Genomic DNA, 54,693 nt, shown 5'->3' on the forward strand with positions numbered 1-54,693 from the left:
AGACGGTGCTCGGCCATCGGGTCGGCCACGATGGCCGCGACGACACGCGAGACACGTTCCCGGTAGTTCTGTTCGACTGGGCGCAGGGGCATGCCCGGAGTGTGCCGCTCTTGGGCGCGCGCCGCTTAGCCGACTTTGCTTTCTTCGGGTGGCCGGCGCGCTATGCTTATCCGTCGTTAACAATGTCGCCCGCCCTCGCATGTCCTTGCCCGAAGCTACTTTTTCTTCCGCGCCCGGAACCCCCGACGAATCCTGCGACGTGATGGTCGTCGGCGGCGGTCCCGCCGGTTCGACCGTCGCGGCGCTGCTGGCCCAACAGGGCCGCAAGGTGGTGCTGCTCGAGAAGGCGCACCATCCGCGCTTTCACATCGGCGAATCACTGCTGCCCGCGAACGTCGAACTGTTCGACAAGCTCGGCGTGCGCGATCAGGTCGAGAAGATCGGCATGCCCAAGTTCGGGATCGAATTCGTCTCGCCCGAGCACGAGCATCGCAGCTACGTGGACTTTGCCGAGGGCCTGGACAAGGCGCTCGACTCCGCCTGGCAGGTGCGCCGTTCCGAACTCGACGAACTGCTGTTCCGCAACGCAGCCACGCGCGGCGCGCAGACAATCGAAGGCTGCAAGGTGCGCGACGTGGCCTTCGACGCCGATGGCGCCACGGTGCAAGCCGAGATGGACGACGGCGCGCGCCGCAACTGGCGCGCCCGCTTCGTGGTCGATGCCACCGGCCGCGACACGCTGCTGGCCAACAAATTCCGCTGCAAGCAAAAGAACCCCGACCACAACAGCACCGCGCTGTTCGGCCACTTCACGAACGCCGAGCGGCTCGAGGGCAAGAAGGAAGGCAACATCAGCATCTGCTGGTTTCCGCACGGCTGGTTCTGGTTCATTCCGCTGGCCGACGGTACCACCAGCGTGGGCGCGGTCTGCTGGCCGTACTACCTGAAGACGCGCGACAAGCCGCTGAAGGAGTTCTTCTACGACACCATCGCGACCTGCCCGGTGCTGGTGGAGCGGCTGAAAAATGCCACGCTGGTCGACGATGCGGTGCACGCCACCGGCAACTTCTCGTACGCGAGCACGCACGCCACGGGCGACCGCTACCTGATGCTGGGCGACGCCTTCACCTTCATCGACCCGATGTTCTCCTCGGGCGTGTATCTCGCGATGCACAGCGCCTTCGACGGCGCCGAACTGGTGGCGACCGCGCTCGACCAGCCGGGCGAACTGGCGGTGGCGCGCAAGGGTTTCGAGACCATGATGCGCAAGGGTCCGCGCGAGTACTCGTGGTTCATCTACCGCGTGACCAACCCGACCATCCGCGACATGTTCATGCATCCGGGCAACCCCTTCCGCGTGAAGGAGGGGCTGATGTCGCTGCTGGCCGGAGACATCTATCGCGGCACGCCCATGCGGGGTCCGCTGGGCATGTTCAAGGTTCTGTACTACTTCATCTCGGTCACGCACATGCGGCGGACCTGGGAGGGCTGGAAGCGGCATCGCTTCAACATCCGGGACATGGGGGTGTTGAAGGGGGAGACGATTCTCAAGTCGGATTGACCTTGCGCCGATTCAGCCGGCCGTCGCTTCATCGGTGAACCGGGCGTTCTTTCGGGCGAGGGCGCGGAACGGCGGCGTGATGCGCGCGTCTGCCGCGACGGTTTGCCAGAACACGATGGCCAGTTGTCGCGCTTGCGGCCATTCCTCCAATGTCTCCACGGTCGGCGCCAGGCCGCTGGTTGCCAGGTCGCGCGGCGGCAACTCGCCGTTGATGGGGGCGTAGAGCGTGGGCAGCACGTCGTACGCAGGAGCCAGGCGCCAGTTGCCGTCTTCGATGAGCAGCGAAATGTTGCCGTAATGCCGGTCGGTGTTGCCGATGAGCCGGCCGAAGGCCTCGAGGAAGCGCAGCCGCTGGGCATCGTTTGCGCGTAGCAGCCCGCGCGATGCCATGCGGTTGGCGGTGGCTGCCCAGTTATCGATCTTGCCGATGTGCTGCGCGTCATAGGCCATCAGCGACACCATGCCGATGCGGCCGTCGGCGGTGCGATCGAAGCGCTCGACCTCCAGAAAGACGCGACCTGCTTCGATGAACAGGCGGGTGATGGCCGCTGCAACGCCAGCCTCCTGCAGTGTGCGCAGCGCCAGATGCTCGCACACGAGCAAATCGCGCAAGCGCCTGTCCGCGGGCGAGGCGCCGGATGGCGAGAACTTGACGATCACTTGTCGCCCTTCGCGCACCGTGCAGAACTTCGGCTGCTCGCCACCGGCCGACGAACCCGGCAAGGTGCCTTGCATGGCGCTTTCCGCCATCGCGGGATAGTTGCCGGTGCTCACCTGCGGAACTGGTTGCGCGGTGATCGACTGGAAGCGACGGAACGACTCTGCGCCGACGATCAGGTTGCCGGGCAGATCTTCGCCGCAGAGTGCCAACGCTTGAAGAACATCGTCGTCGGTCCAGTGTTCCGGGTTGGCTGGCAGGCCGAGTTGGGGGTGGCCGTGGGCAAAGGCGCGGCCGATGAATCCCTGTGGCCGCATGTCGGAAAGAAACCAGGGCAGCCCATCGTGCAGGGCGCTGCGGCCTTCCAGTTCGTCCATCCAGCAGCGACCTCCCTGCAGCGGCACGACGCGGCCGAACGGTGTGGCATTGCCGTTTGCATCGACCTTGACGACGGGCACTTCGGTGCCGACCCGCTCCACGTGGCGTGGTCCCACATACATCTGTGAGCGCGCTGCGCCGACCTTGAGGATGTCCGCGCCGCGCAGCAGCGGTGCCAGCGTGCGGGAGACAGTGGGCTGACTGACGCCGAGCCGTGCCTGGAGCTCGGCGCTCGTGACGGTGCCTTGCGATCGGATGAGCGCGAGGGCAGTTTCGGCCAAGGCGGCGGAAGAGGCAGGCATTGAATATCAATGTGAATAGATAATTATTCTATTTCTCAATGGGAGATTCAGAAAATTGAATGATTGTTTGAATAGATAATGGAACCGATCTGTGATCATTCGCGGATCAGTTGAACGGCAAGCTGCACGCCCGGAGCGGGGCTGCTGAGGATGTCGACATCGAGATCTGCAAGCGCGCTTGTCACGGGGGCCATCGAGGCTTGTGCAAGCACGACGACGTCGGCCTTGCTTGCCGCGGCGCGGATCGAACGGGCCAGGGCCTCGACATAGCGCACGCTGTCGCCGGCTTCGAAGTGAGACCAGGCTTGCTCGACGAACAGCGTGTCCGGCTGCACGACAATGCCAGCGTTCTGCGCAGCGGAAAGAATCAGGGCCGTTGTCGGCGCAAGCGTGCTTTCGAGCGCCGCCACGATCAGCACGCGCGGCCCGGTGCGCACTGCGCGGTCGGCCATGGCGCGATCGATGCGCATGGCCTTGAACGAGCCGCCCGGAGCGGTTCGTTCCGCGATGGCGCCAATGGTCGAACAGGTGCAGACGACGACCGCAGCACCGCCGGATGCGGCCTCGCGCATGGCGTCGTGAACGCGTGTCACGAGCCCCGAGTCATCGATGCCCACCACGCGCGCATCGGCCAGCAGGTCCTCCCGCACCGAATGCCGAACGCGCAGGCCGGGCGCGACCTCGCTCACCAGCCGCTCGAAGGTCGGCACATGCACCTGCGCCGTGTGAAGGAACGCCAGCGCGTCGCGCACGGCCTCAGGCGCTCGCCGTGCGGGCGCGCTGTGCCTCGTAGGCCTTGAGGTGGACGTACGCGATGCGCAACACCGTCGGCACCGGCGAGTTGCTTGGGGCCGCGCGGCCCAGCAGGTCGCCGACGATGTGATCGGCCTCGACCGCCGCGCCGCGGACAATGTCCTTGTACATCGACCCCGTCATCGGCGAGCCGGCGGCCGTCATGATGGCCCGGCCGCGCTGCACGGCGGCGGGGCGGGGCGCAAAGCCGTTGTGCGCGGCGATGGCGCAGCACTCGTCGAAGATCGACAGCGCCACGTCCTGCCCGCCAGCGGCCACGATGTCGCCGATGGACGCGCGCATCAGGCTCGTGAGGCCCGCCGCCGAAGCAATGAAGACCCACTTTTCCCACATGTCCTGCGAGATGCTGTCGCTGGCCGTGGCCTCGAATTTCGCGCCCGCGAACTGCGCCGCGATGGCATCGACGCGGGCCGAGCGGCCGCCCGCGCGTTCGCCATAGCTCAGGCCGTGCATGTCGTTGAGGTGCAGCACGTGGCCTTCGTCGTCGAGCGTGGCCGAGATCATGCAGAGGCCGCCCAGCACGCGCTCGCTGCCGAAGCGTTCGGCCAGGCGGTCGATGTGGCTCATGCCGTTGAGCAGCGGAAGGATCACGGTGTCGGGGCCGACCGCCGGCGCGAACGAGTCCATCGTCGAGTCGAGGTCATAGGCCTTGCTGCCGACCACGACCACGTCGTAGGGGCCGTCGATGCCATCGGCCAGCACATGCCTGGGTGCGGGCAACTGCAGGTCGCCGAAGGGGCTCTGCACCACCAGCCCGGTCTTCGCGAGCTGTGCCGCGCGGCGCGGGCGCAGCAGGAAGGTGATGTCGCGCCCCGCCTCCAACAGACGGCCGCCGAAATAACCACCGAGTGCACCGGCACCCACCACCAGAAATCTCATCGCGTGTTGCTCCTGAATCGTTAGAAGACCGAGCGCGATGATGCCCGGGATCGCGCGATGCCGCTCTTGGCAGTTTTCCTCCGGCAGCCGCTGTCGGGTCAAGAACTTTTGCGGAAAAGGCCTTTGGGGCTTCGCATAATGGGTTTCGTCGACCCCCGTTCCCCTTCACTTCAAGGAGTTCCATCCATGGCCCAGACCCGGATCGCCGTCATTGTCGGCAGCCTTCGCAAGGATTCGTACAACCACAAGCTGGCCCTCGCGCTGGCGCACCTCGCGCCCTCGGACTTCACTTTCGAGCACCTGCGCATCGACGACCTGCCGCTGTACAACCAGGATGACGACGGCAACCAGGCGCCGGCGGTGAAGCGCATCAAGACCGAGATCGCGGCGGCGCAGGGCCTGCTGTTCGTCACGCCCGAATACAACCGCTCGGTGCCCGGCGTGCTGAAGAATGCCATCGACCATGCGTCGCGCCCCTATGGCCAGAGCGCCTGGGCGGGCAAGCCGGCGGGCGTGCTCGGCATTTCGGTGGGCGCCATCGGCACCGCGCTCGCGCAGCAGCATCTGCGCAACATCCTGGCCTACCTCGATGTGCCCACGATGGGCACGCCCGAAGTGTTCCTGCAGGCCAAGGACGACCTGTTCGACGACAAGGGCCACATCGGCAACGAAGGCTCGAAGAAGTTCCTGCAGGGCTGGATGGACAAGTACGTGGCCTGGGTCAAGAACCACGCAGCCTGATCTGCTCTGCGCAAAGCAAAAAAAGCCGCCCGTGCCGGGCGGCTTTTTTATGGTGCGGGAGCGAACTCAGGCTGCGATGGCTGCATCGCGCTGGTTCGCGGCTTCGGCCGTCGCCACCAGGATGTCGGCGCGGGCCGCGGCCAAGGCCTTGCCCTTGGCTTCGTCGCCCATCGCCACGCCTTCGGCGCGCACGAAGCGAACGTCGGTGATGCCGAAGAAACCGAAGACCGCCTGGAGGTAGCTCTCCTGGTGTTCCATGGCCTGGCCGCCTTCGCTGGTCGAGTAGATGCCGCCGCGGCTCGAGGCCACGATGATGGTCTTTCCGCCGGCCAGGCCCACGGGGCCCTTGTCGGTGTACTTGAAGGTGCGGCCGATCTGCGCGAGGCGGTCGATCCAGGCCTTCAACTGCGTCGGGATCGAGAAGTTGTAGAAGGGCGTGCCGATGACGATCACGTCCGAGGCCAGGAACTGGCTCACGAGCTTTTCGGACAGCGCGTTTTCACGCTGCTGGGCTTCGGTCGGCTGTGCTTGCACGCCGGTCTTGATGCCCAGCGCATCGGCGCTGAAGTGCGAGGGGGTGTCGACGGCCAGGTCGAGGTATTCGACGGCGGTGTCGGGGTGGGCGGCGCGCCAGGCGGTCACGACTTCGGCCGAGAGCAGGCGCGAGGTGGAGTTGGTGCCGAGGATGCTGGAGTCGATGTGGAGCAGCTTCATGTCAATCAATCACTTTCTGTGTTGGCTGTCGGCGCTCAGGTGGCCGGCGGATGGGAGAATTCTATTTTTGAATCGAGTGATCGATAAGTAGCCAAAAATTGCCTAGATCGTCCTGTTTGCAGGACAATCGATGCCATGCAAGACCTCAACGACATGGTTTTCTTCGCCGAAGTGGCCGAGCGCGGCGGCTTCGCGGCGGCCAGCCGGGCGCTCGGCATTCCCAAATCGCGCCTGTCTCGCCGCGTGGCGGAACTCGAGGAGCGGCTGGGCGTGCAGCTGATGCAGCGCAGCACCCGGCGGTTGTCGCTCACGCCTGCGGGCGAGACCTTCCTGCGGCATTCGGCCGCCGTGCGGGATGCGGCGCAAGCCGCGACGGACGCGGTGGCACAGGTGCACACCGAGCCCTGCGGCATGGTCCGCCTGAGTTGCCCGGTCACCATCGCCCACAGTGGACTGGGGCAGTTGCTGCCGCGTTTCATGGAACGCTACCCGGCCGTGCGGGTCGACATGCGGGTCATGAACCGGCCCGTGGACCTGATCGAGGAGGGCATCGACATCGCCTTGCGCGTGCGTCCCGCCATCGAGGACAGTGCGACGCTCGTCGCCAAGGTCCTCGGCACCAGCCGCGCCGTGCTGGTGGCCAAGCCGGAACTGCTGCAGCGCCTGGGGCCGGTGAACACGCCGGCCGACCTCGAGCGGCTCCAGACCGTCGCCATGTCGGCCAGCGGCGAGGGGCGCAGCGAATGGCGGCTCGAAGGCCCCAACGGCGAGATCCACGTGCATGTCCACACACCGCGCTATGTGGCGGACGACCTTGCCATGCTGCAGCTGGCCGCGCTCGAGGGGGTGGGTGCAGCCTTGCTGCCCGACTACATGTGCCGGGCCGACCTGGAGGCCGGCCGGCTCGCGAAGCTGCTGCCCGGATGGGGACCGGCACCGGTCATCGCGCACATGGTTTTTCCGGCGCGGCGCGCGATGGTGCCTGCGATTCGCCGGTTGATCGATTTCCTGGCCGAACATCTGCATGGCGACGAATCCGGCATGTATTAGGCTGCTGAAGCCGCTTCTTATGCGGAAAACGCCATATCCAAACAAGCAGATATTCGTTTGGCATTGAAGCAATGGTTCGCACAATCCGAAGCTCCCATCCATCCCAGGAGCGACCATGGCGACTCTGCGACTCGGCGATACAGCCCCCAATTTCACCCAGGATTCCAGCGAAGGCCCCATCGACTTCTACCAATGGGCCGGCGATTCGTGGGTCGTGTTCTTCTCGCACCCGGCCGACTTCACGCCCGTGTGCACCACCGAACTCGGCAAGACCGCGGCGCTGTCGGGCGAGTTCGCCAAGCGCGGCGTGAAGCCCATCGCGCTGAGCGTCGACCCGGCCGACAAGCACAAGGAATGGATCGGCGACATCAACGAGACGCAGAACACCACGGTCAACTTCCCGATCATCGCGGACGCAGACCGCAAGGTGGCCGACCTGTACGACCTGATCCACCCGAACGCCTCGGCCACGGCCACGGTGCGCAGCGTCTACATCATCGACCCGAAGAAGGTCATCCGCACGACCATCACCTATCCGGCCTCGACCGGCCGCAACTTCGACGAGATCCTGCGCGTGATCGACTCGCTGCAACTCACCGACAGCCACAAGGTGGCCACGCCCGTGAACTGGAAGGACGGCGACGACGTGGTCATCATCCCGAGCATCCAGGACCCGGCCGAACTGGCCCAGCGCTTCCCCAAGGGCTTCAAGGCCGTGAAGCCTTACCTGCGCATCACGCCGCAGCCGAACAAGTAAGAGCGGAACAGCAGGCGGTGAAAGCATCGACGCTCCTTCGTGGAACACCGCGGAACCGGCTTTGCCGGGCCGCTGGTGTTGCCCCCGGCGAGGGGGGAGGCGAAGCGACACGAAGTGCGCGAAGCCTGGGGGAGTGCTCATGAACACTCGCGTCATCATCGTGCCCGGCTGGCGCGACTCCGGGCCCGGCCACTGGCAGAGCCTGTGGGAGGAGCGCGTTCCGGGCGCGGCACGGGTGGTGCAGGACGATTGGGCCTCGCCCAAGCGCGATGCGTGGGTGGCTACGCTGGCGAAGCTGGTGCTCGACAGCCCCGGCCCGGTGGTGATCGCAGCGCACAGCCTGGGCTGCATCGCGACGGCGCACCTGCCGGCCGAGGCCGCTGCCCGCATCCAGGGCGCGCTGCTGGTGGCGCCTGCGGACCCCGAACGCCGCGCCGTGCTGTCCGACTTCGCGCCCGTGCCGTACGCCGCGCTGCCGTACCGCAGCATCGTGGTGGCCAGCAGCAACGACCCCTTTTGCCCCGTTCGCCTGGCGGGTGCATATTCGCGCGCCTGGGGCAGCGAGTTCGTGCGCATGCAGAATGCGGGCCACATCAACGTCGACTCGGGGCATGGGGACTGGCCGCTGGGCCTTGCCTTGCTCCAGTCCTTGACCGACGAGCCCGCCGCCTGGCCGGCGGGCCGTGAATTTTCAGAAACCTTGGCAACCACATGACTTCCAGAATCAAGACCTTCGCCGCCGTGCTCGCGCTGGCGTCCTCCGCACTCGCTGGCAGCAGCGCCTTTGCGCAAGGCACATCGCTGCTGAACGCCTCGTACGACGTGGCCCGCGAGTTCTACAAGGACTACAACGCGGCCTTCGTGGCGCACTACAAGAAGGCCACCGGCAAGGACGTGAAGATCGACCAGTCGCACGGCGGCTCCAGCGCGCAGGCCCGTGCGGTGGCCGACGGCCTCGATGCCGACGTGGTGACGATGAACACCACCACCGACATCGACTTCCTCGCCAACACCGGCGTGGTCGCGAAGGACTGGTCCAAGAAATTCCCCGACAACGCATCGCCGACCACCTCGACCATGCTGTTCCTCGTACGCAACGGCAACCCCAAGGGCATCAAGGACTGGGACGACCTGGTCAAGCCCGGCGTACAGGTCGTGATCGTCAACCCCAAGACCGGCGGCAACGGCCGCTACGCCTACCTGGCCGCCTGGGGCTACATCAAGAAGAAGGGCGGCACTGACGCGCAGGCGGCGGAGTTCGTCGGCAAGCTGTTCAAGAACGTGCCCGTGCTGGCACGCGGCGGCCGCGATGCGACCACCGCCTTCCTGCAACGCAACATCGGCGATGCGCTGATCACCTTCGAATCGGAAGTGGTTTCGATCGACCGCGAGTTCGGCACCGGCAAGGTCGACTCGGTGTACCCGTCGATCAGCATCGTGGCCGAAAACCCGGTGGCCGTGGTCGAGCGCACCGTCAACAAGAAGGGCACGGGCGAACTGGCCAAGGCCTACCTCGACTGGCTTTACTCCGAGGAAGCGCAGGAAATCGCGGCCAAGCATGCGCTGCGTCCGCGCTCGCAGGCCGTGCTGAAGAAGTACGCCGCCACCTTCAAGCCGCTGCAGCTCTTCACGGTGCAGGAACTGTTCGGCAGCCTGGGTGAAGCGCAGAAGGTGCACTTCAACGACGGTGGCCAGTTCGACAAGCTGTATACGCCCGGCGGCAAGTAATGAGCGGCGCTGTTTCTTCGGCGCTCCCGTCAGCGGGAGCGCCTTTTTCTCGTGCCAACCGGGCAGGGGGCGCCAAGCGCGTGCTGCCCGGTTTCCACATCACGCTCGGCTTCTCGATTCTTTACCTCAGCCTGATCGTGCTGATCCCGCTGTCGGCACTGGTCTTCAAGACCTTCACGCTGACCTGGGAGCAGTTCTGGGTTGCCGTGACCGCGCCGCGCGTGATGGCCTCGTACCGGCTGACCTTCGGCGCCTCGCTGATCGCGGCCATCGTGAACGCGGTGTTCGGCCTGCTGGTGGCCTGGGTGCTGGTGCGCTACAAGTTTCCGGGCAAGCGCATCGTCGATGCGCTGGTCGACCTGCCGTTCGCGCTACCGACGGCCGTGGCCGGCATCTCGCTGACCGCGCTGCTTGCAGGCAATGGCTGGGTCGGGCAACTGCTCGAGCCGCACGGCATCAAGCTGGCGTTCACGCCGGCGGGCATCGTGATTGCGCTGATCTTCATCGGGCTGCCGTTCGTGGTGCGCACGGTGCAGCCGGTACTCGAAGACACCGAGAAGGAGCTGGAAGAAGCCGCCACCTCGCTGGGCGCGACGCGGCTGCAGACCTTCACCAAGGTGATTTTTCCGTCCATCGCGCCCGCATTGCTGACCGGCTTTGCGATGGCTTTTGCACGCGCCATCGGCGAGTACGGCTCGGTGATCTTCATCGCCGGCAACATGCCGATGATTTCGGAGATCACGCCACTCATCATCATCGGGAAGCTGGAGCAGTACGACTACGCGGGCGCAACGGCTGTCGCGCTGGTGATGCTGGTCATTTCGTTCGTGCTGCTGCTGGTTATCAACGGCTTGCAAGCCTGGCAGCGCCGCCGCGCTGGAGCATGAGATGAGCGCCCCTTCCAAAGTCATTCGCCGCGCACAGGCCGGCACCACCGAATCGGCCTGGGTGCGCTGGACGCTGATCGGCCTCGCGCTGGCGTTCATGTTCCTGTTCCTCGTGCTGCCGCTGGCCGCCGTGGCGACCGAGGCGCTGCGCAAGGGCGTCGGCGCTTATCTCGAAGCACTGAAGGAGCCCGATGCCTGGAGCGCCATCCGCCTCACGCTGATCACGGCCGCCATCGCGGTGCCGATGAACCTCGTATTCGGCGTGGCGGCGGCCTGGGCCATCGCCAAGTTCGAGTTCCGCGGCAAGGCCTTCCTCACCACGCTGGTCGATCTGCCGTTCGCGGTGTCGCCGGTGGTGGCGGGCCTGATCTACGTGCTGGTGTTCGGCGCGCAGGGCTGGTTCGGCCCCTGGCTTGCGGAGCACGACATCAAGATCATCTTTGCCGTGCCAGGCATCGTGCTGGCGACCGTGTTCGTGACCTTCCCGTTCATCGCGCGCGAGCTCGTGCCGCTGATGCAGGCGCAGGGCACCGACGAAGAGCAGGCAGCCATCGTGCTCGGCGCGACCGGCTGGCAGACCTTCTGGCGCGTGACGCTGCCCAACATCAAGTGGGGCCTGCTGTACGGCGTGATCCTGTGCAACGCGCGCGCCATGGGCGAGTTCGGCGCGGTGTCGGTGGTGTCGGGCCACATCCGCGGGCAGACCAACACCATGCCGCTTCATGTGGAAGTGCTCTACAACGAATACCAGTCGGTGGCCGCGTTCGCCGTGGCCTCGCTGCTGGCGATCCTCGCGCTGGTCACCCTGGTGATCAAGTCGGTCATCGAATGGCGCCACGAGCGCGAAATGAGAGCCATTGCCGAGCTGCCCCCGGAACGCCCCCCTGAAGCCACTGCGGCCTGAGAGAGTGAGAGAGAAGAAATCATGAGTATCGAAATCCGCAACATCAGCAAGCAGTTCGGCGACTTCCGCGCGCTGCGCGACGTGAGCCTCGACGTCGAGTCGGGCGAACTCGTCGCGCTGCTCGGCCCCTCGGGCTGCGGCAAGACCACGCTGCTGCGCATCATCGCGGGCCTGGAAACGGCCGACACAGGCAGCATCCTGTTTTCGGGCGAGGACACCACCGACGTGCACGTGCGCGAGCGGCAGGTGGGCTTCGTGTTTCAGCACTACGCGCTGTTCCGCCACATGACGGTGTTCGAGAACGTCGCCTTCGGCCTGCGCGTGAAGCCGCGCAAGGAACGCCCGAGCGACGCGCAGATCAAGGCCAAGGTGACCGAGCTGCTCAAGCTGGTGCAGCTCGACTGGCTGGCCGACCGCTATCCGTCGCAACTCTCCGGCGGCCAGCGCCAGCGCATCGCGCTGGCGCGCGCGCTGGCGGTGGAGCCCAAGGTGCTGCTGCTCGACGAGCCCTTCGGCGCGCTCGACGCCAAGGTCCGCAAGGAACTGCGCCGCTGGCTGCGCCGGCTGCACGACGAGCTGCACGTCACTTCGATCTTCGTCACGCACGACCAGGAAGAAGCCCTCGAGGTAGCCGACCGGGTGGTCGTCATCAACAAGGGACAGATCGAACAGGTCGGCTCACCGCAAGACGTGTGGGACAAGCCGGCGAGCCCGTTCGTCTATGGCTTCCTGGGCGACGTGAACCTGTTCCATGGACGGGCCGACAACGGTGAGGTGCAGCTCGACGGCATGCGCCTGAACTCGCCCGAGCACAGCGGCGCGCGCGACGCCAAGGCGCGCGCCTATGTGCGCCCGCATGACATCGACGTGACACGCTACGTGGCCGGCGCCTCCGGCATCGTCGCCACGCTGGCGCGCGCCATCGTGGTCGGGCCCATCGCGCGGCTGGAACTTGAGCCCACAGAAACGAATCCAGATAATCCGGGCTCCGGAACCATCATCGAGGCGCAACTCCCTGCGCAACAGTTCCGGGAACTGGGCTTGAAGGAAGGCGACACCGTCGTCGCCAATCCGCGCAAGGCCAGGGTGTTCGTAGAAGAAGATTGGGTGTCTCCTTGATCGATTGGTACTTCGGCGCGCCGCGCCGCGCGTTCGCGCTGATCTGCCTGGCCTGCGTTCTCATGCTGGCCTTCGGGCTCTACCTGCAGCACGTGGTCGGGCTCGAGCCTTGTCCCATGTGCATCGTGCAGCGCTATGCGCTGGTGCTGGTGGCGCTGTTCACCGGGTTGGCCGCGGTGTTCCGCAACGTCGGCTTGAGGCTCGTGGGCGGAGTGCTGGCGCTGCTCGCAGCGGTCGGCGGCGCTTACACGGCGGCCTCGCAAAGCTGGCTGCAGTGGTATCCGCCCGAAGTCGTGTCCTGCGGGCGCGACCTCTACGGGATGATCGAGACCTTCCCGCTGAAGCGCGCACTGCCGATGATCTTCCGCGGCGGCGGTGACTGTTCCAAGGTCGATTGGACGCTGTTCGGCCTGACGCTGGCGAACTGGTCGTTCATTGCTTTCGTCGTTCTCTCGCTGCTGCTGGTCACGCTGCTGCTGCGTTCGCGCCGCGCGCGCTGAAGCCCTCACCCCAACCCTCCCCCGGAGGGGGGAGGGGACAAGACATCAGTCCTGAAACGGCGGCTTCTTCGCCAGCCTGCGGAACACCAGCGCGGGCAGCCGCAACACGAACTCGACCATCAGCCGTGCATGCATCCACGTCAGCAGCACGTTGTCGCGCCCATAGCGGAAGTGCGAGACCCCGCCTTCCTCGGCCGTCAGGTATTTCACGGGCGCATCGATGTTCACGGGCTTGACGCCGCGCCATGCCAGCCGCACGACGGCTTCGGTGTCAAAGTCGAAGCGCCGCATCCACGGCTGGCGAGCCATCACGGCGATCAGGTCGGCCACCGGGTACACGCGGAATCCGTAGAGCGAATCGCCCACGCCGGCGAACAGCGTTTCCAGCTGCGTCCATCCGTTCGACACGCGCCGCCCGCGCACGCGCAGCAGCGGCGCGCTGGCGTCGAACACCGGGCGCCCGAGCACCATCGTCTCGGGGCGCGTGAGCGAAGCCTTCATGAATTCAGGGATCAGGTCCGCCGGGTGCTGCCCGTCGGAGTCCATCGTCAGCGCATGCGTGAAGCCCGCGTCCTTCGCGGCGCGCAGTCCGTGCAGCACGGCAGAACCCTTGCCCTGGTTCTGCGGCAGCACCCACACGCGCAGGCCAGGATCGCTGGCGGCCATCTGCTGCAGCCGCTCGTCCGTGCCGTCGTCGCTGCCGTCGACCACCACCCACACGGGGTTCCATTGCGCGCGCGCCGCGGCGACTGTCGAGAACAGGCGTTCGCCGGTGTTGTAGCTGGGAATCAGGACAAGGTGGGTGCGCGAGGCGTCTGGCATTCGGGGGGCGCGTCGATGGCGCTCTGTTCCATGTTTTGGCGGAAGTATTGTTCCAGCTCGGCCTGCAGCACGTCGCTGTTCTGCGTGGGCGCAAAGCGCTGGCCGAGCCGCAGGGTGAAGACGATGGGCAGTGGCGGCACGCGCCACAGCGGCCAGCCTTTGCTGAGGTAGGGCGAATCGGTGTCGATGAACACTGTTTGAATGGGCGCCTGCGCGAGCTTGGCGATCAGCGTGGTGCCGGGGCGGAACGGGTTGAGTGGCGGCGTCACCGTGCGCGTGCCTTCTGGAAAGATCACCAACTGGCCGCCGTTGCGCAGGTCGTTCACGGCCAGTCGCACCATCGTGCGGGCCGACCTGTTGCTGATGTAGCGCGCCAGCCGGGCGCCCGCGCCCAGGAAGATGTTGCCCATCAGGTCGGCCTTCATGATGCAGGCGCTGCGCGGCAGGCGCGCCACCAGCAGCAGCGCATCGAGCATGGTCGGGTGGTTGGCCACGAAGATCACGCCAGGCTCCTTGCGCATCGGGTCGAGGCAGGTGGCGTCGATGCGCATCATGCCGGTCACCGATGCCAGCCACCAGAACATGCGGTACGCAAAGGCGATGGTCATGCGGCCCACGGTGCGCGCGGGCGCGGCCGGCATCACCGGGTGGATCAGCATGGCAACGAAGTTCCAGACCAGCGAGATCAGGCCCAGGAACAGCAGCAGCGCGTAGAGCATCAACGCGAGCGGAATCGACGTGAGAAATCGCAGCACGCGAGTCATTGAATCAGTCAATCGGGGCCGGGCAACGACCGGTCAGGCCCGCAGCTGGCCGGCCGCGACCGTGTGGGCCTCGATCTCGACCAGGAGGTCGCTGCGGCAGATGTCGGCTTCGAGGTACACCGCGTGGCGCGCCATTGGGGCGTCGGCGCCGAGCGTGTCCTCGATGATGCCGCGCACCGTCTCGGTGTCCGACGGATGCCGCACGTAGACCACGCAGTCGAGTTCGGCCAGCGAGAACTTCGCCGTGCCGCGCTCGTTGGCGGCCGCGATCACGGCCTGCAGGTTGCGCAGCGTTTCGCGCGTCTGCTCCGGCAGGTTGCCGTGGTGCACGGTCTCGTGGCCGACGATGCTCGCGGTGCCCGAGATGAAGAGGGCGATGTTGCCGTCGCCGATGTCCGCCAGCGCGGCGCGCGAGAAGGTCGGCGAGCGTGGGCCGTAGGTTTCGGGATAGCGGTAGGCCGAGACCTGCCGCGGGTTTTCGACCGGCAGCGGCGCCTGCTGGCCGGCCAGGAAGCGGATCGACAGGGCGCCCTGGTGGATGCCCAGCGCGCAGGCCGCCGGCGCTCCTTCGAAGGCAGCGCGGCCAGCTTCGAGGAAGGCTTCCTGCCGGCCGAGGTTGAACTGGCGGTAGCGTTCCAGCCCGCCGCCGTCAGCGTTGATCTGCGGCAGGTAGTTCCAGATGCGCTGCAGGTGTGGCGTGCCGGCCTGGTCGAGCGTCTTGAACAGGTCGCGGTAGGCACGGTGCGCGAGTTCGGCGAGACCCTGTTTTTCCTTGGCCTCGTCGAGGTCGATGGCGCCGAGCAGCCAGTGCCCGTCGGTGCGCCAGCGCGCGATGCCGGTGGTGCCCGACTTGATGTTCGGGCCGCTCGCGTGCCATACGTCGGCCATGGCGCCGTTGGCAGACAGCACGCGCGCGTTGACCGTCGGCATCCAGGCCACGCCGTGCGGTGTGCCGTAGCCGAGCGCCGCGAAAGGCGCCTTGCCGTCGGTGGCCAGCGCCAGGCTGGCCGGCAGAGACAAGCGCTCGACGCGCAGATGGGAAGAAGAGGTGTCGTCCTGAACTCGCACTGTCAGCTGGCCTCGACGGGGTGTTCGGGTTTGATGGCGGTATAGGAAGAGAAGACGCCGAGGCTCGCATGCCGGCGCACGTCGCAAAAGCCCGCGGCGGCCAGCGCCTGCATCACCCGCTCGGGGGGAATGCAAGCCTCGATCGTGTCCCAGTAGTAGCGCCACAGTTCGGAGGTGTTGCGCTGGCGACCGACCACGCGGGCGATCAGCGGCACCACGGCGCGCATGTAGCCCTTGAGCAGAGCCGTGGCGATGCGGCCCTCTGGCTTGGTGATCTCGAGCACCGCCACGCGCCCGCCGGGACGCAGAACGCGGTGGAATTCGCCGAAGGCCGCGGCCACGTCGCTGATGTGGCGCATGGCGTAGCCCATGCTTACGAAGTCGCAGCTGGCATCGGGCCGGGGCAGGGCTTCGGCCACGCCGCGCACCAACTCGACGCCGGGCAGCTTGACCTGGCCCATCATGCCGGGGCTGGGGTCGACGCCCACGAGGTGGCCCATGGAGCCGATGAGCTTGAGCGCCTCCCGGGCCACAAGACCGGTGCCGATGCCCACGTCGAGCACCTGCATGCCCGCCGAGAGGCCGGCCTGCTGCAGCGCCGCACGGCGGTACGAGGGGCCGGTGCCGAAGGCCAGCACGCTCTCGATGCGGTCGTAGTCCGCGGCCGTGCTGTCGAAGATGCGCAGCAGGAACGCCTGGTGCTCGGCCTCGGTCTTGTAGTACAGCGGCAAGGGGGCGTGCGGCGGCAGGGTGTCGGGAGTCCCGGGCCCGACGGAAGGCGATGGCGTCATCGAACGATTATCACCAAAAGCCCTGGCCCGAATTCCCGGCCCGCGGCGGGCGTTGTGTGCGCCGGACAGTAAACTCGGAGCTTGCTTTGAAAACACAAGACAGCGAGATAGAAAGCCATGGCCGGACATAGCAAGTGGGCGAATATTCAGCACCGGAAGGGCCGCCAGGACGAGAAGCGGGGCAAGCTCTGGACCCGCGCCATTCGCGAAATCACGGTGGCCGCCCGCGCTGGCGGCGCCGACCTGGGCTCCAACCCTCGGCTGCGGCTGGCGGTCGAAAAGGCCAAGGCAGTGAACCTGCCGATCGACACCATCAAGCGCAACATCGACAAGGCGACGGGCAATCTCGAAGGCGTCAATTACGAAGAAATTCGTTACGAAGGGTACGGCATCGGCGGCGCGGCGATCATCGTCGACACCATGACCGACAACCGCGTACGCACCGTGGCCGAAGTGCGCCACGCCTTCTCCAAGCACGGCGGCAACATGGGCACCGAAGGCTCGGTGGCCTTCCAGTTCAAGCACTGCGGCCAGTTCATCTTTGCGCCGGGCACCAATGAAGACAAGGTGATGGAAGTGGCGCTCGAGGCGGGCGCCGAAGACGTCGTTACCGACGACGACGGCGCCATCGAGGTGATCACCGCCGTGGCCGACTTCGAAGCCGTGAAGAACGCGCTCGAAGCCGCGGGCCTGAAGCCCGACGCCGCCGAAGTCACCATGCGCGCCGAGAACACCGTGGACGTGACCGGCGAGGACGCCGCAAGAATGCAGAAGTTGCTCGACGTGCTCGAGGACCTCGACGACGTGCAGGACGTTTATCACAACGCCTCGCTGTCGGAATGAGTGAATGTTTGTTTGTTGAACCACAGCGAGAAATGAAGGCCCGCGAATGAAGGTACTGGTAATTGGGGGCGGGGGCCGTGAACACGCTCTGGCATGGCGCCTGGCGCAAGCTGCCCGGGTGAGCCGCGTGTACGTGGCGCCGGGCAACGGCGGCACCGCCGGCGACGAGCGCTACGACTGCATCGACATCACCGAGCCGGCCGCGCTGCGCGAGTGGGCCATCAAGGAAAAGATCGCGCTGACCGTGGTCGGCCCCGAAGGCCCGTTGGCGGCAGGCGTAGTGGACGAGTTCCGCGCGCACGGCCTGCGCATCTTCGGCCCGACGCAGGCGGCCGCCCAGCTCGAGAGCTCCAAGGCGTTCTCCAAGGCGTTCATGAAGCGCCACAAGATTCCCACAGCCGAGTACGAGGCCTTCACGGACGCCGCAGCGGCGCATGCGTATATCGACGCCAAGGGCGCGCCCATCGTCGTCAAGGCCGACGGCCTGGCGGCGGGCAAGGGCGTGGTCGTTGCCATGACGGCTCAGGAAGCGCACGAGGCCGTCGACTTCATGCTGGTCGACAACAAGTTCGGCGTGTCGCACAACGAAGGCGGCGCGCGCGTCGTGATCGAAGAATTCCTGCAGGGCGAAGAAGCCAGCTTCATCGTGCTGTGCGACGGCAAGAACGTCACCGCGCTGGCCACCAGCCAGGACCACAAGCGCCTGCTCGACAACGACGAAGGACCCAACACCGGCGGCATGGGTGCGTATTCGCCCGCGCCGGTGGTCACGGCCGAGGTGCATGCGCGTGCCATGCGCGAGATCATCCTGCCGACCATCCGCGGCATGGAAAAAGACGGCATTCCGTTCACCGGCTTTCTCTACGCCGGCCTGATGATCGACGCCACCGGCCATCCGAAGACGCTCGAATTCAACTGCCGCATGGGCGACCCCGAGACGCAGCCGATCATGATGCGCCTGAAGTCCGACCTCTTCGAAGTGTTCTGGCATGCCACCGACGGCACGCTCGACCAGGTCGAACTGCAGTGGGACCGGCGCGTGGCACTGGGCGTGGTGATGGCCGCGCACGGCTACCCGCTGTCGCCGCGCAAGGGCGACCGCATCACCGGCATTCCGGCAGAGCTACCTGATGCCGTGGTGTTCCACGCCGGCACGACGCTGCAGGACGGCGAGCTCAAGACCAGCGGCGGCCGCGTGCTCTGCGTGACCGTGCTGGCCGACAGCGTGAAGCAGGCGCAGCAACGGGCCTACGAGGTTGCGGCGCGCGTCAGCTTCGACGGCGTGCAGTACCGCAAGGACATCGGATTCCGCGCGGTTCACGCGCGCAACCCTCACGGCGCTTGATGCAGCAAACCAACCCGGCAGCGGTCGGCGAATACCTTCGTGGGCTGCAGCAGTCGATCATCGCGGCGGTCGAGAAGGCCGACGGCGGTGCGTGCGTGCGCGACGCCTGGCAGAAGGCCCCGGGCGAGCCGCTGCAGGGCCACGGGCTGACCTGCATCCTCGAGGGCGGCGAACTCTTCGAGCGCGCGGGCTGTGGCTTCTCGCAGGTGCGCGGAGCGAAGCTGCCGCCCTCGGCCACGCAGAATCGGCCCGAATTGGCAGGCGCACCTTTCGAGGCAATGGGTGTGTCGCTGGTGTTCCATCCGCGCAATCCATACGTGCCCATCGTCCACATGAATGTGCGCATGCTGGCTGCCCTGCCCGAGGGTGGCGAGCCGGTCTGCTGGTTCGGCGGCGGCATGGACCTCACGCCTTGCTACGGTTTCGAGGAGGACGCGGTTCACTTCCACACCGCGTGCCGCGATGCGCTCGCGCCCTTCGGCGACGACAAGTACCCGCGCTTCAAGGCGTGGTGCGACGAGTATTTCTTCCTGAGGCACCGCAACGAGCAGCGCGGCATCGGCGGCATCTTCTTCGACGATTTTTCCGAGGGCGGTTTCGAGAACGGCTTCGCGATGATCCGCTCGGTAGGCAAAGGTTTCTTGCCGGCCTATCTGCCGATCGTCGAGCGCCGCCGCGCCACGCCCTACACCGAGCGCGAACGCAGCTTCCAGCTCTACCGGCGCGGCCGGTACGTGGAGTTCAACCTCGTGTGGGACCGCGGCACGCACTTCGGCCTCCAGTCGGGCGGGCGCACCGAATCGATCCTGCTGTCGATGCCGCCGCTGGCAAGCTGGGCCTACCAGCAGCAGCCAGAACCGGGCAGCCCCGAAGCCGCGCTGTACAGCGACTTCATCGTGCGGCGCGACTGGTTGTGAATCCTTCCGGCAAGGCTCCCCGCATCGGCGTTTTCGGCGGCGCGTTCGACCCGCCGCACAACGCCCATGTGGCGCTTGCCGAAGCCGCGCTTACGCAACTCGGCCTTGCCGAGCTGCACGTCATTCCCACCGGGCAGGCCTGGCACAAGAGCAGGGCGCTGACGCCGAAGGAAGACCGCCTCGCGATGACGCGCCTAGCTTTCTCCGGCCTGAAGGGCACCGTCGTCGTCGACAGCCGCGAAGTGCTGCGCGACGGCCCGACCTACACCCTCGATACGCTGCACGAGCTGCAGAAAGAGCAGCCGGGCGCGCAGTTCGTGTTGATCATGGGCGCCGACCAGGCGAGCGCGTTGCCGACCTGGCATGGCTGGCAGGATATACTCGGCATTGCTATTGTTTCTGTAGCGTATCGCGCATTATCGACGGGCGACACTGCTCGTTTTGATCCGAAAATGCTGCCCGGCCTTCCGGCTGGCGCTCGTTTCGAGGCGCTCGAACTGCCACCCATGGATACCAGTGCCACCGAGATCCGGCGGCGCGCAGCGCTTGGCGTGGACATTTCCTCGCTGGTTCCGCCCACGGTTGCACGCTATATTGACCAACACCACCTCTACCGCTCTGCCTGATGACCACTGAAGCCGCCGCCAAGAAAGACACCCAGAAACTCCAGCGAGCCATCATCGATGGTCTCGAAGACGTCAAGGCGCAGGACATCCAGGTATTCGACACAGAACATCTTTCGCCGCTGTTCGAGCGTGTGATCGTCGCGTCGGGCACCTCCAACCGCCAGACCAAGGCGCTGGCCGCCAGCGTGCGCGATGCGGTGCGCGAAGCCGGTTTCGGCAAGCCTCGCATCGAGGGCGAGGAAAACGGCGAGTGGATCATCGTGGACTGCGGCGCGGCCGTGGCGCACATCATGCAGCCCGCCATCCGCCAGTACTACCACCTCGAAGAGATCTGGGGCGACAAGCCGGTGCGCGCCAAGCTCGGCGGTGCCAAGCCTGCCATGGCGACCAGCTCGTCGGTCAAGGACGAACCCGAAGGCAAGAAGAAGGCCGCCGGCAAGGAGCCCACGCTGCGCCGCTCGAGCGCCTCCAAGACCGCGATCCGCGCAGCCGAGCAGGAAGCCAAGGCGGCGAAGGCGCCGGCTCGCAAGCCGGTATCCAAGACGGCTGCAAAGACCGCCGCAAAGAAGGCACCGGCCCGCAAGACGGGAACCACCGCGCGCGTGCCGGTCAAGGTGGTGGGCAAGCCCGCTGCCAAGAAAACCGCCACGAAGACCGTGGCCGCCAAGAAGGCGCCTGCCAAGAAGGCACCCGCCCGTCGCGCATGAAGCTGCTGGTGGTCGCCGTCGGGCAACGCATGCCCGACTGGGCTCAGACCGCCTGGGACGACTACGCCAAGCGCTTCCCGCCCGAGCTCAAGCTCGAACTGCGCGCCGTCAAGACCGAGCCGCGTGGCTCCAAGTCGCTGGAAACGCTCTATGCCGCTGAGCGCGAGCGCATCGAAGGTGCGATTGCGCGCGGCATGCGCATCGTCGCGCTCGACGAGCGTGGCACCGCGCTGACCACCAAGGCGCTGGCCGCACGGCTGCAAACCTGGCAAGGCGAGGGCGATGACGTCGCCCTGGTCATCGGCGGGCCCGACGGGCTCGACCCGGCCTTCAAGGCCGCGGCCAATGAACGCATCCGCCTGTCCGACCTGACGCTGCCGCACGCCATGGCGCGCGTGCTGCTGGTCGAGCAGCTGTACCGGGCGTGGTCGGTGAATGCAGGTCACCCTTACCACCGCGAATGACGAGCGTCGACGGGCAGCCGGCGCCCAGGAGAACTGAACCTTGCCGGATTTCATCTACCTTGCTTCACAAAGCCCCCGCCGCGCGCAGCTGCTCGGCCAGCTCGGCGTTCGCCATGCACTGCTGCTGGCCGATGCCGGCGAAGACGCCGAATCGCTCGAAGCCGTGCTGCCCAACGAGGCCCCGTCAACCTATGTGCAACGCGTTACTGCACTGAAGCTCGATGCAGCAGTGGCCCGGCTTCAACGCCGCGGACTGGCCGATGCGCCGGTGCTCTGCGCCGACACCACGGTTGCGCTCGGCCGCGCCATCCTCGGCAAGCCCGAAGACGAGAAGGATGCCGCGCGCATGTTGCGGATGCTGTCAGGCAGCACGCATCGCGTGCTGACGGCCGTGGCGCTGCAGCACGGCACGCAGCGCCACGCGGCGCTCAGCGTGTCGCGCGTGCGCTTCGCCGACATCACCGATGCGCAGATCGCCCGCTACGCCGACAGCGGCGAGCCGCTCGGCAAGGCCGGCGCCTACGCGATACAAGGTGCGGCGGCCGCGTTCATCGAGCACATCAGCGGGTCCTATTCGGGCATCATGGGCCTCCCCATGTTCGAGACAGCCGAGCTGCTTCGAAGCGCCGGTTTCAATACCTGAGAATTCCATGCAAGACATCCTGATCAACTGGTCCCCGCAGGAGACCCGTGTGGCGCTGGTCGAGCACGGCGCGGTGCAAGAGCTGCACGTCGAGCGCACGCTCGAGCGCGGGCTGGTCGGCAACATCTACCTCGGCAAGGTGTCGCGCGTGCTGCCGGGCATGCAGTCGGCCTTCATCGACATCGGCCTGGAGCGCACCGCCTTCCTGCACGTGGCCGACATCGTCGCGCCGTTCACGCCGGGCTCGCGGCCCAGCGCACCTGCGCCCGAGCGCGACCATCGCAACGGCGGCCCGATGGTGCCGATCGAGAAGCAGGTGTTCGAAGGCCAGTCGCTGCTGGTGCAGGTCATCAAGGACCCCATCGGCACCAAGGGCGCTCGCCTGTCGACGCAGATCAGCATCGCCGGGCGGCTGCTGGTGTTCCTGCCGCAGGACAACCACATCGGCGTTTCGCAGAAGATTCCTTCGGACCAGCGCGAGTCGCTGCGCAACCGCATGCTCGCGCTGATCGAGGCAGCCGCGGCTGCCGACAGCGGCGGCGTGGTGCCGGCCAACACGGGCGGCTTCATTCTGCGCACCAACGGCGAAGATTCCAGCGATCCCGAACTGGCCGAAGACATCGCCTACCTGCGCAAGACCTGGTCGCGCATCCGCGAAGCTTCGATGCGCATGCCATCGATGTCGCTGCTGCACCAGGACCTGAGCCTGCTGCAGCGCGTGCTGCGCGACATGACCAGCGAGGACACGCAGACCATCCGCATCGACTCGCGCGAGCAGTTCGAGGTGCTGCTGAAGTTCGGCCTCGAGTTCATGCCCAAGGCAGCCGGCAAGCTGCAGCATTACAGGGGCGAGCGGCCGATCTTCGACCTGAACTCGGTCGACGAGGAAATCGCCAAGGCGCTGGGCCGGCGCGTCGAGCTCAAGTCGGGTGGCTATCTGGTCGTCGACCAGACCGAGGCGCTGACCACGGTGGACGTGAACACCGGCGGCTTCGTCGGTGCGCGCAATTTCGACGACACCATCTTCAAGACGAACCTCGAAGCGGCGCAGGCCATTGCGCGGCAACTGCGGCTGCGCAACCTGGGCGGGATCATCATCGTCGACTTCATCGACATGGGCCGCGACGACCACCGCGAGCAGGTGCTGGCGGAATTCCGCAAGCAGCTTGCGCGCGATCGCGTCAAGACCACGGCCGGCGGTTTCTCGCAGCTCGGACTGGTCGAGATGACACGCAAGCGCACCCGCGAATCGCTGGCGCACATGCTGTGCGAGCCCTGCGTGGCCTGTGGCGGTCAGGGCATCGTGAAGACCGCACGCAGCGTGGCCTACGACGTGATGCGCGAAATCCTGCGCGAGGCGCGGCAGTTCACGCCGCGCGAGTTCCGCATCGTGTCGTCGCCGCAGGTGATCGAGCTGTTCCTCGATGAGGAAAGCCAGCACCTGGCGGGGCTGAGCGACTTCATCGGCAAGCCGATTTCGCTGCAGTCCGAGCCCGCGATCGGGCAGGGACAGTACGACATCGTGCTGCTCTGAGAGAGGCTCAGAGCGTCGGGTCCTGCCCCGGCGTGGCACTGCGAACGGCCAGCGTCTGCAGCCGCGCATAGAGCCCGTCCAGCGCCATGAGCTGTGCGTGACTGCCTTGCTCTGCGATGCGGCCTTGCTCCATCACGATGATCCGGTCTGCGTGCTGGATTGTCGAGAGGCGGTGGGCCACGATCAGCGTCGTGCGGTTCTGCATCAGGCGCTGCAGGGCGTCCTGCACAAGCCGCTCGGACTCGGTGTCGAGGGCCGAGGTGGCCTCGTCGAGTAACAGCACGGGGGCGTTCTTGTACAGCGCGCGGGCAATGGCGAGGCGCTGGCGCTGGCCGCCCGACAGCTGCGTGGCGTTGTGGCCGAGCACTGTGTCCATGCCCTGGGGCAGGCTTTCGACATGCGCACTGAGATTGGCCGCTGCGATGCACTGCAGCACGCGCTCGCGGTCGATCTCTGCGCCCAGCGCCACGTTCGCCGCCAGCGTCTCGTTGAGCATCACGACGTCCTGGCTCACCATGGCGAACTGCGCGCGCAGGCTTTTCAGCTGCCATTCGCTGGTGTCGTGCCCATCGAGCAGCACCTGGCCGCCGCTGGGCTGCACGAAGCGGGGCAGAAGGTTGACCAGCGTGGTCTTGCCCGAACCCGAGGGGCCGACGAATGCGACCACCTGGCCGGGCTCGATGGTCAGGCTCACGCCGTCGAGCGCGCGTTGTTCGTCCTCGCCTCGGTAGCTGACCTGCACGTTGCGCAGCTCGATGCGTCCTTCTGCATGTTCGACTTGGAACGTGCCCTGCGACTCGGGTGCCACGTCGTCGATCAGGAGCAGCCCGCGCTCCAGTGCGGCGAGGCCGCGCGTGATCGGGCCGGCCACTTCGGCGAGGCGCCGGATCGGCGCAATCAGCATCAGCATGGCCGTGATGTAGGCAACGAAGCCACCCACCGTGAAGCCCTGCTTGCCGCTTTGCCAGAGCGCGATCATCACTACCACCGACAGCGCGAGCGACGCCATCATCTGCGTGAGCGGCGTGGTGGCTGCCTGCGCGATGGTCGACTTCACGGCCAGGCGGTTCAGGCGCTGGCTCAGCTGTTCGAAGCGGTGGCCTTGCGCGCCTTCCGCGCCGTGCAGGCGCACCACGCGGTGGGCGAGCACGTTCTCCTCGACCACGTATGCCAGTTCGTCGGTGGCCTGCTGGCCTTGCTGGGTGAGACGGTACAGCCGCTTGGAGAACACCTTCATGATCCAGGAGATGCTGGGCACGAGGAATGCGACGATCAGGGTGAGCTTCCAGTTCAGGTAGACCAGATAGCCCAGTAGCGCGATCAGCGTGAAGCCGTCACGCGAGAGCCCGAGCAGCGCTTGCACCAGCAGCATTGCGCCGGTCTGCACTTCGTAGACCACCGTGTTCGACAGGGTGCTGGCCGATTGGCGCGCGAACAGCGCGAGTTCGGCGCCGAGCAGGTGCTCGAACAGCACCCGCCGCAGCTTCTGCATGCCTTCATTGGCGATGCGCGACAGCGCGTATTGGGAGATGAACTGGGCGATGCCGCGCACCGCGAACAGCAGCAGCACGGCGGCAGGCACGAACCACAGCGGCATCTCGCCGCGCGTGAAGCCGCGATCGAGCAACGGCTTTAGCAGGGCGGCCATCAGTGGTTCGGTGATTGCAGCCAGCATCGCCCCACTCAGTCCGAGGGCCCACCATTGGCGAGAGCCGCCAAACCAGGTCATGAGTCGCGCCAGACGGCGCATCAGGGGAGGGCGGGCGTTCTCGCCGCCGGGGGATGCTTGCATGGCGGCGGATTCTACGGGGGCCCTCGTTCGGGGCCTGCCGCGGGTGCTTCTGTAGGACCGCGCCGCTCGATAAACGTTTTGTGACGGCGCTCCCAGGCCAGTGTGTAACATGTGGCCCGATAAAGCCGGGGAGAACTTTTTACCCGGAAACCTCTCCGAATCGCATGAACAAGCCGTTGCCAGCTCCAATTCCAACTCCTTCTTCATCACTTTTTGCACGCCGCAGTCTCATTGCGGCCCTCGCTGCCACTCCCATGATTCCTGCACTGGCCCAGTTCCGGGTCGAGGTGTCGGGCGTCGGGCTCACGCAGCTGCCGATCGCGCTCGTTCCTTTCAAGGGCCAGGAAGGCTCGCCCCAGAAGATCTCGGACATCGTCCAGGCCGACCTCGAACGCAGCGGCCAGTTCCGCGGCGTCGATGCCTCGGGCCAGGCGCTGGACGAAGCCTCCCGTCCCGACCTGTCGCTGTGGCGCCAGCGCACCGCCGACTCGCTCGTGGTGGGCAGCGTCAGCCGGCTGGGCGACGGCCGCTTCGACGTGAAGTTCCGCCTGTGGGACGTGGTGAAGGGGCAGGACCTCGGCGGCCAGAGCTACACCGTGCCGCAAGGCGACCTGCGCCTTGCCTCGCACCGCATCGCCGACTACGTCTATGAGAAGCTGACGGGCGAGAAAGGCATTTTCTCGACCCGCATCGCCTATGTCACAAAGGGCGGCAGCCGCTACTCGCTGTGGGTGGCCGATGCCGACGGCGAGAACGCACAGGCCGCGCTCGCCAGCCCCGAACCCATCATCTCGCCCTGCTGGTCATCCAATGGCCAACAGCTGGCTTACGTGTCATTCGAATCGCGCAAGCCGGTCGTGTACGTGCACAACGTGGCCAGCGGCCAGCGTCGGCTGCTCGCGAACTTCAAGGGCTCCAACAGCGCGCCGGCCTGGGCGCCCGACGGCAATTCGCTCGCCGTGACGCTCAGCCGCGACGGCGGCTCGCAGCTGTTTTCCATCCCGGCCGGCGGCGGCGAACCGCGTCGCCTGACGCAAAGCGCCAGCATCGACACCGAGCCTGCGTACTCGGCCGACGGCGGCACCATCTATTTCGTGAGCGACCGCGGCGGTGCGCCCCAGATCTACAAGATGAGCGCCAGCGGCGGCAACCCGACGCGGGTGACCTTCAGCGGCACCTACAACATCTCTCCGTCTGTCAGCGGCGATGGCCGGTGGTTGGCCTACATCTCTCGCGTGGGCGGTGCCTTCAAACTCCATGTGATGGAGTTGGCAACCGGCAACGTCAGCGCGATCACCGACACCTCCGCGGACGAAAGTCCAAGCTTTGCCCCGAACAGCAAGCTGATCGTCTACGCAACGCACCTGCAAGGCCGCGAAGCGCTCATGACGACCACGCTCGATGGAAAAATAAAGGCACGGCTTGCGGGACAGGCGGGAGACATCAGGGAACCGGACTGGGGTCCGTTTCAAAAGCAATGACCAAGGTTTATTTGAGGAGTTTGAAAAAATGTTGAAACGTACGATTTATTCGCTGGCCATCGTGGCTCTCATCGCCGGTTGCTCGTCGGGCACCAAGCTCACCGACACGCCCGTGACCGACGGGCGCGGCACCGCGGGCCAGCAGGGCGGCGGTGCCAGCACCGTGACGCCAGTCAATGCCGATCCGAATGCCGGCACCACGCAGGGCCCGGTTGGCGTGGCGCGCATCGTCTATTTCGACTATGACAGCTACACCGTCAAGCCCGAATTCCAGTCGCTGATCGACGGCCACGCCAGGTTCCTCAAGGCCAATCCGCAGCGCCGCGTCTCGATCGAAGGCCACACCGACGAGCGCGGTGGCCGCGAGTACAACCTGGCGCTCGGCCAGAAGCGTTCCGAAGCCGTCCGCCGCGCGCTGACCCTGCTGGGCGTCAGCGACGGCCAGATCGAGGCCGTCAGCTTCGGCAAGGAAAAGCCTGCAGTCCCGGGCTCGGGTGAGGAAGCATGGGCACAGAACCGCCGCGCCGAACTCCGCTACACCCGGTGATGCCACGCGCTCTCATGCGAGGCGCGGCGATGGCCGCCGCCTTGCTTTGCATCTCGGTGGGGTCGCAGGCCGCATTGTTCGAGGATGACGAGGCTCGCCGCGCCATCCTCGATCTGCGCCAGCGCGTCGAGGCCATGCGCCAGCAGACCGACCAGCGGCTGACCGACGAAAACGGCCAGTTGCGCCGCAGCCTGCTCGACCTGCAGAACCAGATCGAGCAGATGCGTGGCGACCTCGCCCGCATGACCGGCCAGAACGAGCAGCTCACGCGCACGCTGAGCGAGATGCAGTCGCGCCAGACCACCATCGACGACAAGCTCAAGCAGAGCGAGCCCTCGAAGGTATCGGTGGACGGCCGCGAGTTCACCGCCGATCCCAAGGAAAAGGCCGACTTCGACGCCGCCCTCGGCGTGTTCCGCTCGGGCCAGTTCGCGCAGGCGCAGACCGCGTTCGCCGAATTCGTCAAGCGCTACCCGCAAAGCGGCTACAACGCTTCTGCGCTGTTCTGGCTCGGCAATGCGCAGTACGCCACGCGCAATTACAACGAGGCCATCGCGAACTTCCGCTCCATGCTCTCGCTCGCGCCCGACCATGCCAAGGCCCCCGAGGCCGTGCTGTCGATCGCGAACTGCCAGATCGAGCTGAAGGACACGCGCGCCGCGCGCCGCACGCTGGAAGACCTGACCAAGGCCTATCCGCAGTCCGAAGCCGCACAGGCCGGCCGCGAGCGCCTCTCGCGCCTGCGTTGATGCCGGCGGAGCCTTGCGCTTGAGCGCCATCGTCATCGACGCGTTCACCACTCCTCCCGCCGCCGTGGATGTCCTCACCGACACCGCGGCGCCCGATCTTGCGCGCCGCTTTGGCGGGCTCGAGCGGCTGTACGGCGTTGCCGGTGCCGCGCGCATCCGCAACGCGCATGTGCTGGTCGTCGGCATTGGCGGCGTGGGTTCGTGGGCGGTCGAGGCGCTGGCGCGCAGCGGGGTGGGGCGGCTGACGATGATCGACCTCGACCACGTGTCGGAGTCGAACATCAACCGCCAGATCCATGCGCTCGATGCCACCGTGGGACAAGCCAAGGTCGAAGCCATGCGCGACCGCATCGCGCAGATCAACCCCGGATGCAAGGTGCAGGCGATCGACGATTTCGTCGAGCCCGGCAATTGGACCTCGCTGCTCGATGCGGCGCAGCAAGCAAACGGGCCGGCTGCGGCCGTCATCGATGCCTGCGACCAGGTGAAGGCCAAGGTGGCCATGGCGGCGTGGGCGCGTGCATCTTCTTCTTCATCGCGCGCTGCGTTCGTCACGGTGGGCGCGGCGGGTGGCAAGCGGCAGGCGCACAAGGTCGACATCGACGACCTGTCGCTCGTCACGCACGACCCGTTGCTGGCGCAATTGCGCCAGCGCCTGCGCAAGGAACACGGCGCGCCGCGCGAAGGCCGCAAGATCGGCATCGCCTGCGTCTTCAGCCGCGAAAGCGTGGCGCCGCCCGATGCGTCATGCGCCATCGAAGGCGACGGCTCGCTCAACTGCCATGGCTACGGATCGGTGGTCAGCGTCACCGCGACCTTCGGTCAATGTGCAGCAGGTTGGGTTCTCGACCAAATTGCCTCAAACGTCACGCTATAATCTTAGGCTTTGCCGGATTCGACGCCGGCTAGAAGAAAAAAATGGTTCCGGGACGTTAGCTCAGTTGGTAGAGCAGCGGACTTTTAATCCGTTGGTCACTGGTTCGAATCCAGTACGTCCTACCAGAACCCTTCTCCTCTGAAAACACGTTGATCAAGGCCGCCTTCCAGCGGCCTTTTTTATTTGCGGCGTTCAAAGTTGCCCGGCGAGGTAACACGAAGCGCGCGCACCTGGAACAAACAAAAAAAACAGCCCGCACGAAGGCGGGCTGGAAGGTGACCTGCTGGAGGAGGGAGGATCAGAGAATGCAGGCCACAGGGAGAGCCATGACTATCGCCTGTGAACCTGCATGGAAGCTGACCTTGATGGAATCCCGTTTCAACGGCCTCAGTCTTCGTCCTCCCATTTGCCGATGACGGTGCCGAGCACGGTGAAGGCTTGGCGCACCGGCTCGTGCGTCGGGTTCAACGGCAGCAGCCAGCGGCGCCCGTCGTCTTCCTTGAACACCTTGAAGGTGATCTCGCCGCTGTCGTCGAGCTTCGCGATGATGCGTTCGCCGTCATCGGGTGTCTTCAACTGTGTGTCGATAAACACGATCGACTCCGCCGGATAGCTCTTCAGATGGCCGCTGGGCGCGGTCATGCTGTCGCCGCGCACGCGCAGCGCATAGGTATGAAGGCTGTGATGGGCGATGCAGGGAATCCAGCGCTCGGCACTGGGCTGCTGCGAAACTTCCAGGCTGTCCCAGTTGGCGGCGTCCGCCCATGCGATGAGCGGGACGGTACCGGGAGTGCGGGGATTGAACGACGGGATCGACGGGGGAGTGCGCGCCACGCGATAGGGGCCGGACGGTTCGTTGGCCTTGTCGCGGGCCTGGCGGGTCTGGTCTTCGTCCCATGGAGCCGGCCCGTCGCCGGTGTCCAGCCAGTTGGGGTCGGCACGGTAGGCGCGCGCCAGCGCTAGCACGCTCATCGATCGGCTGGTGTCTCCCCGCTCGATCTTGGAAATGCTGGACTGCTTGACGCCGGAAGCTGCCTCTGCCTGCTTCTGCGTCATCTTGGCGAATTTGCGCGCGGCCAAGGCGCGTGTGGCAATGGTCTCCATCGAGCGGGATTTAAGCTCAAATGAATATTCTTTCTGGACTCTAAAATATGAGAAAAAGGGAGAAAAATCATGAAGCCACGCGAGTTGGTGCTGGCGCTGAGGGCCATGGGGCTCACGCAGAAGCAGATCGAACAGAGAACCGGCATTCCGCAGCCGACGGTCAGCAAGATCGGCCTGGGGCGGGTGAGCGACGTGATGTCGCGCCACTACGTTGCACTGCTGGCTGCCTACGAACAGCAGGTGCGGGAAGAGGCGCTCAAATCTGCGCCACGGGCCTTGCGCCAACCGTCGGCCGATGAGTAAGCCGTGCTCAGACGATTCCTGTCGGGCCTTTGGCTGGATCGGGCGCTGTGCGCGCTGCTGGCGCTGCTGTCCCTTGCGGGGCTGATCGTCGGGCTGGTGGCGGCGCGCCCCGCCATCGCGGGGGGCGGTTGCTTCGGGCTGGTGTGTGCAGGCTGGGCGGCGCAGGTGCTGTTCGACTGCGAGGCGCTCAGGCGTTCGCGTGCGGTTCGGGCGGCGCGAGAGCGAGGGTCGTGCTGACGCGCACGCAGTCCTTGATGTGCTGCTCGCCGAGCGCGCGCAGGGCCGCATAGCCGAGCGCGGCCGACACGATCTGCCCGGCGATGGGCACGTACTTGGTTGCCTGCTTGGCGGTAAGGCGCACGCCCGCGTGCCTGGCCAGCCGGATCAGCAGGTCGCGCGTGACGAGCCGGCCGACCAGCAGGGCGCCGACGGTGGTCGCTGCCTTCTGGATGCGCTCGCGCTGATGCGGCGCGAGCTTTTCGACCTCGGTGACCGAGAGGCCGAACTCGGCGCTGATCTGCGGTACCAGCCGCGAGAGCAGCGCGGCATCGGCCATCCAGTCGATGCCGGGCAGGGGCACGGCGCTGGCGGCAGCCGCCATCAGAGCCTTGCGGGTGATGAGCCGGCGGCTGCGCCGCACGGCGGCGATGAGTTTCTCGTCACCCCGGGCCAGGTCTATGGCGGACGGCATCCGGTGATTCCCCTTGCCTGGCTCTGGGTCAGGCCGCCAGGGCTTCGAGCTGGTCCGACAGGGCCAGCCAGCGCTCTTCGAGGCGGCCGATTTCATCGTTGAGGGCCTTCAGCCGCTTGCCCGCTTCGGCGATCTCGGCAGGAGGCAGCGGCTGTGCCAGGCGCGCTTCGAGCGCTGTGCGCTCGGTGCCGGCGGTGGCCATGCGTTCGTCGATCTGCGCGATCTCGCGCTTGATCGGCTTGGCCTGGTCGCTGCGCTGCTGGCGCTCCTGGGCGTCCTGCTTGCGCTGCTGCGCAGCGGCGGGCGCCGCCACCGGTGCGGCAGCTACAGCAGCCGCGGCGATACTGACGGCTTCGCGCGTCGCCATCTTGGCTTCTTCGCGCAGGCGCTTGGCCTCGTCGAGCAGGTAGCGCTGGTAGTCGTCGAGGTCGCCGTCGAAGTCGCCGACCACGCCGCGGCCCACCAGCCAGAACTCGTCGCACACCGAACGCAGCAACGCACGGTCGTGGCTCACGAGCATCAGCGTGCCTTCGAACTCGTTGAGCGCCACGGCCAGGGCCTCGCGGGTGGCCAGGTCCAGGTGGTTGGTGGGCTCGTCGAGCAGCAGCAGGTTGGGGCGCTGCCACACCATCATCGCGAGCACGAGGCGGGCCTTTTCGCCGCCGCTCATGGTGCCCACGGGCTGCTTGACCATGTCGCCGCTGAAATTGAAGCTGCCGAGGAAGCCGCGAAGGGCCTGTTCGCCGGTGGCTTCCTTGACGCTGCTGCCGAGCTCGCGCGCCATGCGCACCATGTGCTCGAGCGGGGTGTCCTGCGGGCGCAGCACGTCGAGTTCCTGCTGCGCGAAGTAGCCGATGTTCAGGCCCTTGCCCTCGGTGACCTGGCCGGCCAGCGCGCCCATCTCGCGCGCGATGGTCTTCACCAGCGTCGACTTGCCCTGGCCGTTGGCGCCCAGGATGCCGATGCGCTGGCCCGCCAGCACCGATCGGCTCACGCCGCGCAGGATGGTCTTGGGCGCTTCGTTCTCGATTTCATATCCGAAGCTCGCGTTGCTGATCGACAGCATCGGATTGGGGATGTTGCCAGGCTCCTTGAACTCGAAGGTGAAGTCGGCCTCGGCCAGGAGCGGCGCCACCCGCTCCATGCGCTCCAGCGCCTTGACGCGGCTTTGCGCCTGCTTGGCCTTGCTGGCCTTGGCCTTGAAGCGGTCGATGAACTTCTGCAGGTGGGCGATCTTGTCCTGCTGCTTGCTGAAGGCCACCTGCTGCTGCTCCATCTGCAGCGCGCGCATGTCCTCGAACTTGCTGTAGTTGCCGCCGTAGCGCGTGAGCTGGGCGTTGGCGATGTGCAGGGTGACGTCGGTCACGGCGTCGAGAAACTCGCGGTCGTGGCTGATGACGATCATGGTGCCCGGGTACTTCTGCAGCCAGGCTTCGAGCCAAACGAGGGCGTCCAGGTCCAGGTGGTTGGTCGGTTCGTCGAGCAGCAGCAGGTCGCTCGGGCACATCAGCGCGCGGGCCAGCTGCAGGCGCATGCGCCAGCCGCCCGAGAAGCTGTTGACGGGCTCGTCGAGCTCGTGCGACTTGAAGCCCAGGCCCAGGATGAGCGCCTGCGCGCGCGGCACGGCGTCATGCTCGCCGGCGTCGGCCAGGTCGGTGTAGGCGTGGGCCAGTTCCATGCCGATGTCGGCGTCGTCGGGGTTCTCGGTGTAGGCGGCCTCGATGGCGGCCAGCGACTCGCGCAGCTCGGTCAGGCGGGTGTCGCCGCCCACCACGAAGTCGGTGGCCGACTCCTCGGTTTCAGGCATGTTCTGCGCCACCTGGGCCATGCGCCAGTGTTTGGGCACCGAGAAGTCGCCGCCGTCTTCGTGCAGCGTGCCGTTGAGCAAGGCGAACAGGGTCGACTTGCCGGCGCCGTTGCGCCCCACCAGTCCGACCTTCTCGCCGGGGTTGAGGGTGACGGTGGCGCCGTCGAGCAGAACCTTGGCGCTGCGGCGAAGAATGACGTTTTTGAGAGTGATCATGAAAATGGGCCTAGGCCGGGATTATCCCGGGTGGGCAGAAGGGGGCCGCGAATGCGGGTTACCGGACGCAGAGGACGCGAAGGTTTCGCAGAGGGCGCAAAAGGAAAACCAAAAATGGTTTTGTATTACTTCTGCGTCCGGAAGTCCGATTTCAGCAGCGCATCCCGTGTGACCAGCAAGACCTGGTCCTCGCCTGCGGAGGTTTCGAGCCAGACGACCTCGAGCTGCGGAAAGGCGGCCTCGAAATAATCGCGCTCGTTGCCGATTTCCAGCACCAGCACGGCGCGCTCGCTCATGCGGGAAGGCGCGTCGGCGAACAGCTGGCGCACGAAATCCATGCCGTCGGTGCCGCCGGCCAGTGCGAGCTCGGGCTCGGCACGGTATTCGGCGGGCAGGGCGGCCATGCTGGCACTGTTCACGTAGGGTGGATTGCACAGCACGAGGTCGTACGGGCCGGGCGCGTTCGCCAGGCCGTCCGATTCGATGAGCGTGACGCGCGCGTCCAGCTCGTGGCGCGTGACGTTGATGGCCGCCACTTCGAGCGCCTCGGCCGACAGGTCGGCCGCATCCACCGTCACTTCCGGGTACGTCAGCGCCGCGAGCACCGCGAGGCTGCCATTGCCGGTGCACAGGTCGAGCACGCGCCGCGTGTGCTCGCCGAGCCAGTAGTCGATGGAACCGTCGGCGATCAGCTCGGCGATGAAGCTGCGCGGCACGATGGCGCGCTCGTCCACGTAGAAGGGCACGCCCTGCAGCCACGCCTCTTTCGTGAGGTAGGCGGCGGGCTTGCGCGTGGCGATACGTTCTTCGATCAGCGCGGCGGCCTTGCCGGCTTCTGCGGGTGACACGGGCGTGTCAGCGACGTTGTCGAGATCGTCCAGCGGCAGCTTCAGGCGCCACAGCACGAGCCAGGCGGCTTCGTCGAAGGCGTTGGCGGTGCCGTGGCCAAAAGCCACGCCGGCTTCCTCGAGCCGCTTGGCGCCCGACTCGATCAGCTCGATGACGGTGCTCATGCCGCGAGTGCAGCATTGAGCTGCTTCAGCGTGCGCAGGTAGATGTTCTTCAGCGTCTCGATCTCGGCCACGTCGATGTGCTCGTCGATCTTGTGGATGCTGGCGTTCACAGGGCCGAGCTCGACCACCTGCCTGCAGATCTTGGCGATGAAGCGCGCGTCGCTGGTGCCGCCGCTGGTCGACAGCTCGGTTTCGATGCCGGTCTCTGCGCGGATCGCGCCCTGCACGGCCGCGACCAGTTCGCCGGGCGTCGTCAGGAAGGGCAGTCCGCCGATGGTCCAGGCCAGCGTGTAGTCGACGCCGTGCGCATCGAGCACGGCGTGCACGCGCTGCTGCAGCGATTCGGGCGTCGATTCGGTCGAGAAGCGGAAGTTGAAGTCGATCACCGCACTGCCCGGAATCACGTTGCTTGCGCCGGTGCCCGAATGGAAATTGCTGATCTGCCAGCTGGTGGGCTGGAAGTAGGGGTTGCTCGCGGTGTCCCAGCCACCGGCGGTGTTGATGGCCACCAGTTCGGCCAGCGCGGGCGCCACCGAATGCACGGGGTTCTTCGCCAGGTGCGGATAGGCGATGTGTCCCTGCACGCCCTTGACGGTGAGCTTGCCGCTCATGGTGCCGCGGCGGCCGTTCTTGATCATGTCGCCGCAGCGCTCCACCGCCGTGGGCTCGCCGACGATGCAGTAGTCGATGACTTCGCCGCGCGCGGCCAGCGCGTTGCAGACGATGACGGTGCCGTCGACGCCGGGGCCTTCCTCATCGCTGGTGAGCAGCAACGCGAGCGTGAGCTGCGGGTCGGGCACGGCCTGCAGGAATTCCTCGATCGAGGTCACGAAGGCGGCCACCGAGGTCTTCATGTCGCAGGCGCCACGGCCGTAGAGCTTGCCGTCGCGATGCGTGGGAGTAAAAGGGTGGCTGGTCCATTGCTCGACAGGGCCGGTGGGCACCACGTCGGTGTGGCCGGCGAATACCAGCGTCTTGGTCGCAGCCGCGTTGGTGGGACGGCGCACCGCCCAGAGGTTGGTCACCCGAAAGTCGGCCGGGCCGCTCTCGATGGTTTCCAGGGTGAAGCCCAGTGGCGCCAGCCGCTCGCCGAGGATCTGTTGGCAGCCCGCGTCTTCAGGGGTGACGGAGGGGCGCGAGATGAGTTGTTCGGCGAGCTGGAGCGTACGGGACATGGCACAGGAATGGAGGGTGACTCTTCCAGGAACACCGCGGAACCGGTTTTGCCGGGCCGCAGGTGTTGCCCCCGGCGAGGGGGTTGGCGAAGCGACACGAAGTGCGCGAAGCCTGGGGGAGAGTCAGAATTTGACGTCGAGCGTGATGTCGGTGAAGGTGGGTTCGTCGACTTGGTCGGTCAGGTGGCGATCGTCCACCTGCTGCTTGGGTGCGGCGCGGTTCTGCAGGCGCCACATCAGGTTGGTGGGCGAATCGGCGTGCGACAGGCCTTCCTCGCGCGTGACGCGCTCTTCGGTGATGAGGCGGGCGATGTCTTCCTCGAAGGTCTGCGAGCCTTCGGCCATCGACTTTTCCATGGCTTCCTTGACGCCCGAGAAGTCGCCCTTTTCGATCAGCTCGGCCACCAGCGCGGTGTTGAGCATGACTTCGAGCGCCGGCACGCGGCCGCCGGCCGGCGTGCGCAGCAGGCGCTGCGACACGATGGCGCGCAGCGCGCCGCCCAGGTCGCCCAGGAGCGTGGGCCGAACCTCGACCGGGAAGAAGCTCAGGATGCGGTTCAGCGCGCGGTAGCTGTTGTTGGCGTGCAGCGTGGCCACGCACAGGTGGCCCGACTGCGCGTAGGCGATGGCGGCGGTCATGGTGTCGCGGTCGCGGATTTCGCCGATCTGGATCACGTCGGGCGCCTGGCGCAGCGCGTTCTTCAGCGCCATCTGCAGCGAGGTGGTGTCGCTGCCCACGTCGCGCTGGTTCACCACCGATTTCTTGTTGGTGTAGGTGAACTCGATGGGTTCCTCCACCGTCAGGATGTGGCCGCTGGCGTGCTCGTTGCGGTAGTCGAGCATCGAGGCCAGCGTGGTGGTCTTGCCGGCGCCGGTGGCGCCCACCATCAGGATCAGCCCGCGCTTGTCCATGATGAGCGTCTTGAGGATGTCGGGCAGGTTCAGGTCGGCAAAGCTCGGAATCGTCGAGGCGATGTGCCGTACCACCACCGCGTAGGTGCCACGCTGGCGCATGGCGCTGATGCGGTAGTTGCCGGCGCCTTCGAGGGCGACGGCCATGTTGAGTTCGCCCGTGCTTTCCAGCTCCTGGATGCGGGCGGGGGGCACCACCTCGGACAGCAGCGCAAGCGGCGCGGTGGCCGGCAGCACTTGCGCGTTGATCGGCACGCAGATGCCGTTGATGCGGATCAGCACCGGGGAGTGGGCCGAGAGGTAGATGTCGGAGGCCTTGCGCTCGGCCATCAAACGAAGAATCCGCTCCATCATGTTCATCGGTCTCTCTCCTCGGGTCTGTTGTTTTCTAACGTGACAAAAGCAGGGGGCGGATCAGTCGCGCAGCAGGTCGTTCAAGCTGGTCTTGGAGCGCGTTTGCGCATCGACCGTCTTGACGATGATCGCGGCGTAGGTGCTGTAGTCCTGGCCCGACTTGGTCTTCTTGGGCAGGTTGCCGCTGATGACGACGCTGCCGGACGGCACGCGGCCGTAGAAGGTCTCTCCGGTGTCCCGGTTGAAGATCGGGGTGCTCTGGCCGATGTACACGCCCATGCCGAGCACCGAGTTCTCCTCGATCACCACGCCTTCGACCACTTCGGAGCGCGCGCCGATGAAGCAGTTGTCTTCGATGATGGTGGGGCCGGCCTGCAGCGGCTCGAGCACGCCGCCGATGCCGACGCCGCCCGACAGGTGCACGTTGGCGCCGATCTGCGCGCACGAACCCACGGTGGCCCAGGTGTCGACCATGGTGCCTTCGCCCACGTAGGCGCCGATGTTCACGTAAGAGGGCATCAGGATCGCGCCCTTGGCGATGTAGCTGCCGCGGCGGGCTACGGCCGGCGGCACGATGCGAACGCCCGATTCCTTCAGCTCGTTGGCCGACAGGTGCGAGAACTTGGTCGGCACCTTGTCGTAGAAGCCGAGCGAGCCGGCCTGCATCTGCTCGTTGTCCTTCAGGCGGAACGACAGCAGCACGGCCTTCTTGATCCACTGGTGCACGGTCCACTTGCCCACGCTTTCACGGGTGGCCACGCGCAGCTTGCCGTTGTTGAGTTCGGTGATGACGTGCTCGACGGCATCGCGCACTTCGGCCGACGAGGCGGAGGGCGAGATGTTGGCGCGGTCTTCCCACGCGGCGTCGATGATTTGTTGCAGTTGCTGGGTCATGAAGAAAGTCTCGGGTGAAAAATGGGGGCGGGAAAGCGGTTCAGCGGCGGCCGTCCGCGGTCTCGTTGCAGAAGCGGACGATGCGCCCGGCGGCCTCGACGCACTCGGCCGTTCCGGCCACCAGCGCCATGCGGATGCGGCCCCGGCCGGGGTTGGCGCTGTGCGCCCCGTATGTCGTATGGCGCGCCAGATAGCTGCCCGGCAAAACCGTCACATTGTATTGAGCGTAGAGCGCGCGGGCGAAGGCTTCGTCGTCGCCAGCCCACACTTCGGGCACGCCGGCCCAGAGGTAGAAACTGGCGTCGGGCAGGCGCACGTCGAGCACGGGTTCGAGCAGCGGCGTGACGGCTGCGAACTTGGCGCGGTACTGGGCGCGGTTGTCGACCACATGGGATTCGTCGCCCCAGGCCGCGATGCTGGCCGCGGCCACGGTGCCGCTCATGGCGCTGCCGTGGTAGGTGCGGTAGAGCAAGAACTTCTTGATGATGGACGCGTCGCCCGCCACGAAGCCGCTGCGCAGGCCGGGCACATTGCTGCGCTTGGACAGCGAGGTCAGCGCGATCAGGTTCCTGAAGTCGGGCCGCCCGAGCTTCACCGAGGCTTCGAGGCCGCTGAGCGGGGGCTCGTCGCGGAAGTAGATTTCGCTGTAGCACTCGTCGGCGGCGATCACGAAGCCGTGGTGGTCCGACAGCGCGAAGAGCTTCTTCCACTCGTCCAGCGACATCACGGCACCCGTCGGGTTGCCCGGCGAGCAGACGAACACCAGTTGGGTACGGGCCCAGACGTCCTCGGGCACGCTGTCCCAATCGACCGCGAAATTGCGCGCGGGCACGCTGGCCACGTAGTACGGCTCGGCGCCCGAGAGCAGGGCCGCACCCTCGTAGATTTGATAGAAAGGGTTGGGCGACATCACCACCGGCTGCGGCGAGGCGGTCGGGTCGACGACGGTCTGGGCCAGCGAGAACAGCGCCTCGCGCGAGCCGTTGACGGGCAGCACCTGCGTGGCCGGGTCGAGGGCGAGGCTGTAGCGGGTTTTCAGCCAGTCGGTGAAGGCGGTGCGCAGCGCCACGTCGCCGGCGGTCGCGGGGTAGGCGGCCAGAGCGCCGAGGCTCGCGCTCAAGGCGTCCTTGATGAAGCCCGGCGTGGCGTGCTTGGGTTCGCCGATGCCCAGGCTGATGGCGGAAAACTCGGGATTGGGCGTGACGCCCGCGAACAGTTGCTTCAGCCGCTCGAAGGGATAGGGTTGCAACCGGGAAAGCAGGGGATTCATGCCCGGGATTATCGGTGACACCTGTTACCGCTCCTGGCGAAGCGGCTACTGGCCGGCGACAGGTGTCGTCGTCAGGCCGCGCTGCGCCGGTAGAAGGCCAGCGAGCCGGCCAGCGCCAGCAGCATGCCGCCGCAGGCGCGGTCAATCCAGCGCGTGGCCGACACGGTCAGCAGCCGGATCGCGCGGGCGCCGACGAAGGCGTAGGCCAGCATCACCGCCATGTCCAGGCCCGCGAAGATCAGGGCAATGGCCAGGTACTGCGGCGCCTGCGCGGCCGAGGGGTCGATGAACTGCGGCAACAGCGCCGAGCAGAAGATGTAGCCCTTGGGGTTGGTCACTGCCACGAGGAAGGACTTGAAGAAGATGCGCTTGCTCTCGCCCGCCGTGGTCGACGGCGCGCCGTCGACGGCAGGCAGATGAAAGCCGCCGCCCTTGGAGCGCAGCATGCGCAGGCCGAGCCATGCCAGGTAGGCCGCGCCCACCCACTTCAGCATCGAGAACCAGAACTCCGACGCGGCCAGCAGCGCGCCAAGGCCGAGCGCCACGGCGCCGACCAGCACGAAGTCCGACAGCACCGCGCCGAGCATGCCCGGCAAGGCTCGCCGTACGCCGTGGCGCGAGCCGTTGCTCAGCGCCAGCAACACCGTGGGGCCGGGCGTGGCGATGGCCGCGAAGGCCACGATGGCGAAGAGCAGGGCGGTGGCGAGCGTCATCTGGTTCTCCTTCGTCAGATTTTCTTGACCAATACCTGGCTCTTGCGGTCCCAGTTGTACTTGCGCTTGCGCGCCTCGGGCAGCCAGTCGGGGTTGACCTGCTGGAAGCCGCGCTTGAGGAACCAGTGCATGGTGCGCGTGGTGAGCACGAAGATGCTGTCCAGGCCCATGGCCTTGGCGCGGTGTTCGACACGCTTGAGGATGCGTTCGCCGTCGCCCTGCGACTGCGATTGCGGCGACACCGTGAGCGCGGCCATCTCGGCGGTGCGCGCCTCGGGGTATGGATAGAGCGCCGCGCAGCCGAAGATCACGCCGTCGTGCTCGATCACCGTGTAGTGGCCCACGTCGCGCTCGATCTCGGTGCGGTCGCGCTTCACGAGCGTGCCGTCGCGCTCGAAGGGTTCGATCAGCTGAAGGATGCCGCCAATGTCGTCCACCGAGGCTTCGCGCAGGCTCTCGAGCTTTTCGTCGATCACCATCGTGCCGACGCCGTCGTGCACGTACACCTCGAGCAGCAGCGAGCCGTCGAGCGCGAAGGGCAGGATGTGGTTGCGCTCCACGCCGGCCTTGCAGGCCTTCACGCAGTGCTGCAGGTAGAAAGCCGTGTCCGTCGGCTTCTGCGGCGGTGGCAGCGAGGCGAGCAGTTTTTCTGCGGCGTCCAGCGGCAGCTCGGTGTCGATCGGGTTGTCCTCGCTCTCGGGCAACTCGCTGTCGATGCGGATGCCCGGGATCTCGGTCAGGAAGATCAGCTTGTCGGCCTGGATCGAGATGGCGACGCTGGTGGCCACCTCTTCCATCGTCAGGTTGAAAGCCTCGCCGGTGGGCGAGAAGCCGAAGGGCGACATCAGCACCATCGCACCGAAATCGAGCGTGCGGCGGATGCCGGCCGAGTCGACCTTGCGCACCAGGCCCGAATGCTTGAAGTCCACCCCGTCGACTACGCCCACGGGCCGCGCGGTGATGAAGTTGCCCGAGATCACCCGCACCGTCGAGCCCGCCATCGGCGTGTTCGGCAGGCCCTGGCTGAAGGCGGCCTCGATCTCGTAGCGCAGTTGTCCCGCGGCTTCCTGCGCGGAGTCGAGCGCCACTTCGTCGGTGATGCGGATGCCGTGCGAGTACTTCGCTTCGTGCCCCTTGGCCGCGAGCTGCTCATTGACCTGCGGCCGGAAGCCGTGCACCAGCACGATCTTCACGCCCATGCTTTGGATCAGCGCCAGGTCTTGCGCGATGTTCTGCAGCTTGCCCGCCGCGATCGCCTCGCCCGCCAGGGCGACCACGAAGGTCTTGCCGCGGTGCGTGTGGATGTAGGGCGCGACCGAGCGGAACCAGGGCACGAAGGTGAAGTTGAAAACGGTGGACATGGGGCGTGATTGTGCATTCATGAAGCGTCGTTTGCCTGACTCGGGCGATTCAGGCGATCGCCCGCAGCACGCGGGCCGCGAGCGTGCCTTGCGGTACTTGTCCGTGATGGACGAGGCGCCCTGCAACAACCGCCGTGCGCACCGATAATCGACGGTTTGCCCGCCGCGCCAGCCCGACGACTGCCTTCCCTTGACGACCACGACACCTCTTCGCATCGAATTTCCCGAATCGCTCCCTGTCTCGAGCAGGCGCGACGAAATCATGGCCGCCATCTCGGCGCACCAGGTCGTTATCGTCTGCGGCGAAACGGGCTCGGGCAAGACCACGCAGCTGCCGAAGATTGCACTCGCGCTGGGTCGGGGCAAGCTCAACGCCGAGTCAGGCAAGGGCCGGCTCATCGGCCACACGCAGCCACGCCGCATTGCCGCGAGCTCGGTGGCCAAGCGCATCGCCGAGGAGCTGAAGACGCCGCTGGGCGACGTGGTCGGCTTCAAGGTGCGCTTCCAGGACCGGCTGAGCCGCGACGCCTCGGTCAAGCTGATGACCGACGGCATCTTGCTGGCCGAAACGCAGACCGATCCGCTGCTGAAGGCCTACGACACGCTGATCATCGACGAGGCCCACGAGCGCTCGCTGAACATCGACTTCCTGCTGGGCTACCTGCGCGAGATTCTTCCGCGCCGTCCCGACCTGAAGGTGATCGTCACCTCGGCCACCATCGATGCCGACCGCTTCGCACAGCACTTCGCGTCCAGGAACGGGCCGGCGCCGATCATCTATGTCTCCGGCCGCACCTTCCCGGTGGAGCAGCGCTACCGCCCGTTCGAGGAATCGCGCGAACACGACCTGAACGATGCGATCGCCGATGGTGTCGACGAACTCTGGCGCGACCCGCACAACGCGGGCGACATCCTCGTCTTCCTGCCCGGCGAGCGCGAGATCCGCGAAGCGGCCGACCACCTGCGCCGCCACCTGAGCCATCAGCCGCTATTGCGCAACGCCGAGGTGCTGCCGCTGTTCGCGCGCCTCTCGGGTCCCGAGCAGGACCGCATCTTCGACGGCCACACAGGCCGGCGCATCGTGCTCGCCACCAATGTGGCCGAGACCTCGCTCACCGTGCCGGGCATCCGCTACGTGATCGACACCGGCACGGCGCGCGTCAAGCGCTACAGCTTCCGCAGCAAGGTCGAGCAGTTGCTGGTCGAGCCGATCAGCCAGGCCGCGGCCAACCAGCGCGCGGGCCGATGCGGGCGGGTCGCGAACGGCATCTGCATCCGGCTGTACGACGAAAAGGATTTCGAAGGCAGGCCGCGCTTCACCGATCCGGAAATCCTGCGTTCCTCGCTCGCGGGCGTGATCCTGCGGATGAAGTCGCTGCGCCTGGGCGACGTGGCGCGCTTTCCATTCCTCGAAGCGCCGTCGCCGCGTGCGATTGCCGATGGCTACCAACTGCTCAATGAGTTGGGCGCAGTCGACGACGCCAATGAACTCACGCACACCGGCGCCGAGCTGTCGCGGCTGCCGCTCGACCCGCGCGTGGGCCGGATGATCCTCGAAGCCCGCTCGCGCGGCGCGCTCGAAGAAGTGCTTGTCATCGCATCCGCCCTCAGCGTGCAGGACGTGCGCGACCGCCCGATGGAGGCGCAGCAGCAGGCCGACCAGGCGCATTCGAAGTTCGATGACGAGAAGAGCGAGTTCAGCGGCTACCTGCGGCTGTGGAAGTGGATTGCCGATGCGCGCGGCGGCCATGGCGACACGCACAAGCTCAGCAACCGTCAGTACGAGCAGTTGCTGCGGCAGAACTTCATCAACATCCGCCGCGTGCGCGAGTGGCGCGACATCCACTCGCAGCTGCTCACGGTGGTCACCGAGCACAAGTGGCGCCTCAACGCCGAGCCCGCTGGCTACGAGCCGCTGCACCTGTCGATGCTCGCCGGCCTGCTCGGCAACGTCGGCTGGAAGCTCGAAGACGACGAGGCATATCTCGGCGCGCGCGGCATCAAGTTCTACAAGCATCCGGGCGCGCACCTGAAGAAGAAGCCCGGCCGCTGGATCGTCGCAGCCGAACTGGTCGAGACCACACGGCTCTTCGGGCGCGGCATCGCCAACATCGAGCCGCAGTGGCTCGAACAGGTGGCGGGGCATCTGCTGAAGAAGCAATTGCTCGACCCGCACTGGGAGAAGAAGGGCGCGCAGGTGTCGGCTCTGGAGCGCGCAACGTTGTACGGGCTGGTCGTGTACAGCGGGCGGCGCGTCGACTTCACCAAGGTCGATCCGGTCGCGGCGCGCGAGATCTTCATCCGCGAGGCGCTGGTCGCCGGGCAGTGGGAAACGAAGTTCGCGTTCCTTCAGGCCAACCGCAAGCTGGTGCGCGAGGTCGAAGGGCTGGAGCACAAGTCGCGCCGGCAGGACGTACTGGTCGACGACGAGCTGATTTTCTCCTTCTACGACGCGCAGTTGCCCGCCGACGTGGCCAGCGGCATCACCTTCGAGAACTGGCACCGCCATGCCTCGAAGGAGCAGCCGCGCCTGCTGTTCCTGACGCGCGACGAGCTGATGCGCCACCAGGCGGCCGGCATCACGACGCAGTCTTTCCCGGCCACGCTGCGGCTGGGCGGCGTGGACTGTGCTGCGACCTACCTGCACGAGCCCGGCGACGCGAAGGACGGCCTCACCGTCAGCGTGCCGCTGTTCGTACTCAACCAGGTGAGCGAAGAACGTTGCGAATGGCTCGTGACGGGCATGCTCAAGGACAAGATCCAGGCGCTGCTCAAGAGCCTGCCGCAGCGCCCGCGCTCGCGGCTGGTGCCGCTCCCCGAGTCGGCTTCGAAGCTGGCGGAAGAACTGTCGGCACCCGAGCTGTTCGGCTCTGGCTCGTTGACCGACGTGCTGCTCAAGCGCGTGCGCGACATGACCAGCATCGACGTCAAGCGCGCCGACTTCAAGCTCGACATGCTGCCGCCGCACCTGTTCATGAACCTGCGCGTGATCGACGAGCATGGGCGGCAGCTGGGCATGGGGCGCAACCTGGGTGCGCTGAAGGCCGAGCTCGGTGCGCAGGCGCGTGGCGCGTTCCAGGCGCTGGCGGGGCTGAATGTGAAGGCGTCGCCGGAGAAGAAGACGGCGACGGACGAAGGCTCGAAGGCGCCCGCGAAAGCCGCCAACGCTCCTGCGGCCGCCGCACTACCCGCCGGCCAGCGCTACACGGCCTGGACTTTCGGCGAGTTGCCCGAACTGATGGAAGTGCGCCGCGGCTCGCAATCGCTGATCGGTTTTCCGGCGCTGCGCGACGAGGGCGACGCCGTGACCATCGAGGTATTCGACGAGCCCGCCGTGGCCGCCGCCAAGCACCGCGCCGGCCTGCGCCGCCTGTTCGCGCTGCAGCTGAAGGATGCGCTCAAGTACCTCGAGAAGAACATCCCCGATTTGCAGAAGATGTCGGTCGCGTTCATGCCGCTTGGCACTTCCGAGGAACTGCGCACGCAGATCATCGACGTGGCGATCGACCGTGCCTTCCTGCAGGAGCCGCTGCCGACCGACGAGTTTGCGTTCAAGCGCCGGCTGGACGAGGGCCGCGGCCGGCTCACGCTGATCGCCAACGAGGTGGCCCGGCTCGCGTCGGCCATCCTCGTCGAATACGCGGCGGCCGCGCGCAAGATCAAGGACACGAAGATCCAGCCCGATGCCGTGCAGGACGCCGCGCAGCAGCTGCAGCGCCTCGTCGGCAAGCGCTTCATCGCCGACGCACCGTGGACGCAGTTGCAGCATTTCGCGCGCTACCTCAAGGCCATCGTGCTGCGGCTCGACAAGCTGCGCGCGGACCCGGCGCGTGACGCCGCGAAGCTCGCCGAACTGAAGCCGCAGGAGCAACGCTACTGGCGCCTGGTGGCCGAGCGCAAGGGCGTGGTGGATGAGCGCATGCTCGAATTCCGCTGGCTGCTCGAAGAGCTGCGCGTAAGCTTCTTCGCACAGGAACTGCGCACGCCGCAACCAGTGAGCGTGAAGCGGCTCGACAAGGCCTGGGCTCAGTTGCAGGCATAAAAAAGCCCGCCGAAAAGGGGCGGGCTCTTCGCTAAAGGCGGCACAGAGTGCCGCCGCCCGGTCATATGCGCCCCATGAGCACGAGGACGACAACGATCACGAGCACGAGGCCGAGGCCACCGCTGGGCCCGTAGCCCCAGGACCGGCTGTAGCCCCAGCTTGGCAGCGCGCCGATCAGCAGCAGGATCAGGACGATCAGCAGAATGAACGAGAGGGACATGGTTTGCTCCTGGGACGTTGTGGTAACGAACCCCGATGCTGGTCATCCCCGCGGCGCCGCGGCGCCGGAGAGCCGCCCCTTCGGTGGTCAGGACAGTCCTACCGCGCGCGTCGGCGTTTTGCCCGGTGTATCTGCAAGCGATGGAGGAGGCGTCCTCAGAGCCTGGCGAGCCGCTCCAGCGCGGCGAGCAGCGTCTCGTCCTTCTTGGCGAAGCAGAAGCGCACCACGCGCTGGTCGAAGCCGTTGCCGTAGAAGGCCGACAGCGGGATCGCCGCCACGCCGATCTCGCGCGTGAGCCACAGGCAGAACTCGGCTTCGGACAAGTCGCTCACCGCCGAGATGTCGACGCACTGGAAATAGCTGCCTTCGCTGCGCAGCAGCTTGAAGCGCGTCTTCTCGGCCAGGCCGGCGGCGAACAGGTCGCGCTTGCGCTGGTAGAAGGCCGGCAGTTCGAGGTACGGCTTCGGCTCGGCCATGTACTGTGCGAGCGCATGCTGCATCGGCGTGTTCACGGTGAACACGTTGAACTGGTGCACCTTGCGGAATTCGGCCATCAGCGGGGCCGGCGCAGCCACGAAGCCGACCTTCCAGCCGGTGACGTGGTAGGTCTTGCCGAAGCTGCTCACGATGAAGCTGCGCGCGGCCAGGCCCGGGAAGCGCGCCACGCTTTCGTGGCGGGCGCCGTCGTAGACCATGTGCTCGTAGACCTCGTCGCTGATCACGAACACGTCGGTCGGCGCGAGCAGTTCTTCGAGTTGGCGCATCTCGGCAGCAGTCCAGATCGTTGCGCTCGGGTTGTGCGGCGTGTTGATGATGATGGCGCGCGTGCGCGGCGTGAGCGCGGCGGCGATCTTGCCGAAGTCGGGGCGGAAGGTGCCGGGCACGAGCGGCACGCGCACCACGCTGCCGCCGGCCAGTTCGATGTTGGGCACGTAGCTGTCGTAGCAGGGTTCGAGCACGATCACTTCGTCGCCCGGCCGCACCACGGCCAGGACGGCCGTGATGATGGCCTGCGTGGCGCCGGCGGTGACGGTGATCTCGCTGGCCGCGCTGTAGCTGTGGCCGTACAGCGCCGAGATCTTCGCGGCGATGGCGTCGCGCAGCGCCGGAATGCCGGGCATCGGCGGGTACTGGTTGTGGCCCGCGGCCATGGCGGCCGTCACGTCTTCGAGCAGCTTCGGATCGCAGTTGAAATCCGGAAAGCCTTGGCCGAGGTTGACGGCGTTCTTCTCGGCGGCCAGTGCCGACATCACCGTGAAGATGGTGGTGCCTACAGCCGGCAGCTTGGTGACGATGTCGGGCGTGCGTGGGGATTGAGCTGTGCTCATAGTTCGTAGTCTTGTTGATGGCCGCTCAGGGCCTTGGCGATCAGGTTGCGGTCGAGCCGGTCGGACAGCAGTTCGGCGAACTTGAAGACGAAGTTGCGCAGGTAGGCGCTGCGCTTGAACGCGACCCGCGCGATATTCTGGCCGAACACATGCCCCATCGGGCGCACCACGAGGTCGGCGTTCGATTCGTCGCGCACGGCCATCTCGGCCACGATGCCCACGCCCAGGCCAAGGCGCACGTAGGTCTTGATCACGTCGGAGTCGATGGCTTCGAGCGCGATGCGCGGCGTGAGCTTCTTTTGCGCGAACGCATGGTCGATGCGCGTGCGTCCGGTGAACGACGGGTGGTACGTGATGATGGGCTCGCTCGCCAGGTCTTCGAGCGAGATGCGCTCCTTGGCGGCCAGCGGATGGTCCTTGGGCAGCACCAGCACGTGCTGCCATTCATAGCAGGGCAGGGTCACGAGCTCGGCGTAGCCGTCGAGCGATTCGGTGGCGATGCCGATCTCGGCGATCTCGTCGATCACCATCCGCGCCACCTGGTCGGGCGAGCCCTGGTGCAGGCTCACGTTGACTTTGGGGTACGCCTCGCGCAGATTGGCCACGGGTACCGGCAGCACGTAGCGCGCCTGGGTGTGGGTTGTGGCGATGGAGAGGGTGCCGCTGTCCTGCGCGCTGAACTGTTCGCCGATGCGCTTGAGGTTGCCCACCTCGCGCATGATGAGTTCGATGCTGGCGATGACGTGCTGGCCCGGCTCGGTCACGCGCTTCAGGCGTTTGCCATGGCGCGCGAAGATTTCAACGCCCAGTTCTTCCTCGAGCTCGATGATGGCCTTGGAAACGCCGGGCTGCGAAGTGTGGAGCGCCTTGGCCGCCTCCGTGAGGTTCAGGTTGCGCCGCACGGCTTCCTGAACAAACTTGAACTGATGCAGATTCATATCAAATTCCGTCTTATTGCGGAATTCATTATGCCTTCGGAATCTATCGAAATTGCTGGATGTTCAGGATTTGACCGCAATTCTGGCCAGGAGATCGACCAGTTCGGGCTCTTCGCCAACGATGCGGGCGAGCGAGAAGCCGACGTCGGGCCAGCGCTGGCGCAGCGCCTCTAGCTGGTGCGGCAGGTCTTCGCGCGCGTGCTTGCCCATGCCGAGGAACAGCGGAACCACGCGGATGGCGGTGGCACCGCCGGCAATCAGCGCCGCTGTCGCCGTGGGCAGGTCGGGCGTGGCCAGCTCCATGTAGGCACAGGCCACGCGGGCGTCGGGTTCGTTCCTGCACACGCGCTCGGCCACTGCCTCGATAGGTTGGCGCCAGCGCTCGTCGCGCGAACCATGCGCCAGCAGGACGATGCCCTGGATCATCGTCGCAGCACCAGCCAGCTGAAGGCCGTCAACGACATCACCGAATAGATCATTCCCGGCGCCGCTGCCGTGAGCCAGGGCGACCAGTTGCTCAGGTTGCCGAGATAGCCGAACACGTTGTTCAGCAGGAAGAAGCTGATGCCGATCATCACGCCGCCGAACACGTAGGTGGTGATGCCTGCCTGGCGGAAGTGCAGATAGGCGAAGGGCAGGGCGAGCACCACCATCACCAGGCACGAGAGCGGATAGAACACCTTGCGCCAGAACTCGATCTCGTAGCGCTGCGCGGTCTGGCCGTTGGCGTCGAGGTGGCGGATGTAGTCGAACAGGTCGATCGTGCCCATGCGATCGGGGCGCAGGAGCGCGACCGACACCATTTCGGCGGTGAGCGTGGTGGGCCAGTTCAGCTGCGCGATCCTGGTCGTGGCAATGCGGGCCTGGTCGGCCGAGCTGCGCGTGTCGTACTTCTGCTCTTCGACGTCGGTGAGCATCCAGTGTCCGTTGTCGATGCGGGCCGAGCCCGCGACGATCTGGGTGCTGATGTAGCCGTTGTCGTCGAACTCGAAGATGCGCGGGCTCTTCAGCGCGCCCTTGCGGTCGATCGACAGCACGTTCACCGCGAACGACACGTTGCCCCGTTTTTCCTTCAGCCAGGCGCCCGTGTTGCCGGCCAGGGAATAGACGCCCTGGTATTTGGCCTTGAGCAGTTGGCCCGTACGCTCCGAGGCTGGTGCGACATAGTCGCCGATGGCAAAGGTCAGCATGACGAAACCGATGCCCAGCAGCAGCAGGGTGCGCAGCGCACGCCAGGGTCCCAGGCCGCTGGTGCGCAGGATGGTGTACTCGGAACTCTGCGCCAGCCGGGCCATCACGAAGATGGAGCCGATCAGCACGGTGATCGGCAGCAGCTCGTAGAGGTGGCTCGGGATCAGCAGCGTCACGTAGATCAGCGCCTGCGCCGGGCCGTAGTTGAGGCTGTCCGGCTTGCCGATGGATTGCAGTTCGTCGACGAAGTCGAAGAAGAAAAAGAGGCTCAGAAAGCCGAGCGTCACGAACGCCACGGCCTTCAGCACCTCCACATAGATCAGGCGTCTTATCGTTTTCACGTGGGTTCGATCTTGGGTGTGGGCAGCACGGCGGCGGTGGACGAGCCTGGCTTCACCGGCCGCCCCCAGTTGTTCTGGCGTATGCCGAGCCATGCCAGGTTGATCAGCAGCACGCCGCCATGCAACAGCACCATGAAGCCACCCAGGCTGTATTTGCCTGAACTGATCCAGCTCTGCCCCAGGTTGAGCATGTTGTAGTAGACGACGAATGCGAACAGCGCCAGCAGCAGGTTGCCGCTGCGGCCGACGCGCGGGTTGGCGCTCGACACGTTCAGCGCCAGCAGCACGAAGTTGACGGCCGTCAACAGCATCCCGATGCGCCAGGCCAGTTCGCCGCGGCTCGGGTCGCTCGGGTCCCTCAGCAGCGACAACGTGTTGAGCGCGCGCGGCGGCGTTGTGTCGCCGGCCAGGCCGTTGTTGCCGCCTGCCCGGGTGCCGTAGGTCTTGAATTCGCTGATCTTCAGGCCGGTCTGGGCAATGGGCTGCTCGAGCCTCTGTCCGTTGTTGAGCAAGAGGTAGCGCGAATTGCCGATGTTCTCGATGCTGCCGCTGCGTGCCGAGGTCGTGATCTGCATGTTGCGCTCGATCGACCAGATGAAGACGTTGGTGGCCTTGGAGTTGTCCGCCGTCTCCTTGTCGATGAAGAACACGCGCACCCGGCCCGCGGATTCGCGGAACTCACCCGGCGCCACGCGCTCGATGTCGCTGCGCTGCTCGTACTGCTTGCGCATGCCGATGGTCTGCGAGTTGGCCCATGGCCAGCCCACCAGCGCCATCACCGCGATCAGGATCAGCACCGGCCAGGCGAAGCGGAACAGCGGCTTGATGAAGTCGGTCAGGCCGCGCCCGCTGGAGAACCAGATCACCATCTCGCTGTCGCGGTACATGCGCGAGAGGGTGCCGACGATGGCGATGAACAGGCTCAGGCTCAGGATGGTCGGCATGTAGCCGAGCACCGTGTAGGCCATCACCAGGAACACCTCCTGTGGGTTCACACTGCCCTTGGACGCGAGCCCCAGGGTGCGGATGAGCATCATGGTCATCACGATGGTGACCAGGACCACGAGGGTTGCTCCGAAGCTGCGGGACAGCTCCTTGCGTAAGGAAGAATGGAATAACATCGTTCGAGGAAAAAAAGGATTATGGACTTTCAACTCAAGACCCTCACCGTCGCCCAGGCTGCAGCCGAGAAATCCGACGTCCTCATCGTGCTCGTGGGCAGCGCTCCGCTCACCTCCAAAGACCCGTTGTCGGTGCTCGCCGCCAGTGCGCGCAAGGCCGGCGACCTGCCCGACAAGGCGGGCAAGCAACTGGGGCTCTACCGTCCGGAAGACGTGGTCGCGTCCCGCGTGGTGCTCGCCGCCATCGGCGACGGCAAGCCTGCCTCGGTGCGCAGCGGGGTGATCGCGGCGATCAACGCGGCCAAGGTCCAGGGCCCCAAGCGCGTGGCCATCGTGTTTGCGCAGCCCGCCGACGGCGCGGCGGTGGCCAGTGCCGTCACGGCGGCCGCCGATGCCAGCTACGTCTACACGACCACCAAGTCGAAGGCCGAACCCCGCAGCATCCGCCAGCTGACCGTTGGTGTGGCCGATGCCGCCGCCGTCACCGGCGCCTTCGATGCCGCCCGCGCCACCGTCCAGGGCATCGAACTGGCCAAGGAATGGGGCAACCGGCCTGCCAACCATGCCACACCCACGCTGCTGGCCGAGGCCGCCAAGGGGCTGGCCAAGCTGCCGAACATCAAGTGCGAAGTGCTGGGCCCGAAAGAAGTCGAGAAGCTCGGCATGGGCTCCTTCGCGGCCGTGGCTCAAGGCTCGGCGGAGCCGTTGCGCTTCATCGTGCTGCGCTACAACGGCGCGTCCAAGGACGAAGCACCCGTGGTGCTTGTCGGCAAGGGCATCACCTTCGATACAGGCGGCGTCTCGCTCAAGCCCGCGGCCGAAATGGACGAAATGAAGTTCGACATGTGCGGCGCGGCCAGTGTGCTCGGCACCTTCCGCGCGCTCGGCGACATCCAGCCCGCCATCAACGTCGTCGGCCTCATTCCCTCGTGCGAGAACATGAACGACGGCCGCGCCGTGAAGCCGGGCGACGTGGTGACGAGCATGAGCGGCCAGACCATCGAGGTGCTGAACACCGATGCCGAGGGCCGGCTCATCCTGTGCGACGCACTCACCTACGCCAAGCGTTTCGATCCGGCGGCCGTGATCGACGTCGCGACCCTGACGGGCGCCTGCGTGGTGGCCCTGGGCGGCGTGCGCAGCGGCCTGTTCGCCAGCGACGAAACGCTGGCCGCGGCGATCGAAGCCGCCGGCGAGGCCTCGCAGGATCGCTGCTGGCGCCTGCCGCTGGACGACGACTATGCCGAAGGCCTCAAGAGCAACTTCGCCGACGTGGCCAACATTGCCGGCCGCGCCGGCGGCGCCATCACCGCCGCCAAGTTCCTGCAGCGCTTTGCCGGCGACTTCGCCTGGGCGCACCTGGACATCGCGGGCACCGCCTGGAAGAGCGGGGCGGCCAAGGGCTCGACCGGCCGGCCGGTGGGCCTGCTGGTGTCGTACCTGACGACCCGCGCGAACGGCAGCGACGCATCGGGCAAGGCCAGCAAACCCAAAGCCCCGGCAGCTCCGGCCAAAAAGGCCAGGTCCGCGAAGTGACGGAAATCGGCTTTCACTACAACGCGCCCGACAAGCTGAACTACGCCTGCCGGCTGGTTCGCAAGGCCGTGAATGCACGCGGCCTGCGCGTGGTGGTCGTCGGCGATGCGCGTGCGCTCGATGCCGTGGACGCCGCGCTCTGGCAGCTGTCGCCGGTGGACTTCGTAGCGCACTGCCGCGGAGATGCGCCGGCCCATGTGGTCGCGCGTTCGCCCGTCGTTCTTTCGGCGGAGGGTGCCGACGCGGCTTCATTGCCCCATCGCGAAATGCTGGTGAATCTCGGACTCGAAGTGCCTGCGGGCTTCGAGCGCTATGAACGCATGATCGACATCGTGAGCGACGAGGCCAACGATCGCCAGGTCGGCCGTTCGCGCTGGCGCCACTATGCCGATCGTGGCTACACCATCCAGCCGCACGACTTCGCAAAGAGTTCCTGACATGGCCAGCACGCTGCGCACACCGCCCCGGTTCGTTCCCACGCTGACCACGGTGCTCGAGGTTCCGGCGGAGCCCGCGAGTCCCGAGCCGCAGGCCGCGGCCGCGCTCCAACCCGACCCGGCGAGCGCCATGGCATTGCCGCCGGCCGTGCAGCTTTCGCAGGCGGAAATCGTCAGCCTCGAAGAGCAGTTGCTGCACCGCGTGTTGCAGCGCGTCGACCTGTCTCTGGAAGAGCGTTTGAGCGACACCGTGTCAGCTGCCGTTCAGCATCAACTCGACGCAATGGTGCCGCGTTTGCGCAATGAAATCGAAGCTGTTCTGCGTGCGTTGGTGATCGAGGCAATGGCCGCGGAACTCAGCGAAAACACAGGGTCTACGCCAGCTTCCGGCGCCTGAATCCTCGGCTAAACTGCGCCGCAGGTCGGAAGGGCGTGAGGGTGCCGCTGGTCCGCGGCGCGAAACTTGCGAGGTCTGTGCGCCCGGATCACACGACCGGTTTTTTTATTCTTTTCATCCAAGTTCTGGAGGTTCTCATGCAATTGAAATGGACTGCGGTCGCACTGGCTGCACTCACGCTTGTGGCTTGCGGCAAGAAAGAAGAAGCTGCTGCTCCCGCTGCAGCGCCCGCGCCAACGGCTGCGGCCCCGGCTGCTGCACCTGCCGGAGAAACCCTGGTCGTCAAGATCGGTCACGTTGCGCCCACGAGCGGTCCCATTGCCCACCTTGGCAAGGACAATGAGTTCGGCGCCAAGATGGCCATCGAAGACCTGAATGCAAAGGGCCTCAAGATCGGCGACAAGGTTGCCAAGTTCGAACTGATCGCCGAAGACGACGCTGGCGATCCGAAGCAGGGCACCGCTGTCGCCCAGAAGCTGGTCGACGAGAAGGTCAACGGCGTGGTCGGTCACCTGAACTCGGGCACCACCATTCCCGCCTCGAAGCTCTACAGCGACGCCGGCATTCCGCAGATCTCGCCTTCGGCCACCAATCCGAAGTACACGCGCCAAGGCTTCAAGACCACGTTCCGCGTGGTGGCCGACGACACGCAACTCGGCGGCACGCTGGGCAAGTACGCGGTCGAAACGCTCAAGGGCAAGAACATCGCCGTGATCGACGACCGCACGGCCTACGGGCAAGGCGTTGCCGAAGAGTTCGAGAAGTCGGCCAAGGCTGCTGGCGCCACCATCGTGGGCCACGAGTTCACCACCGACAAGTCGACCGACTTCAACGCCATCCTGACCAAGCTCAAGGCCGCCAAGCCCGACGTGCTGTTCTTCGGCGGCATGGACGCCGTCGGCGGCCCGATGCTCAAGCAAGTCAAGCAGCTCGGTCTGAACGTCAAGTTCATGGGCGGCGACGGCCTGTGCACCGGCGAACTGCCGAAGCTGGCTGGCGATGCGATTGGCGAAGACATGGTGGTGTGCGCTGAAGCCGGCGGCGTGGACGGCGACTTCAAGCAGCCGCTGGAAGACTTCAAGGCCAAGTTCAAGACCAAGAACGGCGTCGAAGTGCAGATCTATGCACCGTACGTGTACGACGCGGTCAACGTGCTGGCCGAAGCCATGGTCAAGGCCGGTTCGTCCGACCCGGCCAAGTACCTGCCTGAAGTCGGCAAGATCTCGTACAAGGGCGTGACCGGCCCGATCGCCTTCGACGAAAAGGGCGACATCAAGAACGGCGCCCTGACGCTGTACACCTACAAGGGTGGTGCGCGCACGCAGATCGCCGTGGTGCGCTGATTCGCTTCGGCAGCGGCAACCTCTCGGTTGTCCGCAAAAGAGAAAAGGGCCTTCGGGCCCTTTTCTCTTTGCTTCAGGGGCAGTTCAGAGCGGCGCAAGACCCGAAGGGCGATTGGTGTTGCAGTACTCGATGAAGGCGTCGAGATCGCGCGACTTATCGAACACCGCGTCCGCACCCAGGGCCATGCAGCGCGCGCGTATGTCGGCCGTCACGTAGTTGCTGAGCACCACCGCCCGCTGACTGGGCTTGCGGTTCTTGCAACCGCCCAGCACGCCGAGGCCGGAGCCTTCCTTCAGGAACAGGTCGATGATCAGGAGCTGCCAGTCATCGGGATGCGCCGCGAGCCATGCAAGGGCCTCCGTCTCGGTTTCGGCGAAGCCGACCACACGGCCATTGACCAAATCCTCGAGGGCCGGGACCAGGTTGTCCCTGATGGTCTTGTTGTCCTCGACGAGGAACGTGATGAGGGCCATGCCGTGGTTTCGCTTTGAGAACGAATAGCGTAGCGTGCCTGGCGTTGCCGCGGCGTAGGAGAAAGGATACGGACGGAGTGTCGGGGGCGAATCCGGGGTCAGTCGTCGCCGTCGGCGCGGATCTCTGCCTTGAGCTTCTCGGCCAGTGCCTGGCTTTCGTCGCGCTCTGCCATCGCCTCGAGGCGCTTCTCGATTTCTTCACTCAGCGCGGCGTTGACTTCGGCCAGCTTCTCGGCGGATTTGGCCAGCTTTTCTTCCAGCTGGCTCGTGTGCTCGATGGCCTGCGCCACTTCGCCGACCTGCACTTCTTCGGGCAGCTCCTGTTCGAGCACCGTGTTCACCACGGCGAGGTTGTCCGATGCTCGCTGCACGTCGGCGGCCACCTGCTCGCTTTTTTCCAGGGTGCGGTCCAGTGGGGTCGTGCCACGCGGTGGGTTCTTCCGTTGTCCAGCCATCGAGGCTCCTTTGCAGGCTTTGAAACTAAAACATTCGGATCGTAGCGCCAGATGAAAGGATCCGGCAGGGTGATATCCAGTTGTTGTAAAGCAACG

57 protein-coding genes and 1 tRNA gene (1 of these 58 only partly in view) are annotated in these 54,693 nt (G+C 66.2%); 30 read left to right on the top strand and 28 right to left on the bottom strand.

Translation table 11 applies throughout. The features are described 5' to 3' along the window. Window positions 1-92 carry the start of an AraC family transcriptional regulator gene (locus ASC92_RS17675; RefSeq protein WP_056518250.1) on the bottom strand. The gene continues 763 nt to the left of window position 1, outside the view, so 92 of the gene's 855 nt are visible here — the first part of the coding sequence; it begins with the start codon at window positions 90-92; the stop codon falls past the left edge of the window. Window positions 93-199: 107 nt separating this feature from the next. Here ASC92_RS17675 and ASC92_RS17680 point away from each other — a divergent pair, with 107 nt between their 5' ends. After that, a complete protein-coding gene (locus ASC92_RS17680) occupies window positions 200-1,561 on the top strand; it encodes an NAD(P)/FAD-dependent oxidoreductase (RefSeq protein ID WP_056518252.1) in 1,362 nt (453 codons plus the stop codon). A 12-nt stretch (window positions 1,562-1,573) separates the two neighbouring features. On the opposite strand, the gene yjjJ is transcribed toward ASC92_RS17680, so the two are convergent. From yjjJ to panE, 3 genes are all read right to left on the bottom strand, one after another. Further along, window positions 1,574-2,899 (bottom strand): type II toxin-antitoxin system HipA family toxin YjjJ, encoded by a 1,326-nt coding sequence (gene yjjJ / locus ASC92_RS17685; RefSeq protein ID WP_056518254.1) that lies wholly within the window; start codon window positions 2,897-2,899, stop codon window positions 1,574-1,576. Window positions 2,900-2,994: 95 nt separating this feature from the next. Continuing rightward, complete coding sequence (locus ASC92_RS17690) at window positions 2,995-3,651, bottom strand: aspartate/glutamate racemase family protein (protein ID WP_056518256.1); 657 nt, start codon at window positions 3,649-3,651, stop codon at window positions 2,995-2,997. Between the two features lie 4 nt (window positions 3,652-3,655). Continuing rightward, window positions 3,656-4,591 carry a 2-dehydropantoate 2-reductase gene (gene panE / locus ASC92_RS17695; protein ID WP_056518258.1) on the bottom strand — a complete coding sequence of 312 codons (936 nt, stop codon included), beginning with the start codon at window positions 4,589-4,591 and terminating at the stop codon, window positions 3,656-3,658. A gap of 186 nt (window positions 4,592-4,777) precedes the next feature. Between panE and ASC92_RS17700 the strand changes: the two genes are divergently transcribed. Beyond that, complete coding sequence (locus ASC92_RS17700; RefSeq protein WP_056518260.1) at window positions 4,778-5,332, top strand: NADPH-dependent FMN reductase; 555 nt, start codon at window positions 4,778-4,780, stop codon at window positions 5,330-5,332. 66 nt (window positions 5,333-5,398) lie between these two features. Here the strand turns inward: ASC92_RS17700 and ASC92_RS17705 are convergent, their stop codons facing one another. Beyond that, window positions 5,399-6,046 carry an FMN-dependent NADH-azoreductase gene (locus ASC92_RS17705; protein ID WP_056518261.1) on the bottom strand — a complete coding sequence of 216 codons (648 nt, stop codon included), beginning with the start codon at window positions 6,044-6,046 and terminating at the stop codon, window positions 5,399-5,401. Between the two features lie 135 nt (window positions 6,047-6,181). Between ASC92_RS17705 and ASC92_RS17710 the strand changes: the two genes are divergently transcribed. From ASC92_RS17710 to ASC92_RS17745, 8 genes are all read left to right on the top strand, one after another. Then, window positions 6,182-7,096, top strand: coding sequence for a LysR family transcriptional regulator (locus ASC92_RS17710; protein WP_056518263.1), 915 nt, complete (start codon window positions 6,182-6,184; stop codon window positions 7,094-7,096). A 115-nt stretch (window positions 7,097-7,211) separates the two neighbouring features. Further along, complete coding sequence (locus ASC92_RS17715; protein ID WP_056518266.1) at window positions 7,212-7,853, top strand: peroxiredoxin; 642 nt, start codon at window positions 7,212-7,214, stop codon at window positions 7,851-7,853. Window positions 7,854-7,992: 139 nt separating this feature from the next. Next, window positions 7,993-8,568, top strand: a complete 576-nt coding sequence (locus ASC92_RS17720) for an RBBP9/YdeN family alpha/beta hydrolase (protein WP_056518268.1) — start codon at window positions 7,993-7,995, stop codon at window positions 8,566-8,568. Continuing rightward, the gene (locus ASC92_RS17725) at window positions 8,565-9,581 is read left to right on the top strand and encodes a sulfate ABC transporter substrate-binding protein (protein ID WP_056518270.1); all 1,017 of its coding nucleotides are present in this window, start codon (window positions 8,565-8,567) and stop codon (window positions 9,579-9,581) included. The genes ASC92_RS17720 and ASC92_RS17725 overlap by 4 nt, the downstream gene beginning before the upstream one ends. After that, window positions 9,581-10,468: a sulfate ABC transporter permease subunit CysT gene (gene cysT / locus ASC92_RS17730; RefSeq protein ID WP_056518272.1), complete on the top strand. Its 888-nt coding sequence runs from the start codon at window positions 9,581-9,583 to the stop codon at window positions 10,466-10,468. The genes ASC92_RS17725 and cysT overlap by 1 nt, the downstream gene beginning before the upstream one ends. Window position 10,469: 1 nt before the next feature. Continuing rightward, window positions 10,470-11,372 carry a sulfate ABC transporter permease subunit CysW gene (gene cysW, locus ASC92_RS17735; protein ID WP_056518274.1) on the top strand — a complete coding sequence of 301 codons (903 nt, stop codon included), beginning with the start codon at window positions 10,470-10,472 and terminating at the stop codon, window positions 11,370-11,372. A gap of 21 nt (window positions 11,373-11,393) precedes the next feature. Further along, complete coding sequence (locus tag ASC92_RS17740) at window positions 11,394-12,491, top strand: sulfate/molybdate ABC transporter ATP-binding protein (protein ID WP_056518276.1); 1,098 nt, start codon at window positions 11,394-11,396, stop codon at window positions 12,489-12,491. Beyond that, on the top strand, window positions 12,488-12,991 hold the full coding sequence (locus ASC92_RS17745; protein ID WP_056518279.1) for a disulfide bond formation protein B: 504 nt from the start codon (window positions 12,488-12,490) through the stop codon (window positions 12,989-12,991). The genes ASC92_RS17740 and ASC92_RS17745 overlap by 4 nt, the downstream gene beginning before the upstream one ends. Window positions 12,992-13,036: 45 nt before the next feature. On the opposite strand, the gene ASC92_RS17750 is transcribed toward ASC92_RS17745, so the two are convergent. Genes ASC92_RS17750 through ASC92_RS17765 form a run of 4 tightly spaced genes read right to left on the bottom strand, consistent with a single transcriptional unit; the run spans window position 13,037 to window position 16,436 of the window. After that, complete coding sequence (locus ASC92_RS17750; protein WP_056518281.1) at window positions 13,037-13,813, bottom strand: glycosyltransferase family 2 protein; 777 nt, start codon at window positions 13,811-13,813, stop codon at window positions 13,037-13,039. Continuing rightward, window positions 13,780-14,577: a lysophospholipid acyltransferase family protein gene (locus ASC92_RS17755; RefSeq protein ID WP_056518284.1), complete on the bottom strand. Its 798-nt coding sequence runs from the start codon at window positions 14,575-14,577 to the stop codon at window positions 13,780-13,782. The genes ASC92_RS17750 and ASC92_RS17755 overlap by 34 nt, the downstream gene beginning before the upstream one ends. 33 nt (window positions 14,578-14,610) lie before the next feature. Further along, window positions 14,611-15,645, bottom strand: coding sequence for a hypothetical protein (locus tag ASC92_RS17760; protein WP_056518287.1), 1,035 nt, complete (start codon window positions 15,643-15,645; stop codon window positions 14,611-14,613). Window positions 15,646-15,647: 2 nt separating this feature from the next. Next, window positions 15,648-16,436, bottom strand: coding sequence for a class I SAM-dependent methyltransferase (locus ASC92_RS17765; protein ID WP_056518289.1), 789 nt, complete (start codon window positions 16,434-16,436; stop codon window positions 15,648-15,650). A 117-nt stretch (window positions 16,437-16,553) separates the two neighbouring features. Here ASC92_RS17765 and ASC92_RS17770 point away from each other — a divergent pair, with 117 nt between their 5' ends. Genes ASC92_RS17770 through rng form a run of 8 tightly spaced genes read left to right on the top strand, consistent with a single transcriptional unit; the run spans window position 16,554 to window position 23,515 of the window. Beyond that, window positions 16,554-17,279, top strand: coding sequence for a YebC/PmpR family DNA-binding transcriptional regulator (locus ASC92_RS17770; protein WP_056518292.1), 726 nt, complete (start codon window positions 16,554-16,556; stop codon window positions 17,277-17,279). 46 nt (window positions 17,280-17,325) lie between these two features. Continuing rightward, on the top strand, window positions 17,326-18,624 hold the full coding sequence (purD, locus tag ASC92_RS17775) for a phosphoribosylamine--glycine ligase (protein ID WP_056518295.1): 1,299 nt from the start codon (window positions 17,326-17,328) through the stop codon (window positions 18,622-18,624). Next, complete coding sequence (gene hemF, locus ASC92_RS17780; protein ID WP_056518297.1) at window positions 18,624-19,541, top strand: oxygen-dependent coproporphyrinogen oxidase; 918 nt, start codon at window positions 18,624-18,626, stop codon at window positions 19,539-19,541. Before purD ends, hemF begins: the two co-directional genes overlap by 1 nt. Beyond that, a complete protein-coding gene (nadD, locus tag ASC92_RS17785) occupies window positions 19,538-20,167 on the top strand; it encodes a nicotinate (nicotinamide) nucleotide adenylyltransferase (RefSeq protein WP_056518299.1) in 630 nt (209 codons plus the stop codon). Before hemF ends, nadD begins: the two co-directional genes overlap by 4 nt. Further along, window positions 20,167-20,874, top strand: a complete 708-nt coding sequence (gene rsfS, locus ASC92_RS17790) for a ribosome silencing factor (protein ID WP_056518301.1) — start codon at window positions 20,167-20,169, stop codon at window positions 20,872-20,874. The genes nadD and rsfS overlap by 1 nt, the downstream gene beginning before the upstream one ends. Further along, window positions 20,871-21,338, top strand: a complete 468-nt coding sequence (rlmH, locus tag ASC92_RS17795; RefSeq protein ID WP_056518303.1) for a 23S rRNA (pseudouridine(1915)-N(3))-methyltransferase RlmH — start codon at window positions 20,871-20,873, stop codon at window positions 21,336-21,338. The genes rsfS and rlmH overlap by 4 nt, the downstream gene beginning before the upstream one ends. Before the next feature lie 40 nt (window positions 21,339-21,378). Further along, the gene (locus ASC92_RS17800) at window positions 21,379-21,981 is read left to right on the top strand and encodes a Maf family protein (protein ID WP_056518305.1); all 603 of its coding nucleotides are present in this window, start codon (window positions 21,379-21,381) and stop codon (window positions 21,979-21,981) included. 7 nt (window positions 21,982-21,988) lie between these two features. Then, window positions 21,989-23,515, top strand: coding sequence for a ribonuclease G (rng, locus tag ASC92_RS17805; protein ID WP_056518307.1), 1,527 nt, complete (start codon window positions 21,989-21,991; stop codon window positions 23,513-23,515). 7 nt (window positions 23,516-23,522) lie between these two features. On the opposite strand, the gene msbA is transcribed toward rng, so the two are convergent. After that, window positions 23,523-25,307: a lipid A export permease/ATP-binding protein MsbA gene (gene msbA / locus ASC92_RS17810; protein WP_056518310.1), complete on the bottom strand. Its 1,785-nt coding sequence runs from the start codon at window positions 25,305-25,307 to the stop codon at window positions 23,523-23,525. Window positions 25,308-25,561: 254 nt separating this feature from the next. Here msbA and tolB point away from each other — a divergent pair, with 254 nt between their 5' ends. The 5 genes from tolB to ASC92_RS17835 all read left to right on the top strand — a co-directional run bounded on the left by tolB (window position 25,562) and on the right by ASC92_RS17835 (window position 29,086). Then, complete coding sequence (gene tolB, locus ASC92_RS17815; RefSeq protein ID WP_056518311.1) at window positions 25,562-26,788, top strand: Tol-Pal system beta propeller repeat protein TolB; 1,227 nt, start codon at window positions 25,562-25,564, stop codon at window positions 26,786-26,788. Window positions 26,789-26,816: 28 nt separating this feature from the next. Further along, window positions 26,817-27,335, top strand: a complete 519-nt coding sequence (gene pal, locus ASC92_RS17820) for a peptidoglycan-associated lipoprotein Pal (RefSeq protein WP_056518314.1) — start codon at window positions 26,817-26,819, stop codon at window positions 27,333-27,335. Beyond that, window positions 27,335-28,084, top strand: a complete 750-nt coding sequence (gene ybgF, locus ASC92_RS17825) for a tol-pal system protein YbgF (RefSeq protein WP_056518316.1) — start codon at window positions 27,335-27,337, stop codon at window positions 28,082-28,084. The genes pal and ybgF overlap by 1 nt, the downstream gene beginning before the upstream one ends. Before the next feature lie 19 nt (window positions 28,085-28,103). Beyond that, window positions 28,104-28,961, top strand: coding sequence for a ThiF family adenylyltransferase (locus ASC92_RS17830; RefSeq protein ID WP_056518318.1), 858 nt, complete (start codon window positions 28,104-28,106; stop codon window positions 28,959-28,961). A gap of 49 nt (window positions 28,962-29,010) precedes the next feature. Beyond that, window positions 29,011-29,086 (top strand) — tRNA-Lys (locus ASC92_RS17835). A 262-nt stretch (window positions 29,087-29,348) separates the two neighbouring features. Here ASC92_RS17835 and ASC92_RS17840 read toward each other — a convergent pair. Further along, the gene (locus ASC92_RS17840; RefSeq protein ID WP_082519627.1) at window positions 29,349-30,065 is read right to left on the bottom strand and encodes a helix-turn-helix domain-containing protein; all 717 of its coding nucleotides are present in this window, start codon (window positions 30,063-30,065) and stop codon (window positions 29,349-29,351) included. A 69-nt stretch (window positions 30,066-30,134) separates the two neighbouring features. Between ASC92_RS17840 and ASC92_RS17845 the strand changes: the two genes are divergently transcribed. Then, window positions 30,135-30,368 (top strand): XRE family transcriptional regulator, encoded by a 234-nt coding sequence (locus ASC92_RS17845; RefSeq protein WP_056518320.1) that lies wholly within the window; start codon window positions 30,135-30,137, stop codon window positions 30,366-30,368. 3 nt (window positions 30,369-30,371) lie between these two features. After that, window positions 30,372-30,605 carry a hypothetical protein gene (locus ASC92_RS28660; protein WP_157609077.1) on the top strand — a complete coding sequence of 78 codons (234 nt, stop codon included), beginning with the start codon at window positions 30,372-30,374 and terminating at the stop codon, window positions 30,603-30,605. On the opposite strand, the gene ASC92_RS17850 is transcribed toward ASC92_RS28660, so the two are convergent. From ASC92_RS17850 to argA, 9 genes are all read right to left on the bottom strand, one after another. Then, complete coding sequence (locus ASC92_RS17850; RefSeq protein ID WP_056518322.1) at window positions 30,556-31,059, bottom strand: hypothetical protein; 504 nt, start codon at window positions 31,057-31,059, stop codon at window positions 30,556-30,558. The genes ASC92_RS28660 and ASC92_RS17850 overlap by 50 nt on opposite strands. Before the next feature lie 28 nt (window positions 31,060-31,087). Further along, entirely contained in the window at window positions 31,088-33,082 is a 1,995-nt protein-coding gene (locus ASC92_RS17855; protein WP_056518325.1) for an ABC-F family ATP-binding cassette domain-containing protein, read from the bottom strand. Window positions 33,083-33,207: 125 nt separating this feature from the next. Continuing rightward, a complete protein-coding gene (gene prmB / locus ASC92_RS17860) occupies window positions 33,208-34,095 on the bottom strand; it encodes a 50S ribosomal protein L3 N(5)-glutamine methyltransferase (protein ID WP_056518327.1) in 888 nt (295 codons plus the stop codon). Next, entirely contained in the window at window positions 34,092-35,270 is a 1,179-nt protein-coding gene (gene dapE, locus ASC92_RS17865; RefSeq protein WP_056518329.1) for a succinyl-diaminopimelate desuccinylase, read from the bottom strand. Before dapE ends, prmB begins: the two co-directional genes overlap by 4 nt. A 123-nt stretch (window positions 35,271-35,393) precedes the next feature. Beyond that, on the bottom strand, window positions 35,394-36,542 hold the full coding sequence (locus tag ASC92_RS17870) for a PilT/PilU family type 4a pilus ATPase (protein ID WP_056518331.1): 1,149 nt from the start codon (window positions 36,540-36,542) through the stop codon (window positions 35,394-35,396). Between the two features lie 54 nt (window positions 36,543-36,596). Beyond that, complete coding sequence (gene dapD / locus ASC92_RS17875) at window positions 36,597-37,430, bottom strand: 2,3,4,5-tetrahydropyridine-2,6-dicarboxylate N-succinyltransferase (RefSeq protein ID WP_056518334.1); 834 nt, start codon at window positions 37,428-37,430, stop codon at window positions 36,597-36,599. A 40-nt stretch (window positions 37,431-37,470) separates the two neighbouring features. Further along, the gene (dapC, locus tag ASC92_RS17880; protein ID WP_056518336.1) at window positions 37,471-38,700 is read right to left on the bottom strand and encodes a succinyldiaminopimelate transaminase; all 1,230 of its coding nucleotides are present in this window, start codon (window positions 38,698-38,700) and stop codon (window positions 37,471-37,473) included. A 71-nt stretch (window positions 38,701-38,771) separates the two neighbouring features. Continuing rightward, entirely contained in the window at window positions 38,772-39,413 is a 642-nt protein-coding gene (locus ASC92_RS17885; RefSeq protein WP_056518338.1) for a LysE family translocator, read from the bottom strand. 14 nt (window positions 39,414-39,427) lie between these two features. Next, window positions 39,428-40,774 (bottom strand): amino-acid N-acetyltransferase, encoded by a 1,347-nt coding sequence (gene argA / locus ASC92_RS17890; RefSeq protein WP_007832305.1) that lies wholly within the window; start codon window positions 40,772-40,774, stop codon window positions 39,428-39,430. Window positions 40,775-41,036: 262 nt separating this feature from the next. Here argA and hrpA point away from each other — a divergent pair, with 262 nt between their 5' ends. After that, entirely contained in the window at window positions 41,037-44,816 is a 3,780-nt protein-coding gene (hrpA, locus tag ASC92_RS17895; RefSeq protein WP_235505869.1) for an ATP-dependent RNA helicase HrpA, read from the top strand. A gap of 61 nt (window positions 44,817-44,877) precedes the next feature. Here the strand turns inward: hrpA and ASC92_RS28125 are convergent, their stop codons facing one another. The 6 genes from ASC92_RS28125 to lptF all read right to left on the bottom strand — a co-directional run bounded on the left by ASC92_RS28125 (window position 44,878) and on the right by lptF (window position 49,955). Then, a complete protein-coding gene (locus ASC92_RS28125) occupies window positions 44,878-45,036 on the bottom strand; it encodes a DUF3309 family protein (protein WP_082519629.1) in 159 nt (52 codons plus the stop codon). A 155-nt stretch (window positions 45,037-45,191) separates the two neighbouring features. Then, window positions 45,192-46,364, bottom strand: a complete 1,173-nt coding sequence (locus ASC92_RS17900; RefSeq protein WP_056518342.1) for a pyridoxal phosphate-dependent aminotransferase — start codon at window positions 46,362-46,364, stop codon at window positions 45,192-45,194. After that, on the bottom strand, window positions 46,361-47,302 hold the full coding sequence (locus ASC92_RS17905; protein WP_007832298.1) for a CysB family HTH-type transcriptional regulator: 942 nt from the start codon (window positions 47,300-47,302) through the stop codon (window positions 46,361-46,363). The genes ASC92_RS17900 and ASC92_RS17905 overlap by 4 nt, the downstream gene beginning before the upstream one ends. Before the next feature lie 63 nt (window positions 47,303-47,365). Next, a complete protein-coding gene (locus ASC92_RS17910; protein ID WP_056518344.1) occupies window positions 47,366-47,728 on the bottom strand; it encodes a sirohydrochlorin chelatase in 363 nt (120 codons plus the stop codon). Then, entirely contained in the window at window positions 47,725-48,834 is a 1,110-nt protein-coding gene (gene lptG / locus ASC92_RS17915) for an LPS export ABC transporter permease LptG (protein ID WP_056518345.1), read from the bottom strand. The genes ASC92_RS17910 and lptG overlap by 4 nt, the downstream gene beginning before the upstream one ends. Next, the gene (gene lptF / locus ASC92_RS17920) at window positions 48,831-49,955 is read right to left on the bottom strand and encodes an LPS export ABC transporter permease LptF (RefSeq protein ID WP_056518348.1); all 1,125 of its coding nucleotides are present in this window, start codon (window positions 49,953-49,955) and stop codon (window positions 48,831-48,833) included. The genes lptG and lptF overlap by 4 nt, the downstream gene beginning before the upstream one ends. 21 nt (window positions 49,956-49,976) lie before the next feature. On the opposite strand from lptF, the gene ASC92_RS17925 reads away from it, so the two are divergent. The 4 genes from ASC92_RS17925 to ASC92_RS17940 all read left to right on the top strand — a co-directional run bounded on the left by ASC92_RS17925 (window position 49,977) and on the right by ASC92_RS17940 (window position 53,668). Next, the gene (locus ASC92_RS17925) at window positions 49,977-51,491 is read left to right on the top strand and encodes a leucyl aminopeptidase (protein WP_056518350.1); all 1,515 of its coding nucleotides are present in this window, start codon (window positions 49,977-49,979) and stop codon (window positions 51,489-51,491) included. Further along, window positions 51,488-51,928, top strand: coding sequence for a DNA polymerase III subunit chi (locus tag ASC92_RS17930; protein WP_056518352.1), 441 nt, complete (start codon window positions 51,488-51,490; stop codon window positions 51,926-51,928). Before ASC92_RS17925 ends, ASC92_RS17930 begins: the two co-directional genes overlap by 4 nt. Window position 51,929: 1 nt before the next feature. Next, window positions 51,930-52,325 carry a hypothetical protein gene (locus ASC92_RS17935; RefSeq protein WP_056518354.1) on the top strand — a complete coding sequence of 132 codons (396 nt, stop codon included), beginning with the start codon at window positions 51,930-51,932 and terminating at the stop codon, window positions 52,323-52,325. Between the two features lie 137 nt (window positions 52,326-52,462). Continuing rightward, window positions 52,463-53,668, top strand: a complete 1,206-nt coding sequence (locus ASC92_RS17940; protein ID WP_056518355.1) for a branched-chain amino acid ABC transporter substrate-binding protein — start codon at window positions 52,463-52,465, stop codon at window positions 53,666-53,668. An 84-nt stretch (window positions 53,669-53,752) separates the two neighbouring features. On the opposite strand, the gene ASC92_RS17945 is transcribed toward ASC92_RS17940, so the two are convergent. Further along, a complete protein-coding gene (locus ASC92_RS17945) occupies window positions 53,753-54,142 on the bottom strand; it encodes a response regulator (protein ID WP_056518358.1) in 390 nt (129 codons plus the stop codon). A gap of 98 nt (window positions 54,143-54,240) precedes the next feature. Further along, window positions 54,241-54,597, bottom strand: coding sequence for a hypothetical protein (locus ASC92_RS17950; RefSeq protein WP_056518360.1), 357 nt, complete (start codon window positions 54,595-54,597; stop codon window positions 54,241-54,243). Window positions 54,598-54,693 lie beyond the last annotated feature (96 nt).

Source organism: Variovorax sp. Root411, assembly GCF_001425205.1.
Lineage (GTDB): Bacteria > Pseudomonadota > Gammaproteobacteria > Burkholderiales > Burkholderiaceae_C > Variovorax.

Bases quoted from the DNA above. Each gene is read 5' to 3' on its own strand.
- ASC92_RS17940 (WP_056518355.1), top strand. From the start codon at position 52,463: ATGCAATTGAAATGGACTGCGGTCGCACTGGCTGCACTCACGCTTGTG.
- argA (WP_007832305.1), bottom strand. From the start codon at position 40,774: ATGTCCACCGTTTTCAACTTCACCTTCGTGCCCTGGTTCCGCTCGGTC.
- hrpA (WP_235505869.1), top strand. From the start codon at position 41,037: ATGGCCGCCATCTCGGCGCACCAGGTCGTTATCGTCTGCGGCGAAACG.
- ASC92_RS17715 (WP_056518266.1), top strand. From the start codon at position 7,212: ATGGCGACTCTGCGACTCGGCGATACAGCCCCCAATTTCACCCAGGAT.
- ASC92_RS17680 (WP_056518252.1), top strand. From the start codon at position 200: ATGTCCTTGCCCGAAGCTACTTTTTCTTCCGCGCCCGGAACCCCCGAC.
- ASC92_RS17725 (WP_056518270.1), top strand. From the start codon at position 8,565: ATGACTTCCAGAATCAAGACCTTCGCCGCCGTGCTCGCGCTGGCGTCC.
- hemF (WP_056518297.1), top strand. From the start codon at position 18,624: ATGCAGCAAACCAACCCGGCAGCGGTCGGCGAATACCTTCGTGGGCTG.
- ASC92_RS17740 (WP_056518276.1), top strand. From the start codon at position 11,394: ATGAGTATCGAAATCCGCAACATCAGCAAGCAGTTCGGCGACTTCCGC.
- ASC92_RS17870 (WP_056518331.1), bottom strand. From the start codon at position 36,542: ATGAACATGATGGAGCGGATTCTTCGTTTGATGGCCGAGCGCAAGGCC.
- ASC92_RS17770 (WP_056518292.1), top strand. From the start codon at position 16,554: ATGGCCGGACATAGCAAGTGGGCGAATATTCAGCACCGGAAGGGCCGC.
- rng (WP_056518307.1), top strand. From the start codon at position 21,989: ATGCAAGACATCCTGATCAACTGGTCCCCGCAGGAGACCCGTGTGGCG.
- cysW (WP_056518274.1), top strand. From the start codon at position 10,470: ATGAGCGCCCCTTCCAAAGTCATTCGCCGCGCACAGGCCGGCACCACC.
- yjjJ (WP_056518254.1), bottom strand. From the start codon at position 2,899: ATGCCTGCCTCTTCCGCCGCCTTGGCCGAAACTGCCCTCGCGCTCATC.
- ASC92_RS17910 (WP_056518344.1), bottom strand. From the start codon at position 47,728: ATGATCCAGGGCATCGTCCTGCTGGCGCATGGTTCGCGCGACGAGCGC.
- ASC92_RS17945 (WP_056518358.1), bottom strand. From the start codon at position 54,142: ATGGCCCTCATCACGTTCCTCGTCGAGGACAACAAGACCATCAGGGAC.
- ASC92_RS17840 (WP_082519627.1), bottom strand. From the start codon at position 30,065: ATGGAGACCATTGCCACACGCGCCTTGGCCGCGCGCAAATTCGCCAAG.
- ASC92_RS17905 (WP_007832298.1), bottom strand. From the start codon at position 47,302: ATGAATCTGCATCAGTTCAAGTTTGTTCAGGAAGCCGTGCGGCGCAAC.
- ASC92_RS17705 (WP_056518261.1), bottom strand. From the start codon at position 6,046: ATGAAGCTGCTCCACATCGACTCCAGCATCCTCGGCACCAACTCCACC.
- ASC92_RS17750 (WP_056518281.1), bottom strand. From the start codon at position 13,813: ATGCCAGACGCCTCGCGCACCCACCTTGTCCTGATTCCCAGCTACAAC.
- lptF (WP_056518348.1), bottom strand. From the start codon at position 49,955: ATGTTATTCCATTCTTCCTTACGCAAGGAGCTGTCCCGCAGCTTCGGA.
- tolB (WP_056518311.1), top strand. From the start codon at position 25,562: ATGATTCCTGCACTGGCCCAGTTCCGGGTCGAGGTGTCGGGCGTCGGG.
- ASC92_RS17710 (WP_056518263.1), top strand. From the start codon at position 6,182: ATGCAAGACCTCAACGACATGGTTTTCTTCGCCGAAGTGGCCGAGCGC.
- ASC92_RS17925 (WP_056518350.1), top strand. From the start codon at position 49,977: ATGGACTTTCAACTCAAGACCCTCACCGTCGCCCAGGCTGCAGCCGAG.
- panE (WP_056518258.1), bottom strand. From the start codon at position 4,591: ATGAGATTTCTGGTGGTGGGTGCCGGTGCACTCGGTGGTTATTTCGGC.
- prmB (WP_056518327.1), bottom strand. From the start codon at position 34,095: ATGAGCACCGTCATCGAGCTGATCGAGTCGGGCGCCAAGCGGCTCGAG.
- cysT (WP_056518272.1), top strand. From the start codon at position 9,581: ATGAGCGGCGCTGTTTCTTCGGCGCTCCCGTCAGCGGGAGCGCCTTTT.
- ASC92_RS17950 (WP_056518360.1), bottom strand. From the start codon at position 54,597: ATGGCTGGACAACGGAAGAACCCACCGCGTGGCACGACCCCACTGGAC.
- ASC92_RS17765 (WP_056518289.1), bottom strand. From the start codon at position 16,436: ATGACGCCATCGCCTTCCGTCGGGCCCGGGACTCCCGACACCCTGCCG.
- rlmH (WP_056518303.1), top strand. From the start codon at position 20,871: ATGAAGCTGCTGGTGGTCGCCGTCGGGCAACGCATGCCCGACTGGGCT.
- ASC92_RS17935 (WP_056518354.1), top strand. From the start codon at position 51,930: ATGGCCAGCACGCTGCGCACACCGCCCCGGTTCGTTCCCACGCTGACC.
- ASC92_RS17900 (WP_056518342.1), bottom strand. From the start codon at position 46,364: ATGAGCACAGCTCAATCCCCACGCACGCCCGACATCGTCACCAAGCTG.
- ybgF (WP_056518316.1), top strand. From the start codon at position 27,335: ATGCCACGCGCTCTCATGCGAGGCGCGGCGATGGCCGCCGCCTTGCTT.
- rsfS (WP_056518301.1), top strand. From the start codon at position 20,167: ATGACCACTGAAGCCGCCGCCAAGAAAGACACCCAGAAACTCCAGCGA.
- ASC92_RS17845 (WP_056518320.1), top strand. From the start codon at position 30,135: ATGAAGCCACGCGAGTTGGTGCTGGCGCTGAGGGCCATGGGGCTCACG.
- ASC92_RS17700 (WP_056518260.1), top strand. From the start codon at position 4,778: ATGGCCCAGACCCGGATCGCCGTCATTGTCGGCAGCCTTCGCAAGGAT.
- ASC92_RS17885 (WP_056518338.1), bottom strand. From the start codon at position 39,413: ATGACGCTCGCCACCGCCCTGCTCTTCGCCATCGTGGCCTTCGCGGCC.
- dapE (WP_056518329.1), bottom strand. From the start codon at position 35,270: ATGTCCCGTACGCTCCAGCTCGCCGAACAACTCATCTCGCGCCCCTCC.
- ASC92_RS17755 (WP_056518284.1), bottom strand. From the start codon at position 14,577: ATGACTCGCGTGCTGCGATTTCTCACGTCGATTCCGCTCGCGTTGATG.
- ASC92_RS17720 (WP_056518268.1), top strand. From the start codon at position 7,993: ATGAACACTCGCGTCATCATCGTGCCCGGCTGGCGCGACTCCGGGCCC.
- ASC92_RS17850 (WP_056518322.1), bottom strand. From the start codon at position 31,059: ATGCCGTCCGCCATAGACCTGGCCCGGGGTGACGAGAAACTCATCGCC.
- ASC92_RS17855 (WP_056518325.1), bottom strand. From the start codon at position 33,082: ATGATCACTCTCAAAAACGTCATTCTTCGCCGCAGCGCCAAGGTTCTG.
- msbA (WP_056518310.1), bottom strand. From the start codon at position 25,307: ATGCAAGCATCCCCCGGCGGCGAGAACGCCCGCCCTCCCCTGATGCGC.
- pal (WP_056518314.1), top strand. From the start codon at position 26,817: ATGTTGAAACGTACGATTTATTCGCTGGCCATCGTGGCTCTCATCGCC.
- ASC92_RS28125 (WP_082519629.1), bottom strand. From the start codon at position 45,036: ATGTCCCTCTCGTTCATTCTGCTGATCGTCCTGATCCTGCTGCTGATC.
- dapC (WP_056518336.1), bottom strand. From the start codon at position 38,700: ATGAATCCCCTGCTTTCCCGGTTGCAACCCTATCCCTTCGAGCGGCTG.
- purD (WP_056518295.1), top strand. From the start codon at position 17,326: ATGAAGGTACTGGTAATTGGGGGCGGGGGCCGTGAACACGCTCTGGCA.
- dapD (WP_056518334.1), bottom strand. From the start codon at position 37,430: ATGACCCAGCAACTGCAACAAATCATCGACGCCGCGTGGGAAGACCGC.